This window comes from Orenia marismortui DSM 5156 (assembly GCF_000379025.1).
Taxonomy (GTDB): Bacteria; Bacillota; Halanaerobiia; order Halobacteroidales; family Halobacteroidaceae; genus Orenia; species Orenia marismortui.
Genome location: NZ_KB900617.1, coordinates 1 through 44,403 on the forward strand (window position 1 = coordinate 1; position 44,403 = coordinate 44,403).

At 30.2% G+C, this 44,403-nt stretch carries 38 protein-coding genes, 1 pseudogene and 1 riboswitch; of the genes and pseudogenes, 8 read left to right on the forward strand and 31 right to left on the reverse strand.

Translation table 11 applies throughout. The annotated features are described in order from the left end of the window. Positions 1-190 precede the first annotated feature (190 nt). Positions 191-760 (forward strand): hypothetical protein, encoded by a 570-nt coding sequence (locus OREMA_RS0100005; protein ID WP_018247221.1) that lies wholly within the window; start codon positions 191-193, stop codon positions 758-760. 48 nt (positions 761-808) lie between these two features. Here the strand turns inward: OREMA_RS0100005 and OREMA_RS0100010 are convergent, their stop codons facing one another. The 15 genes from OREMA_RS0100010 to OREMA_RS0100080 form a co-directional block, all read right to left on the reverse strand. After that, positions 809-1,030, reverse strand: a complete 222-nt coding sequence (locus OREMA_RS0100010; RefSeq protein ID WP_018247222.1) for a DUF5654 family protein — start codon at positions 1,028-1,030, stop codon at positions 809-811. A 155-nt stretch (positions 1,031-1,185) separates the two neighbouring features. Further along, positions 1,186-3,300, reverse strand: coding sequence for a HAMP domain-containing methyl-accepting chemotaxis protein (locus OREMA_RS18060; protein ID WP_018247223.1), 2,115 nt, complete (start codon positions 3,298-3,300; stop codon positions 1,186-1,188). Positions 3,301-3,383: 83 nt separating this feature from the next. After that, entirely contained in the window at positions 3,384-3,872 is a 489-nt protein-coding gene (locus tag OREMA_RS0100020) for a chemotaxis protein CheD (protein WP_018247224.1), read from the reverse strand. A 13-nt stretch (positions 3,873-3,885) separates the two neighbouring features. Then, positions 3,886-5,871 carry a methyl-accepting chemotaxis protein gene (locus tag OREMA_RS0100025; protein WP_018247225.1) on the reverse strand — a complete coding sequence of 662 codons (1,986 nt, stop codon included), beginning with the start codon at positions 5,869-5,871 and terminating at the stop codon, positions 3,886-3,888. Between the two features lie 15 nt (positions 5,872-5,886). Further along, positions 5,887-6,936, reverse strand: a complete 1,050-nt coding sequence (locus OREMA_RS0100030; protein ID WP_018247226.1) for a protein-glutamate methylesterase/protein-glutamine glutaminase — start codon at positions 6,934-6,936, stop codon at positions 5,887-5,889. Between the two features lie 52 nt (positions 6,937-6,988). Then, positions 6,989-7,825, reverse strand: coding sequence for a CheR family methyltransferase (locus tag OREMA_RS0100035; protein WP_018247227.1), 837 nt, complete (start codon positions 7,823-7,825; stop codon positions 6,989-6,991). 2 nt (positions 7,826-7,827) lie between these two features. Next, positions 7,828-8,412, reverse strand: a complete 585-nt coding sequence (locus tag OREMA_RS16835) for a chemotaxis protein CheW (RefSeq protein WP_018247228.1) — start codon at positions 8,410-8,412, stop codon at positions 7,828-7,830. Positions 8,413-8,515: 103 nt separating this feature from the next. Continuing rightward, positions 8,516-10,618 carry a chemotaxis protein CheA gene (locus OREMA_RS0100045; protein ID WP_018247229.1) on the reverse strand — a complete coding sequence of 701 codons (2,103 nt, stop codon included), beginning with the start codon at positions 10,616-10,618 and terminating at the stop codon, positions 8,516-8,518. 11 nt (positions 10,619-10,629) lie between these two features. Next, positions 10,630-11,010 carry a response regulator gene (locus OREMA_RS0100050; protein ID WP_018247230.1) on the reverse strand — a complete coding sequence of 127 codons (381 nt, stop codon included), beginning with the start codon at positions 11,008-11,010 and terminating at the stop codon, positions 10,630-10,632. A gap of 6 nt (positions 11,011-11,016) precedes the next feature. Further along, the gene (locus OREMA_RS0100055) at positions 11,017-11,307 is read right to left on the reverse strand and encodes an STAS domain-containing protein (protein WP_018247231.1); all 291 of its coding nucleotides are present in this window, start codon (positions 11,305-11,307) and stop codon (positions 11,017-11,019) included. 78 nt (positions 11,308-11,385) lie between these two features. Continuing rightward, complete coding sequence (locus tag OREMA_RS0100060; protein WP_018247232.1) at positions 11,386-13,248, reverse strand: methyl-accepting chemotaxis protein; 1,863 nt, start codon at positions 13,246-13,248, stop codon at positions 11,386-11,388. A gap of 320 nt (positions 13,249-13,568) precedes the next feature. After that, positions 13,569-14,189, reverse strand: a complete 621-nt coding sequence (locus OREMA_RS16840) for an HD-GYP domain-containing protein (RefSeq protein WP_018247233.1) — start codon at positions 14,187-14,189, stop codon at positions 13,569-13,571. A gap of 235 nt (positions 14,190-14,424) precedes the next feature. Further along, positions 14,425-15,000 carry a rubrerythrin gene (rbr, locus tag OREMA_RS0100070; RefSeq protein WP_018247234.1) on the reverse strand — a complete coding sequence of 192 codons (576 nt, stop codon included), beginning with the start codon at positions 14,998-15,000 and terminating at the stop codon, positions 14,425-14,427. Positions 15,001-15,106: 106 nt separating this feature from the next. Beyond that, positions 15,107-15,487, reverse strand: coding sequence for a desulfoferrodoxin (locus OREMA_RS0100075; RefSeq protein ID WP_018247235.1), 381 nt, complete (start codon positions 15,485-15,487; stop codon positions 15,107-15,109). A 2-nt stretch (positions 15,488-15,489) separates the two neighbouring features. Further along, the gene (locus OREMA_RS0100080; protein ID WP_018247236.1) at positions 15,490-16,653 is read right to left on the reverse strand and encodes an FprA family A-type flavoprotein; all 1,164 of its coding nucleotides are present in this window, start codon (positions 16,651-16,653) and stop codon (positions 15,490-15,492) included. Between the two features lie 419 nt (positions 16,654-17,072). Between OREMA_RS0100080 and OREMA_RS0100085 the strand changes: the two genes are divergently transcribed. From OREMA_RS0100085 to OREMA_RS0100095, 3 genes are all read left to right on the forward strand, one after another. Beyond that, entirely contained in the window at positions 17,073-17,642 is a 570-nt protein-coding gene (locus OREMA_RS0100085; protein ID WP_018247237.1) for a biotin transporter BioY, read from the forward strand. A gap of 22 nt (positions 17,643-17,664) precedes the next feature. Then, complete coding sequence (locus OREMA_RS0100090) at positions 17,665-18,234, forward strand: biotin transporter BioY (protein ID WP_026188850.1); 570 nt, start codon at positions 17,665-17,667, stop codon at positions 18,232-18,234. Between the two features lie 250 nt (positions 18,235-18,484). After that, complete coding sequence (locus tag OREMA_RS0100095) at positions 18,485-18,976, forward strand: dihydrofolate reductase (protein ID WP_018247239.1); 492 nt, start codon at positions 18,485-18,487, stop codon at positions 18,974-18,976. A gap of 252 nt (positions 18,977-19,228) precedes the next feature. Here the strand turns inward: OREMA_RS0100095 and OREMA_RS0100100 are convergent, their stop codons facing one another. The 5 genes from OREMA_RS0100100 to OREMA_RS0100120 form a co-directional block, all read right to left on the reverse strand. After that, positions 19,229-20,086, reverse strand: coding sequence for a thiamine pyrophosphate-dependent enzyme (locus tag OREMA_RS0100100; protein ID WP_018247240.1), 858 nt, complete (start codon positions 20,084-20,086; stop codon positions 19,229-19,231). Further along, the gene (locus tag OREMA_RS0100105; RefSeq protein WP_018247241.1) at positions 20,086-21,807 is read right to left on the reverse strand and encodes a 2-oxoacid:acceptor oxidoreductase subunit alpha; all 1,722 of its coding nucleotides are present in this window, start codon (positions 21,805-21,807) and stop codon (positions 20,086-20,088) included. Before OREMA_RS0100105 ends, OREMA_RS0100100 begins: the two co-directional genes overlap by 1 nt. Positions 21,808-22,237: 430 nt before the next feature. After that, a complete protein-coding gene (locus OREMA_RS0100110; RefSeq protein WP_018247242.1) occupies positions 22,238-23,521 on the reverse strand; it encodes an IS110 family RNA-guided transposase in 1,284 nt (427 codons plus the stop codon). A 328-nt stretch (positions 23,522-23,849) separates the two neighbouring features. Beyond that, entirely contained in the window at positions 23,850-24,644 is a 795-nt protein-coding gene (locus tag OREMA_RS0100115) for a family 1 encapsulin nanocompartment shell protein (protein WP_018247243.1), read from the reverse strand. 21 nt (positions 24,645-24,665) lie between these two features. Next, entirely contained in the window at positions 24,666-25,022 is a 357-nt protein-coding gene (locus tag OREMA_RS0100120) for an encapsulin-associated ferritin-like protein (RefSeq protein WP_018247244.1), read from the reverse strand. Positions 25,023-26,007: 985 nt separating this feature from the next. On the opposite strand from OREMA_RS0100120, the gene OREMA_RS0100125 reads away from it, so the two are divergent. Continuing rightward, positions 26,008-26,355 (forward strand): class II SORL domain-containing protein, encoded by a 348-nt coding sequence (locus OREMA_RS0100125; RefSeq protein WP_018247245.1) that lies wholly within the window; start codon positions 26,008-26,010, stop codon positions 26,353-26,355. 59 nt (positions 26,356-26,414) lie between these two features. On the opposite strand, the gene OREMA_RS18065 is transcribed toward OREMA_RS0100125, so the two are convergent. The 3 genes and pseudogenes from OREMA_RS18065 to ltrA all read right to left on the reverse strand — a co-directional run bounded on the left by OREMA_RS18065 (position 26,415) and on the right by ltrA (position 31,974). Next, the gene (locus OREMA_RS18065) at positions 26,415-29,252 is read right to left on the reverse strand and encodes a PAS domain S-box protein (RefSeq protein ID WP_018247246.1); all 2,838 of its coding nucleotides are present in this window, start codon (positions 29,250-29,252) and stop codon (positions 26,415-26,417) included. A 231-nt stretch (positions 29,253-29,483) separates the two neighbouring features. Next, complete coding sequence (locus tag OREMA_RS0100135) at positions 29,484-30,479, reverse strand: FAD-dependent oxidoreductase (protein ID WP_018247247.1); 996 nt, start codon at positions 30,477-30,479, stop codon at positions 29,484-29,486. A 328-nt stretch (positions 30,480-30,807) separates the two neighbouring features. Next, positions 30,808-31,974: pseudogene (gene ltrA, locus OREMA_RS18070) on the reverse strand (group II intron reverse transcriptase/maturase). A 1,175-nt stretch (positions 31,975-33,149) separates the two neighbouring features. Between ltrA and OREMA_RS0100155 the strand changes: the two are divergent. After that, positions 33,150-33,398 carry an AbrB/MazE/SpoVT family DNA-binding domain-containing protein gene (locus OREMA_RS0100155; RefSeq protein WP_018247251.1) on the forward strand — a complete coding sequence of 83 codons (249 nt, stop codon included), beginning with the start codon at positions 33,150-33,152 and terminating at the stop codon, positions 33,396-33,398. 264 nt (positions 33,399-33,662) lie between these two features. Next, positions 33,663-35,636, forward strand: coding sequence for a sensor domain-containing protein (locus OREMA_RS16850; RefSeq protein WP_018247252.1), 1,974 nt, complete (start codon positions 33,663-33,665; stop codon positions 35,634-35,636). A 36-nt stretch (positions 35,637-35,672) separates the two neighbouring features. On the opposite strand, the gene OREMA_RS0100165 is transcribed toward OREMA_RS16850, so the two are convergent. The 5 genes from OREMA_RS0100165 to sfsA all read right to left on the reverse strand — a co-directional run bounded on the left by OREMA_RS0100165 (position 35,673) and on the right by sfsA (position 40,616). Continuing rightward, positions 35,673-35,957 carry a hypothetical protein gene (locus OREMA_RS0100165; protein ID WP_018247253.1) on the reverse strand — a complete coding sequence of 95 codons (285 nt, stop codon included), beginning with the start codon at positions 35,955-35,957 and terminating at the stop codon, positions 35,673-35,675. A 144-nt stretch (positions 35,958-36,101) separates the two neighbouring features. Beyond that, on the reverse strand, positions 36,102-36,677 hold the full coding sequence (locus tag OREMA_RS0100170) for a class I SAM-dependent methyltransferase (protein ID WP_018247254.1): 576 nt from the start codon (positions 36,675-36,677) through the stop codon (positions 36,102-36,104). Positions 36,678-36,734: 57 nt separating this feature from the next. Further along, a complete protein-coding gene (locus tag OREMA_RS0100175) occupies positions 36,735-37,898 on the reverse strand; it encodes an iron-containing alcohol dehydrogenase family protein (protein ID WP_018247255.1) in 1,164 nt (387 codons plus the stop codon). Between the two features lie 461 nt (positions 37,899-38,359). Next, the gene (gene metK, locus OREMA_RS0100180) at positions 38,360-39,541 is read right to left on the reverse strand and encodes a methionine adenosyltransferase (RefSeq protein ID WP_018247256.1); all 1,182 of its coding nucleotides are present in this window, start codon (positions 39,539-39,541) and stop codon (positions 38,360-38,362) included. Between the two features lie 171 nt (positions 39,542-39,712). Then, a riboswitch (SAM riboswitch) is annotated at positions 39,713-39,816 on the reverse strand. Positions 39,817-39,920: 104 nt separating this feature from the next. After that, positions 39,921-40,616 carry a DNA/RNA nuclease SfsA gene (sfsA, locus tag OREMA_RS0100190; RefSeq protein WP_018247258.1) on the reverse strand — a complete coding sequence of 232 codons (696 nt, stop codon included), beginning with the start codon at positions 40,614-40,616 and terminating at the stop codon, positions 39,921-39,923. A gap of 140 nt (positions 40,617-40,756) precedes the next feature. Here sfsA and OREMA_RS0100195 point away from each other — a divergent pair, with 140 nt between their 5' ends. After that, positions 40,757-41,800: a polysaccharide deacetylase family protein gene (locus OREMA_RS0100195; protein WP_018247259.1), complete on the forward strand. Its 1,044-nt coding sequence runs from the start codon at positions 40,757-40,759 to the stop codon at positions 41,798-41,800. A gap of 79 nt (positions 41,801-41,879) precedes the next feature. Here the strand turns inward: OREMA_RS0100195 and OREMA_RS0100200 are convergent, their stop codons facing one another. The 3 genes from OREMA_RS0100200 to OREMA_RS16855 form a co-directional block, all read right to left on the reverse strand. After that, positions 41,880-42,095, reverse strand: coding sequence for a DUF1450 domain-containing protein (locus tag OREMA_RS0100200; protein ID WP_018247260.1), 216 nt, complete (start codon positions 42,093-42,095; stop codon positions 41,880-41,882). A gap of 50 nt (positions 42,096-42,145) precedes the next feature. Continuing rightward, positions 42,146-43,351: an NAD(P)/FAD-dependent oxidoreductase gene (locus tag OREMA_RS0100205; RefSeq protein ID WP_018247261.1), complete on the reverse strand. Its 1,206-nt coding sequence runs from the start codon at positions 43,349-43,351 to the stop codon at positions 42,146-42,148. A gap of 208 nt (positions 43,352-43,559) precedes the next feature. Then, on the reverse strand, positions 43,560-44,403 hold an 844-nt coding region (locus OREMA_RS16855; RefSeq protein WP_018247262.1), incomplete at its 5' end, for an IS30 family transposase.

The window sequence follows — 44,403 nt, forward strand, 5'->3', positions numbered from 1 at the left end:
AAAGGAGTAAGAACTAGACTGTTTAAAGCAGTAAAGTCATTGCTTTAATTATCAAAAGAGGAGTTTTAAACTTTTACCTACAGAAACTTGACACTATCCTAAGCCATAGATTATTTGATATAACCTCTGCAATATAGTAAAATATATATAAATCATTTATTATTGACGTTCTTATTTGGAGGAATTTAATTTGATTAAACCCGCAGTTTTAGAAGAAGAGTTATTCATTGTTTTAATCCCTGAAAGAAAGGATTTAAACCCTGCACTGAAGCTTCAAAAAGATATTTCAGAGCAATATAATCTATATGAAGGTGGAATCTATCCTCAACTACATATCACCCTAGATAGAATAAATAAAGATGCTCTTAATTCTGCTAAAAATATTATAAGAGATATCTCCAAAAAAATTGATGAAATTGATATTAGGATCAATAATTTTAAATGCCTACAAATAAAAGAAAAGTTTTTAGTGCTTCAAGTAAATAAAACAGAATCTTTGCTTAATTTAAGCAACAAACTGCATAATAGATTAACTGAACTAGGAATATCAACTATTGATAATTATAATGAATGGGAATTTCATATGAGTTTAATCAGTAATCAATTTGCTAAAAATAAAATTCCTGAAAAAGATCTTAGTGAATTATGTTTAACACTTGATGGAATCCCACAGAATATATCTACTAAGGCAAAAGAAATTCAAATTTGGCGACCTACTCTAGATCCAGAAAAAAAATGTATAGCCAGTTTTAAGTTATAATCAAATAGAATCAATTTTCTGCTTGTTATCTTCTACTTTAAATAAGTATTAATCATCATGATTATATAAATTCCGTAAAATTGTAGTTAATAAAACTACAAAAGCTGTTATCATAATAGCATATAGAAATCTAGCTATAACCCCTTCTTTTTCTAGGACATACAGAGTGTCAAAAAGACCCTGCACTGCATTATTCCAAGCCAAAGCTGCTACAAAAGCTAGAGCAGCACTAAACATAGTAAGCATCTGTTCTAGAAGTTTATCCTTCAAAAAAATCACCTCTGTAAAGACTATGATAAACCAGGGTAATAAATTACCTATTTAGGGTGATCTTCTATTAGTCTAAACTATCTTTTACTTCACAATTTTATAGCACTATTCATAAATCCCGGCAAATTAATTTGCCGGGATTTATGAATTACTTATTAAAATCTCTCAAAATCATCCTCATCAAGATTCATCATTTTAGATAAATCCTCTACCTCTTCTTGTTTCACTTTACTTTTAGTGCTTTCTAAATAATCAAATTTATTATTATTCAAATCTAATTTAAATCTATTAACTATTTGAGACATATCTTTAGCTTCTTCATTTAAAACTTCACTAGAACTAGCAATCTCCTCTACCATAGAAGCATTATCTTGAGTTACTTGATTTAACTCTTCTACTGCTTCTTGAATCTGATTAGCTGCTGAACTTTGTTGTTCCATAGCAGCTGCTATCTCTTCAATTGCTTGAGAACTTTGATTACTATTCTCTACAATCTCTTTTAGGGCATATCCTGTCTTCTCTACTAAGTCATTTCCTTCTTCAATCTGTCCAATAATAGCATTAATTAATTTATCTATTTCTTTGGCAGATTCTGCAGTTCTACCAGCAAGATTTCTAACTTCTGCAGCTACTACAGCAAAACCTTTACCATGTTCTCCTGCTCGGGCAGCTTCTACTGCTGCATTTAAAGCTAATAAGTTAGTTTGAAAAGCAATATCATTAACTACTGTAATAATATCAGCTATCTCCTTACTGCTTGCTGTAATCTTAGACATAGATCTCATAGTTTCATCTACTATTTCAGAACCTTTATTAACAGTTTCTTTACTATCTCGAGCAAAATCATTTGCTTCTTCTGAACTGGCTGCTACTTCTTGAATAGAAGCATTTATTTCCTCAATTGTTGCTGATACCTCTTCTAATGAAGATGCTTGCTCTTGAGTTCTTTCTGATAGATCCTGATTTCCCATAGAGATTTCATCAGCCGCATTACCAACTGTTGCCGATGATTCTTGTACTTGATATAATGCTTTATTCAAAGAATCGATAGTTTCATTAAGATTATCTGACATCTTCTTAAGTTCATTTTTAGCATCAACAGAAACTTTTTGAGTAAAATCTCCATCGGCCACTCGGGCTAATACTTTTTCAATATCACGGATTATTTCCTGCAAAGAATTAATTGTGTTATTAACACTCTTAGCCATTTTACCTAGCTCATCATCACTATCAAATTCAACCTCTTCACTAAAGTCACCATCTTCTACTTTAGCCAAAACTTTTCTAATGCTTTTAATTGTTCTACTAATATATTTCGTTATAACCCAGGCGATAGCTATTCCAGTTGCTACTACTATTATTAAAAGAATTAAATTAATAACATTAGTAGTGTTAATTTGATTTTGCATATCTGTTTTGAATTTTTTTCTTAAACCTTCTAGTTCATTTTCTACTGCTCTAGCTTTACTTACCATAGTACTTTCTGCTGTTTTTTCATTTTCTATAGCTTGTACATAATTATTAAACGCCACTTGATAATTATTAACCGCTTTAATAATATTGTTTATATCACTTCGATTATTATCTTTTTCCCAAAGCTTTTCTTTAATTTGCTCAACCTGAGTAGTGATTTCTTGAATATTTTCATCAAATAATTTTAGATATTTCTGATCTTCTTTGATAACAAAATTCTTTTCTTCAATTCGTGTATCTAAAATTCCCTTAATTATTCTATTGGCATCATATGCTATTTCAAGTTCTCTATTAATAACTTCTATACTTTGATTATTATTTATCACTTTACTAATTTCTACCTTTTGTTCTTTTTTGAAATCTTCGGCAATTCGAATAGCATTCCTAGCAGATTTGACCATACTCTGGTCAGCATTCTCTTCCTTTTGATAATATTCTTCGTATTTATCAAAAGCTTTTTTATAATCATTTATATTATTAATAATATTATCCATAACAGTTCTATCTTCTTGCTTGTCCAACTTATCTTTGGTATTTCTTGCTTGTTGAATCATATCTTCCACTTCAGAATTAACTTTACTAAGATACTCTTCATTATTTCGTAAAATAAAGTTTTTCTCTTGAGTTCTAATTCCTTTCATATACTTAATCATTCGATTAGCATCATCAGCAATTTCTACCTTATTTTCTACTCTATTGAAACCCAGATAACTAAATCCTCCTACAATAACCGCTAAAATAATTACTATGCCAAAACCTAATCCTAATTTGCTTCCTACTTTCAAATTTTTAAACATATTACTGCCCCCCTTAGATTTAATTTGAATACTTACGATCCAACATAAAATTTAATTACAATAACTATCTAGTAATCTTATATTTAGTATAGTATCTTCGGCAGTATATTTTTTATTTTTCTTAAATAAACACTACCACCAGCACAAAAATAAATCTGCCTACCATAATTGCCCCCAACATCTTCTGCAATAATTGGAATCTTCTCTTTACTAAGAATTTCTCGTGCTAGTTTAATATTTTCTAAAGCTATATTACTATATTGAATTTTAGCAACCTGTCCACCACCAAAAATCTTTGCCTTTAAATTTTTAGAATTTGCTCCCAAATGAATCATTCTTTCTAATAATAAAGCTATTGCATCTACTCCATACTTAGCTCTGTTATTATTACTTCTACTATAACTTTTAGTAGGTAACATAAAATGATTCATACCATAAATCGAATTATTGGAGTCCAGTAAACATACTGCTACACAAGAACCTAATAAGGTAGAAATTACTAAATTATTATCTTTAAATACATAGATGTCTCCAGCAAAAATCTCTTTAATTCTTTTTCTTTTAGTAATCATAATTGTTTATTCTTTAGAACCTTTCAAAATCATCTTCATTAAAATCAATTCTACTATTCTCTTCTAAAAGATCAAATTCTTGTTGATAATTCTCATTGACTCTTTCTTCAAAATCAGTCTCAATATTAATATTTCCTACTTGTAAGTTTAATTTAAATCTCTTAATAATCTTTAATAACTCTTCAGCTTCATCATTTAAAGAATCGCTAGCACTAGACATTTCTTCAACCATAGAAGCATTCTGTTGAGTCACTTGATTTAACTCATCAACTGCCCCTTGTATCTGATTAGCTGCAGAAGATTGTTCTTCCATAGCTGCCGCAATCTCTGATATCGATTGAGATGTTAGTTTGCTATTCTCCACAATTTGTGATAAAGAATTACCTGTTTCTTCAACCAATTGGTTACCATTTTCAATTTGGCTAATAATATTAGTAATTAGCCTTTCTATCTCTTCAGCAGATTCAGCGGTTCTACCAGCAAGATTTCTAACCTCTGCTGCTACTACAGCAAAGCCTTTACCATGTTCTCCAGCCCGAGCTGCTTCTACTGCTGCATTAAGAGCTAATAAGTTGGTCTGAAAAGCAATATCATTAACTACTGTAATGATATCAGCTATTTCCTTACTACTTGCCGTTATCTCAGACATTGATCTCATAGTTCTATTCACAACTTCTGAACCTTCCTCAACTACTTCCATAGTCTGCTGAGATAGATTATCTGTATCTTCAGAGTTAGCAGCTACCTCTTGGATTGAAGCTGTAATTTCTTCTATAGTAGCAGACACTTCCTCTAAGGAGGAGGCTTGTTCTTGAGTTCTCTGTGATAAATCTTGATTACCACTAGCAATTTCATCAGAAGCATCAGTTACATTAATTGAAGCCTGTTGCACCATTTTCATAACTCTACTTAAATCATCAATTGTCTTATTTAAACTTCTAGCCATTTGACCTAATTCATCATTACTTTTTACTTTAACTTTTTCACTAAAGTCTCCTTTAGCTAGTTTAGATAAGATTCGCTGAACTTTATTAATAGTTTTAGAAATAGAACCAGACATAAAGAAAACAATTAAAGAAATAATTATAAATAAAATAATATAACCAATAGTTGATTTTCTAACTATCTCATCTGCTGCTACTGTTAACTCTTTAACTGGTACTGTTAAACCTAATGACCAATCAACTCCAGCAATTGGATGATAATAAACATATTTGTCTTCTCCTGCAAAAGTATAACGTGCTACATCATAATTTTCTTCTACCATTTTCTCTACTATACTGACCAATTCTTTATTAACAAGATCATTACTTGTATCCAATAAATTTAAATCAAATACATATTTAGCTTGAGGGTGGGATAAAGTTAAGCCATTATCATCTATCATATAAGCATAACCTGTTTCACCTAATCTAAAATTATTGATGATTTTCTGTAATGGTTTTAATAGAACATTTCCTGCTAAAAATGATACAACTTTTCCTTGCTTATCTCTAATTGGAACTGCAATTACAAAAACATCTTCACCACTTAATTTTGAATTAACAGGATCACCAATTACTAAATCTTTAGTTTGTTTAATTTCCTTAAAGTAATCTCTTGTACTTAAATCATAAATATTTTGATCATATGTAGTCCAAGCTTGACCTTTTAAATTGATCAACATTAAATTAGCAAAGGTTCCTTTAAGAGAGTTAGATTCTATCTTATCTATTATAGGCCATACTTCTTCTAATTCTTGATCCCAGTCAGAAGACAATTCTAGTGAATTAGCTAAGATTTTAACTTCATTCTTCTTAGCCCCTAACCAATTATTTATTACTTGGCCATTATTTTTAACCTGTTCTAAACCATTCTGTTCAACTGTCTGGGTCACATTATCTATCACTAAATTGTAGTTTTGATATAATAATCCCCCTAAAATAATTATTAATGGAATTAAAATCGAAACAAGCAATTTATTTCTAACTGTTAATCTTCTTTTTATAAAGTCTAACATAAAAAACTACCTCCTTTAATCATTTAAATAACTTATGATCTTTTCTACTATTTGATTTAATGCTACTATTTCTGTTGCTGCTCCTATCTCTATAGCCCTTTTGGGCATCCCAAAGATAGTAGAGCTTTCTTGGTTTTGGACTAAAGTATAACCTCCAACTTCTTTAATTCTTCTTAACCCTTTTGCTCCATCACTTCCCATTCCTGTTAGCAAAACAGCAATTACTGACGAATCAGCAAGCTGAGCTAAGGAATTAAAGCTTACATCTACTGCTGGGCGTTGATAATTAACTTTTGCTCCTCTTAGCAATTTAACATAATATCCAGCACGACGCTTTTTTACTTCCAAATGATAACCTCCAGGAGCAACTAAAGCTTGTCCAGCAAGAATTTGATCTCCATCTTCTGCTTCTTTAACTTTGATCTTAGAAATTTGATTTAGATTTTCAGCAAAGGTCTTAGTAAACTCCTTAGGCATATGTTGAATAATCACCACCCCTGGAATATCATCTGGCATCTGAGGTAAGATTTGTCTAAGTGCTCTTACCCCTCCAGTAGAAGCACCTATAGCAATAATTCTATTCTTTACTTTCTTTTTAATCTTTATTGGAGCATTAGCTTTGGAATTAGTAGATATATTATATCCTTTTAACTTTCTGACCTCTACCTTAGCAGCAACTGCAAGTTTGTCCAGCAGCTCTCTTTGAAATTCTATTCTCATCTCTCTTTTAGCTAAATTAGGCTTAGCAACAAAGTCAACTGCCCCTAATTCTAAAGCCTTTAAAGTAACTTGACTACCTTGAGAAGTTAAAGTACTAACCATTACTACTGGCAATGGATGAGCTATCATCAATCTTTTCAAAAATTCTAGACCATTCATTCTAGGCATTTCTACATCTAGAGTTAATATATCTGGGCTTAACTTTTTTATCTTTTTTACTGCTAAAAAGGGATCTCTAGCAGTTCCTACCACTTCTAAATTAGGACTTCTTTCTACAGTACTTTTCAACAATTGTCTTACTACTGGAGAATCATCAACTATTAATACTCTGACTTTCTTACTCATCTAATCTTAACTCCTATCATCAATTGTTTTTATGATCCTGTTTATAATAATTTTAAGTAATTTTCTGATAAGTAGTTTTATAAACTGATCTCCACTTTTGTTCTACCTGTCTACTACTATTTATAGACTCTGAATGACCTAAAAATAAATAACCATCACTTTTTAATTTTTGATAAAACTGCTTAATGATCTTCTCTCTAGTTTTGGGCCTAAAATAAATAAACACATTTCGGCAGAATATAAAGTCTAAATTATCTTTAATCGAACTATCTTCAAGTTGATTTAAGTTTAATTTTTTAAATTCTATTAGATCGCGCAGTTCTTCTTTAGCTTTAAATAGATTAGCTTGTTTTCCTCTTCCTAACTTAAAATACTTCTTTAATAGATCATAAGGGATTGCATTTACCTTATCATAAGAATAAATTCCCTCTTTCCCAGTTTTTAAAACATCAGTGTTAATATCTGTGGCCAATATTTTAATATTCCAACTTGTATTAATAAAATATTCTCTAAGTATAATAGCTAAACTGTAAGCCTCCTCTCCGCTAGAACATCCTGCACTCCAAACTCTAATACTTTTATTTTTATTTCTTTTTTCTATTCTAGGAAGCACCTGCTCTTTTATAAACTTAAAATGATATTCTTCTCTAAAAAATTTAGTTACATTAGTAGTTAATATATTATATATTTGGGATAACTCCTGGGGGGTATTAATTAGATATTGATAATACTCTTCAAAGCTTGTTAGGCCTAGTTTATATAATCTTTTAGAAAGCCTAGAATTGACCATTGCTCTTTTTTTGTCATGTAAATTTACTCCAATAGACTTATAAATTAAGCTACTTATTTTTTGAAAAATATCATAATTAAGAGTATAATTTCTATTCATAATTAATCCACCATCTCTTTTATATCTTCTTCACTTCCTTTAAAATCAGTAGTCTCTTCTTTACTTTCTTTTGAATTTAACTTATTAATTCTTCTAAACTCTTCAAAAGAAACTATCTTATTTAATTCTAATAACATAACTAATCTATCTTCTAATTTAGCCATACCTCTAATAAAGGTCATATCCACTTCTGAACCAAAGTCTAAATCATCTTGAATATCTTCTTTAGAAAAACTAATAATATCAGATACCTGATCAACTATAACTCCAACGATTTTATCTTTGATTTCTAAAACTATAATTACAGTAAAATTATCATAATCTCGTAATTCTAATCCAAATTTCTTTCTCAAATCAATAACTGGAATTACTTCACCTCTAAAATTAATTACTCCTTTAACTACCTCTGGTGCATTAGGCATCTTAGTTGGGTTAATATAGCGAATAATCTCTTGAACTTTTAAGACATCTACTCCATACTCTTCTTCCATTACTTTAAAGGTTAAAAATTGATTCTCAGCAGAAATATTGGTTAATTGTTGATTCAAAATGTTCATTGTATTATCTTGTTGCTCTGTTTTTCTCATGATTAAATTCACCCCACTTTTTTATTGACTATTATCTATCATCCTATAATTTTAGCTATTTATTTTTTCTAGTAGTTAATAGCTATTAACAGTAGCAAATTTCCTATCTTGTCGCCATTTTAATAACTGTAGCTATATCCAATATCATTGCTACACTACCATTTCCTAAAATAGTAGCTCCAGCCATACCTTCTACATAGGTATAATTCTCTTCCAAACTCTTAACCACTGCCTGTTGTTGACCAATTATCTCATCTACCAATAAACAGGTCTTTTTGCCTTCATCATGAACGATTACTACAATGGCTTTAGTAGGATCTGTTGCTTTAGCTTCTAAATTAAATACTTTGTGTAGACGAGTTAAAGTAATATATTCATCTCTAACCTTAACAACTTCCCCTTTACCCTTTACCGTCTTTAGATCTTTTTTTAATGGTTGAATAAACTCATAAATTGAATTTAATGGGATAATAAAGGTCTCTTCACCTACTTTTACTACCATTCCATCAATAATTGCTAACGTTAAAGGTAATTTTAATTTAAAGGTAGTTCCTTTACCTAGTCGAGTAGAGATATTAACTGTTCCCCTTAATTTTTCAATATTACTCCTAACTACATCCATTCCTACTCCTCTACCTGAAGTTTCAGTTATCTTCTGGGCTGTAGAAAAACCTGGTGCAAATATTAAATTATATATTTCTTCGTCCTTTAAATCATCCTTCTGGCCAACAACACCCTTTTTCTTTGCTTTCTCTAATATTTTTTCTTTATCAAGACCTTGACCATCATCAGAAATTTCTATCACAATATGTCCTTCTTTATGATAAGCATTTAAAGTAATCTTACCCTCTTTACTCTTTCCTGCTTCTTCCCTTTCAGCTGGTAACTCAATACCATGATCAATAGCATTTCTAATCATATGTTTTAAAGGATCTGCTATTTTTTCAATAATATTTTTATCTAACTCTGTTTCTTTACCTCTGATATCTAATACAATCTCTTTACCCTGCTTCCGAGAAAGATCTCTTACTAATCTTCTAAAACGCATAAAAGTATTAGCAATTGGAACCATTCTTACTTTCATAATCTCCTCTTGTAAATCTTTAATCCATTTTTCTACTTCATCAAAGGCAGTTAACAATTCTGTATTCTTATGACCACCTTCTTTAAAAGCCAACTCTCTTACTTTAGCTTGGCTAATTACTAATTCAGACATAGTATTCATTAATTTTTCTAACTTATTTGTATCAACTTTAATACTACTTTTTTCTTGCACATTTCTACTTTCTTTCTGTTCTTTAACCACTTTTTCAATCTGCTTTTCACTTACTTTCCCACTATCAGCTAAAATTTGACCTAATTTCTTCTGTTCTTCTAATGCATCTTTAACATCATCTTCTGTTATAATACCTTTTTCTACTAAAATTTCTCCAGTTAATTTATCAGCTAGACTGATATCTAGGCCTTGATCAAAATCAAAATTTTCTGTAATCTCTTCAATTTCAATCTCATTATCAAATTCAATAAAGATAAATACTTCCTTTATTCTATCAATAGAAACTTGAGTTTTAATCAATAATGTAAAAGTAAGGTAACATTTTTCTGGATCCATTTCATATATCTCAGGAATTCTAGATAAATTTATATTATTATCTATAACTTCAGAAAAATCTTCTAACTCCTTAATTAATGCTAAAGGGTCTGTTCCAGTTTCAAAAACATTTTCATTCAATTTTAATTTAATTCGATAAACTTTTTCGTCAACTTTTGATTTTTCTAATTTATTAGCTGTATTCTTAAAATTAACTTCTTCTGAATTTTTACTTTTTAAAAGGCACTTAAAAGATTTGCTAATCTCATGGATCTTCTGGTCATCGATTACATATCCAGGATTAATAATCTCTTGAAGCATTTCTTCAACTATATCCCTACTTTCTAATAACAAACTGATAATCTCCCCATTAATTTCTAAATAATCATTTCTAATTTGATCTAATAAATCTTCAGCATGGTGGACAAAATCAGCAATCTTGCTTAAACCTGTTAGTCCTGCACTTCCTTTTAAAGTATGCATACTTCTAAATATCTTATTAATTAACTCTTGATTTTCAGTTTCATTTTCCAATTGCAATAAGTCTATTTCCAATTCTCCTAATATTTCCTTTGCCTCTTCAATGAAAATATTTACTAAAGCTTCTTCCCCCATCTTTACACCTCCTAACGAACAAACTTCTTAACTACACCTATTAATTGCTCTGGATTGAATGGTTTTACTAACCAACCGGCTGCTCCTGCTTGCTTTCCTTCTTCCTTCATTTTATCCTGAGATTCTGTTGTCAGAATTAAAATTGGAATAAATTTAAAATTTCTATCCTTCTTTACTTCTTTAGTAAAGGTGATTCCGTCCATCTTTGGCATATTAACATCAGTAATAATCATTTTAGGTCTTTCACTAATTGAACTATTCTCTGCTAATTTATCTAAAGCATCTTGTCCATCCTCTGCTAATATGACATCATACCCCTCCTTTGTTAAAGTATATTTAACTGATGAACGTACTGTTTTGGAATCGTCTGCAACTAATATTTTTTTGGACATTGAATATCATTCCTCTCTCATTTCATAATCTAAAATTTCATTGACTCCTAATAATTTCAATGTTTCTTCGATTTCTTTACTAATATTATCCAATTTGAGACTAATCTTTTCCTTTAAAAATGTTTTCTCTAAAGATAAGAGCAGTTGAATTCCTGCAGCATCAAGCCTTTCAACTTGATAACAATCAAAGATTAAATTCTTTTTCTCTTCTAATTTACTGATTACTTCTTCTTTAAAGGGATATATAGTAAATATAGTTAACTCTTTAGGTAATTCTAAGGTTAATTCTTTTACCACTAGCTACACCCCCTTTACTTAATAATAAGTATTATTTTACTACTCTCTTATAATTTAGTTAATTACTCTATTTTTTCTCTAAAATAGAGTTAATTCTCCTCCCGCGCTTCCCACATCAACTTCTAAATCTACCATTTCGTCTTGTGCTGTCTTTCTCTCAATATAACTTGTAAATTTGTCTAATAACTTCTCTAATTTTTCATTATTGCTATTCCAGTTACTCTTACCTATCTTGGCTAGATAGTAGTCCTTTATTTCTACTACTTCTCTTTGAATTGTTTCTAAAGATTTTATAACTTCTTCCCCTACTTCTCTTAAAGTAAAGCAATCTCCTATCTCTTTATTTACACCTTTAACCTCCAAGAAGAGTCTATTAATTGCTTTATTTAATCCTTGAACTGCTTCTTTGATTAACTTCTTAGTCAAAAATAGGTCTTCTTTTGATTGTCCTATCAATTGATTAGATTTTTTTATTAACTTCTGATTATTCATAGCCAACTCTATAAAATGACTATAGTTATCTTCTAGTTCCTCTTTTAACTCATGATATAATTCATCATTATGATTACTAGAAGCTATAAATTGTTCTATAATGGACTCTATATCTGTAACAAAGGAATGTTTATTATTAGTTATTCTAGAAAATTCAATTTTAGCTAAAAATTTAATCTTGGTAAATTGATTAGCTATATTGTTGGTTTCATAAAAGCTTTCTTCAATAGCTTTCATATTATCATAAAAATCACCTTCGTTTTTTGCCAAACTATAATATCTACCTTCAATCTTAGTTAATTTTTTTCCTAGTTTATTGATAAACTCATCTAAATTTTCATATATTCTCTCAATACTTATCATATCTTTTTTCTCTTCTTTATTATTATCTTCAATTAGAAATGAAGTTATCTCCTCACCATCTTTCTCAAGACCTATTAAATCTGAATTAATTTTATTGAATTTATTATTAATTTCAAATAAAGAGTCATCTAATTGTTTTAATATATTAGAACTTAACTTTTTGGAAAGATTAGAAACTTCATTAAGAAAGATTAAGATATCTAGATTTTCATCAATGGAATCATTACTATTTAATTTATCAATCTCTTCCTTCATACTTTGAGTAATCTCGATTAAATTTTCTAAATTCTGTCTAATAATATCTTGGTTCTGTAATAAAATAATAATATCATAGATTGGTTCTACTACCTCTTTGATATGATCCATAAAGTCCTTCAATAACTTCGAAATTCCTGATAAAGAATCTAAAACAGCAGAAAAAATTTCTTGGCTTTCGAGACTATAGTTATTAGCCACCTCTTCTTCAGAAGAAGTTAATTCTTCTAAATCACCTTCAAAACTTTTGTACCATTTTTGCAACTCTAAAATACTTACTTGAATAAGTTGATATTTATCCTTGATATTGCTCGTTAATTGCTTAATTTTATTTGATATTACCCTAAAGCCAGCTCCTTCTCTTCCTGTTTTGGCCGAAAATATAATTGCATTAATCGATAAAATTTCTAAATCATTTAACACCTCTTCTAACTCTTGAATTAAATTTAATAATTTCACAAATTCAGCCTGTTCATCATCGCTTTTGTTAATGAACCCTTCTAAGCTATGGGTAACCTCAAACCTTGAGGATAAAACCTCATATACTTTAGCAATTCTTGATTGTAAATTTTCTAAAATTTCTGATATTTTAAAATTAGCTGACCTAGATTCTCTATGGTTATTTTCTATAAAGTAATTAATTAATAATTCAGTCTCTTCAATGGTCCCATCAATCTCCTCTTCAATCTCTGGTAATTTATCTGAAATGTGTCCATAAAATTCTTCAGTCTTAGATATCATTTTCTCTAATAACTCTACATTATTATCTAAAATATTATTAATCTTCTTTAATTTACTTCCTTTATTATCTATTGAGATTGAATTGTTCAAGTTATCACCTCTTTCTATTAACATTAAAGAAATATAATCAATAAGATCAAATATTATTACAAATATGTATTGCTAGGGCTTGATTATATAAACTTATTATTATATACTTTATTATTTCTTGATATAATAGCTTTTTCCTTTCTCTTTTTTGGAAAATAAACCACTTTTATTTTAAAATTTTATTTCTTTTGCACTGTATTATATAAAATAAATCAACTCTACTAGATCCTTTATTGAAAACATTCAAAAAACAAATAAAAGTGTGATTTTTATCACACTTTTATTTGTTAATCTATATTTTTGTTTTTTTCTATATTATCTTACAAATCATAATATTCTTTTAAAATTCCTATAAATAAATTTACTAAACCAGGATCAAATTGACTTCCAGCATAACTTTCTAACTCAAGTATTGCTTCTACCACACCTAAGCCTTTTTTATAACATCTATCAGTAGTCATGGCATCAAAAGAATCAGCTATGGCCAAGATTCTAGCATCTAACAAAATATCTTCTTTAGAAACTCCATAAGGATAACCACTACCATCATAACGTTCATGATGTTGAAGAATTATAGTTTCAACCTTTTTTAAGTTATTGCTTTCATTCAAAAATTTAGAAGCTTTAATTGGATGTTCTTTAATTATTTGATACTCTTTTGTACTCAATTTACTTGCTTCATTTAAAATTTGCTTTGGGATATCTAGTTTGCCTATATCATGAAATAAGGCTGCATAAGCTAATTCTTTAAGCCTTTTTCTGGATAATTCTAAGTTCACACCAATAAGTAATGAATAATTATATACATTCAAGCTATGTTGATACAAAGCTTGATCTGAACTTTGAATTTTATTTAATAAATAAAGAAAAAAATCAAAATTGCTAACATCCCTACAGAATCTTTTCTTTAATCCCTCTTCTAAATTTTGACTTACTAGCATTTTTCTCTCCTTCCTTTCTTAAATAAACATAACTCCGATAGGTATAATCGAAAGGATCTAAATAAATTTTTAGCTACTTTCTAACTTATATAGTTAATTTTATAATACTTAGAATAATAAAACTGTGTGCTAGCACACAGTTTTGCACTTTTATATTAGATAAATCAGGAGATTTAGTTGATAAATAAAAAAGGTTGAACCCTCTAGAGAGTTCAACCTTTTACAAATTAATTTATTAATAATTTTTTTCTTTTAATTCAAAGAATTCTTGAGGATGTGCACAAGCAGGACACTTCTTAGGTGCTTCTTCTCCTTCATGTACATATCCGCAGTTGTCACACTTCCACCTTACAGTTTCATCTTTAGCAAATACTTTTTCTTCTCTGACATTTTTTAATAACTTTAAGTATCTCTTCTCATGTTCTACCTCTACTTCAGCAATCTTTCTAAATACTGCAGCAATTTCAGCAAATCCTTCTTCTTCAGCTACATCAGCAAAATGAGGATATAATTCAGTATGCTCTTCATTCTCCCCAGCAGCTGCTGCTTCTAGATTCTCTTCTGTAGTTCCAATAACTCCCGCTGGATATGCAGCAGTAATCTCTACATCTCCACCTTCTAAGAACTTAAAGAATCTTTTAGCATGCTCTTTTTCATTTCTGGCAGTTTCTAAAAATATATTAGCAATTTGGCGATAACCTTCCTTTTTTGCTTGAGAAGCAAAGTATGTATATCTAGTTCTTGCTTGAGATTCTCCTGCAAATGCCTTTAATAAATTCTTTTCAGTTTTTGTTCCTTTTACACTAGCCATAATTATCATCCTCCAAGTTTATACTTACTAACCTTTATTACTAACACTTCTTACTATCTTACTTTTTTTACTGGTTACTTGTCACTCATTACTAGTTACTACTTTACTATGCTTTCCACAAACCATGAATATTACAGAATTCTCTAACTTCAACTATCTCATCTTTAGAAACTTTAAATTCTGCAACTGGCTTATCTCCAGCCTTCAACTCAGCACGAAGAACCTTATCTTCAGTTAATACCTCAATAAATCTAATTAAATGTTCTTCTGTCATTGGATGTAAAGTAGTTCCAACAGTTACCTTTACTCCACCTTCAACCTCTTCTACAACTGGTACATGCTTTTCATTAGCAGCATCTTCAGTCTGAGCTTCTAATTTAACCATATTTTCTCCACAACATACTAAAGGAGCTGGACCAGCCTGAACAAATTCCACAACATTTCCACAGTGCTCACATTTGTAAATCTCTCTTAATTGATTTGCCATTATTAAATCTCCTCCTTTAAATTATCTGTGACTTCTTTTAACTGACTTTCGTCAGGTATATATTGAACCTTGATTTGATCAAGGAGTTCAAACCTACAATCAGCTAATACATCTTCAACCTGTCCAATACTCTGTCCCCCCCATCCATAAGAACCAAAAGCTAATCCTATTCTGTTCTTAGGTGCTAAACCTTTTAAATAAGTTAAAAAGGCTGCTACTGATGGTAACATATTATTATTCAAAGTAGGTGATCCTACACAGATGTATTTAGCTGTTAAAACCTCTGTAATTATATCTGACCTATGATTTACATCCAAATTCATCATCTTTGTACTAATCCCTTTGCCTTCAAAAGCATCTTGTATAGCATAAGCAAGCTTCTTAGTAGACTTCCACATCGTATCATAAATTATCAATGCTTTTTCGTCAGTTTCATTAGCTGACCATTTTTGATACTTCTCCATAATTTCTGTTACAAAACTTCTCCAAATAACACCATGGGATGGTGCAATTATATCAATCTCTAGACCTTTAGCCTTTTCTAAAACTCCTTGTACCTGCCTTCCATAAGGCATTACAATATTTGCATAGTATTTTTTAGCTTCTTCCATTACAATATCAAAGCTTGCTTGATCAGCAAATCTCTCTGAACTAGCATAATGTTGGCCAAAAGCATCATTAGAAAATAAAATTTTCTCCTCTGGTAAATATGTTACCATATTATCTGGCCAATGTACCATTGGGGTTAAAACAAAGTTTAAAGTCCTTTGACCTATATTTAACTCTGTTCCTGGCTTAGCAACCTCAAAGTTCCAATTTTTACTATCATAATGTGCCTCTAAACCAGCTTTTCCCTTTGGAGATGTGATAAGTTTAGCATTTTTAGCAACTTTCATCAATTGTGGCAATCCACCAGAATGGTCCATCTCTACATGGTTAGATATTACATAATCTATTTTAGATGGATCTATAATACTAGAAATCCTCTCTATCATTTCATCATATAGATAATGTTTAACAGTATCTATTAGTATAACCTTCTCATCAATAATTAGATAGGCATTATATGTAGAACCCCTTTGAGTTAAGTACCCATGGAAATCTCTTAAATCCCAATCTATACCTCCTACCCAATATATATCTTTTTTGATTTCTTTTGCTCTCATTACTTTACCTCCTAAATTAATCTAAATAGAATATCCTGCATATCCCCTATAAAAAATAATTTCTGCAAAGATATTTTCCTTTATATATTATATTAGATACTATTAGTAACAATTCCTTTTTTTAATAAGTAAAAATTTAATTTTTTTGGTTTATTTTTGATAATGATTTTCATTATCTCAGTTTTTGGTGTAATTTACTCTTTTAGTTATTGTTATATTCATTTATTTACAAATAAGGCCAAAAGATTAGTGGGTTTTTATTAATTAACTTATTAGCTTCATAAAGATAAAAACTCTAATTCAATATTTAAAATACATTGACAAAAATCGTAATATTCTGTTATAATATTTTTGTTGTTAACCATCAATTTTTTTGGTTAACATATCATTTTAATATTTTCTTAAAGGAGGAAATTACTATGAAGACCAACACTAAATCAATGGTACTAGTAGCCCTTTTTGCAGCACTTACTGCTATCGGCGCTTTTATTAAAATACCAACACCTTTTGGAGTACCTTTCAGTCTACAACCTTTATTTGTTATTTTTGCAGCAAACTTATTAGGAGCTAGACTAGCTTTACTTAGTCAATTAGTTTATATCTTTATTGGCTTAATTGGTATCCCTATCTTTACTCAAGGAGGAGGACCAAGCTATGTATTACAGCCTACCTTTGGCTATCTAATTGGTTTTGCAATAGGTGCTTATGTAATTGGAAAATTGATCGAAGCTAAAGAAAAGAATTTCAAGAACTTTATTTTATCCAATTTAGCTGGACTTGTTGTCTTTTACCTTTTTGGAGTAGCTCATCTGTACATAGTTCTTAACTTCTATTTAGGCAAAACATATCCAATTACTCAAGCGTTAGTAGGCGGATTCTTAATCTTCTTGCCTTTTGATATTATCAAAGCTATAATATCAGCTTTAATATCTAAAGAAGTTATTAATAGAATAGAAGATGCTGTTCCTATTACAAAGTCAAAAAATTAAAATTATTATTTAATCTGGAGTGATAAAAATTAAAACTAAAGATCTTGTATTAGCTGCATTATTTGCTGCTTTAACAGCAGTAGGGGCTTTTATTAAAATCCCTATTCCTTATGTACCTTTTACATTACAGGTTTTATTTGTATTTTTTGCAGGTAGTTTATTGGGTAGTAAGCTAGCTTTAATTAGTCAATTAGTTTATTTGGGAATTGGCTTAATAGGTATTCCTATTTTTACCCAAGGTGGAGGACCTGGTTATATCTTACAACCCACCTTTGGATATTTACTAGGTTTTGCAAGTGCTGCTTATATAATTGGTAAAATCATTGAAAATTTAAAAAAACAAAATTTTATTAACTTTTTCCTAGCTAATTTAGCTGGCTTAGCTATAGTTTATCTATTTGGTGTAATTTATCTCTATCTTAATCTAAATTTTATAACTGGAACTACTATTAGTCTAGCTAAAGCAATAAAAATTGGGTTTTTACTTCCAATCCCTGGTGATTTGCTGCTTTGTATAATCGCATCTCTAATATCTAAAAAAGTTCTTAATCAAGTTAGAGAGGCACTACCTATTATGAATATTAGAAATTAGTCAAAAGAACTTGTCCTTTAGGCAAGTTCTTTTCTAATTTTATAAATTTCACGCTATTATTCTACTATACAATCAAGTACAACTATTTACACTTCTTAAGATACTTACTTTGAGTATAAAATATTAATTATATCTATTGAAGAATCAGTGTTAGAGTCGCTTAGTCATCGGATAAATTTCATAATTATATCTAATTATGATAAAATATATCGTAATATAAGCATAATTAAAATTATAAAGGAGTGGAGCTATGAACTTATCAATAATCGCAGCCATGGATAAAAATCAATTAATTGGAAAGAAAAATAAAATGCCATGGTATCTTCCTGCTGACTTATCTTACTTTAAGAAGCTTACAAGTAAACATATTATAGTTATGGGTAGAAGAACCTTTGAGTCAATTGGAAAGCCACTTAAGAATCGTAGAAATATAGTATTAACTCGCAATACTGATTATTCAATAGATGGTTGTGAGATAATGCATTCAATTGATGAGATATTAAACACCTTCATTAATAGTAATGAAGAAATCTTTATTATTGGTGGGGCAGAAATCTATAAGTCATTTCTTCCCTATGTAAATAGACTATATATAACAAAAATAGATCATGAATTTGAAGGAGATACCTTCTTTCCTAAAATAGATTGGAATAAATGGAAGAAAACATCAGAGAAAAATGCTATTAAAGATACAGATAATCCATACACTTATAGTTATCATATCTATGAAAGAATAACTTAAGATAGCAGAATATATACATAGATAAATTATATAGAATTAGAACCTAGAAAACTACCTAAGCTAAAGTTAAACTCTAGTGTTAGGCATCTCTTGAAATGATTTATGAAGACATTCATCTAGAAGAATATACCCCTCATCTTCCAATTAAAGGAGAAGTATCAGTATAATCTTTTAATAAACAACATCATCATATAATATAAAAAAGTAGTAGGGAGTTCCCTACTACTTTTTTATAACTTTCCCTTGATAATCTTATTTCATCTCTTCGATCAAATCTTTAAAATCGCTAGGTTTAGTCTTTTCCTTGACTAATGCCTTATCCCCTATTTGAGGATGCTTGTCTCTAAAGATTGGCATATCTTCATTCTTATAAATTATTCCTAATGGAATTTTTTCGCCCCACTCCTCTGATTTCTTTAAGGCTAATTCATAATTACTTGGATCATAATCAGCATCTAATTCATAAACTCTTTTCGTATACCATTGATAAGTGTTAACCTTATTAAAGGAAACACAAGGTTGCAAAATATCTATCAAAGCATAACCTCGATGATTTAAAGCTGCTTTCATCATTTCTTTTAGATGTTCTTTCTTAGCAACAAAGCTTCTAGCTACAAAGCTTGCTCCCATAGCAACTGCAAATTTAATTGGATTAAAAGGATTAGCTGTAATTCCGTTAGGTTGAGTTGAAGTAGTAATATCATGACCTGTAGTAGGCGAAGCTTGCCCTTTAGTCAGACCATAAATTTGGTTATCATGAACAAAATGAGCGATATTAAGATTACGTCTGATATTATGAAGAATATGATTACCACCTTCACCATAAGTATCTCCATCTCCTGATTCTACAATAACCTTCATCTCAGGGTTAGCAATTCTCATACCCATAGAAGGAGGTAATGCTCTCCCATGTAATCCATTGAATCCATTGACTTTGATATAATGAGGCATCTTAGCTGCCTGTCCAATCCCTGTAAACATTGTTACTTGTGAGGGTTTAAGTTCTAACTCTGCTAGAGCTTCAGCTAAACATTTGCGTAAAGGAATATCACCACACCCTGGACACCAAGCTGTCTCTCGATTAGGTTCATAAATCTCTGGGTTTACCATTAATCCATCACCTCTTCCTTAACAGCTTCATAAATTTCTCGACCAGTAAAAGGACGTCCATCATATTTCACAAGTTCATGTTCTATCATAATACCAGTTTCAGAACTAATTAAGCGAGAAAACTGAGCTGTTCCATTATTTTCAACCATAATCGATACTTTATCATAAATTCTATCCTCTAGCTCTTCAATTGGAAGTGGCCAAACATCTCCAAAAGATAAGAGAGCAACCTCATATCCATCCTCTTCTAATAATTTTCTAGCTTCCTGTAATGGGCCATAGGTAGATCCCCATCCTATTAATAAATAAGCTGCGTCATCTGGACCTATATATTCAGGTTCTTCTAAATCATCTAAGATTAATTTATCAACCTTATCAAATCTTTTGTTTACCATCTTGACTCTTGTTTCTGCATCTTCAATAATATGACCATCCTCATCATGTTCATCACTGTCAACTAGTACTATATCATCATCTAATTGTCCTGGATATGCCATTGGTGATATTCCATCTGGAGTAAATTGATATCGCTTATAATCACTCATATTCTTAGCTTCATCATCTGAAATAAATCCATTATAGATTTCAAGAGAATCTAGATCAAATGCATCTACATTAACTTCAGCATCTGCTAAAAATTGATCACTTAATAAAATAACGGGAATTTGATATTTCTCTGCTATATTTAAAGCTCTAAAACTTTGATAAAATGCATCTTCAGCATCTCTTACTGAAATAACCATCTTTGGAAAATCACCATGTCCTGCATTAACAGCAAATAATAAGTCTGCCTGCTCTGTTCGTGTAGGCAATCCTGTTGCTGGACCAGGTCGCTGTACATCAACAATAACTAAAGGAAGTTCTGCAATCCCAGCAAAACTTACCGCTTCAGTCATTAATGCAAAACCACCACCAGAACTTCCAGTCATAGACCTAACACCACTATAAGAACCACCTAATGCCATCATAATAGCAGCAATCTCATCTTCTGCTTGCTCTACTACTATACCCAAGTCATTCTGCCTTTTAGCTAAATAATTCATTACTCCAGTTGCAGGAGTCATTGGATAAGCAGAATAGAATTTAACTCCACCAACTGCTGCTCCCATTCCTATAGCTTGATTTCCATTAATTAATATCTGATTATCATTACTCTCTACCTTAGGCAACTCTATTCTAGTCTTAGCTACCTCTGCCTTTTCATAACCTTTACGTAATGCTTCTATATTCATCTGCTTAATATCCTCAGCACGTCTGAAATATTCCTCTAATACCTCTTCAGCAATCTTTAAATCTAAACCTAATAATTTAAGTACAACTCCTACAAAGACAGTATTAGCCACTCTTCCATTTCCAATATCTTGAGCAATTAAAGCAGCTTCTAAGGTGAAAATTTCCTTATCTTTATTATTTTCTCTTAATTCACCCTGATAGGATTCTCCATTATAAATCATAATCCCATCATCTTTAACAAAGTCCTGATGAATCTCTACACCAGCTTTATTTAAAGCTAATAAGATATCTTGTTCATCCTTTGGACCAGTAATCTCCTCATCACCGATTCTTATTTTCATAAAATTGTGTCCACCACGAACCCTAGATTCATAATTCTTAGTTGAATAGATATTATAACCATGCTTAAAGAAAATTTTACTTAAAATGAAGTTAAGGGTATTTAAACCCTGACCAGCCTCTCCGGCAATTACTAAATTTAAATCCATTGACTTCCCTCCCTCTATAAATTAAATTTATCTCACTCATGCTCATTCATTCTTAGAATTTCGTTTTCTTATAAAAAAGGAATATGGATTTAATTATTAAAACCAATTAATATTTGGAATTGAAAGGATAAACTAACCCCAAAAACTTAACAATTATTTTAAAAAATATGGTCGCTTATTGGAACTCCACATCTCCATGGTAGTTTAACCTCCCATATCTCCCAGGATCTATGTCCCTACATTCCTTCGTTCTACCTATCCATGGGTGGAGGCTGGATATGCTCCTTGTCAGGGTCTATGCCCGTATTGAAAAAATTAATTCCAGCTCTTCCAGTCTTCCTTTTTCAAAGTACTTACTCTAAGAAAAACAAACATAAATAATTGATTTATATTATAAAATTTACATTCCAATAATTTACTTTAAATATCTTTAAGCAGCTTCCTGTAAATTTGAACGCTTAATATCTCTAAATAATTTTTCACTATCATATTTCACTTGCTTTTTCCATAAGGCAAATAATACTCTAATTAATTTGCATGATAAAGCTACTAGGGATTGCTTTTTCTTCAAAGGGTTTTCAGAGCGAGTTGTGTAGTATTCATGAAGTGCTTTAAACTCTTCGTTCTTTGCTACCAGAGGCAGCATCACTCTATATAGTAAAGCTCTCAATTTAGCTCTTCCCCTTTTAGTAATACAAGTTCTTCCCTTATGTTTGCCTGAACTATTTTCCATTAAATTCAACCCTGCTAGCTTTTGTATTTGTCGTGGATGTTCATAGTTATTTATATCTCCAACTTCTGAAATAAATCCTGCTACTGTCTTTATTCCTACCCCTTTGATACTTAACATTGATTCTGAACCTGGTACTTTCTTTAATAACTCTTCTATTTTATTGGTTAATTCTTCGCTTTGATTTGTTATATTTTCATATTGATCTAAGAAATAATTTAATTCAAACTTTGCTATTTCAGCTCCTTCAGTTAAACCTACTGAATTTTCAGCAGCTCTTATAAGCTTTTTAGCTCGTTTTATTCCAACTGCTCTTTTAACTTTTTTCTTCCAAATTGAAACTATTTCTTCTGGTGTCATTTTTACTACTTCAGACGGCAGAGGAAATGTCTTTAGTGTAACTAAAGACGCCTTTCCATCCCAACCTTTAAATACTGTTAAATATTCAGGAAAATACTTATCAATAAACTGATGTATCTTTCCTACTACCCGTTGTAAATCTTTATTTAATCTTTCCATATGGGTCATTGCTACACGAACATCAGCATAAACACCAACTGGTATATTAGGCTCTGAATAGCGCCCATCTTTAACTAATTGAGCTATTACTTTAGCATCTTTCTTATCATTCTTTGTCGGAGAATTATCATCTAACTCTTTACTTCTCTTTGTATGACTTGGATTGACTAATACCAACTTTATTTCCTTGCATCTTAAAAGTTGAGCTAAATTCAACCAATAATGACCTGTTGGCTCCATTCCAACTATTATATCTTCTTTCTCATATTGATCTTTTAATTTAAACATCCACTTTGAAAAGTTATCAAATCCTTCTTTTGAATTTTGAAAAGCTAACGCTTTTCCGTATTCAATACCACGATAATCTTGAGCTCTTGCAACATGCTTTTTCTTTGCAATATCAACCCCAATCACTAAAGTTGAAGTTTTTACTTGCATTATTTTACGATTTCGATTATAATTCATTTTATGAGTACCTCCTTTTTATTTAGGGATCTTTTAGATACCCCGTATTATATCAGGAGGTGCTCTTTTTGTCTATCTAGATATTTATTTATTACAGGAATGCTCCTTGTTAATAAAAGTAGCAGACATCTCTGTTATTGTACTCATTATTCTAAAAAAATATAACATAATATAAAATACTGCATTAATTTTTTAGATATTGCTAACTTGATATTATATAGATTATTATCATAAAAATTAAAATTATTTATACAAATTTGTCACAATCTAATAAAAAGCAATTCACATTAATGTGAATTGCTTTTTATTAGATATTAAGATACTAATCTTATTCTAAAACAATAGCTGCTTCAGGAGCATCAATTCTAAATGTAAAGGATTCAGTTAAGAAAAATTCTATCTCTTCACCCTTCTGTTCTTTAAAACCAATAGACATATCTTGACCAACAATCAGCTTGAAATCTTCTCCACGATTTGAAATTAATAAACCTTTATTCTTTAACTCAGGAACAGGAACTACTTCTCCCTCTAAAAGTTCTTCTAATCTCTTCTTAATAGGATAACCTTTATCATCTAATTTATATAATAAGGAATAGACATCTGGACCTAACAATAAAGAATAAGGTCCTTCTACATCTTCTTTAATCAAGTTTTGTACTCCTTCAGCAACTGCTGAAACTAATCCCTCTTCTCCAATATTAACTATATCATAAGGTGATTCATCTAAAATACCATTAATTTTTGCCTCATTTAAACCATAAAAAATTGCATTATTCTCTGCTGTAGCAATCTTTTTTACAGCTTCTGCTAAAGAGTCGGTATCAACATCTTCAGCTCCTCGTACTAAAGAATCTATCTCCTCCACTTTCATTGTAAAGGGAACCTCTAACTCGATCAAAGGTAGGACATGACGTTTAGAATAAGAAATTCCATCTTCAGAAGAATCATTTAATACTACTCGTCTCCCAGTATTAACAGCAGCAAATTCAATCCCTTTAGGACCTACAAAGTCAACAAATTTACGCCCTTTTAACTTTATCGCTAATCTTTCTCTTGCTTCTTGGTCAATAAATTGCCAAGCTTCTTCAGTTATTGGAGCTAATGAACGTTTTAGATTACTCATAGTATCTCCTCCTTATTGAGATTATCTTAAATTATTTATACCTAGAGAATTGTCACTAGAAGTACTTAAATCTTCACTATCCTCTTCCTCATCATCTTCTATTGCAGTAATATCTCCTTCTGTAAATAAAAACTCACGCAAGTACTCATCCCACTGAGGATAATTGCGCCTTAACCATTCTAATCCCATGCAAGCATGTTCGATCTCTTCATCACGATTATGTTCTACTATTGCTTTAATTTGTGGATCTTTAGTAGCAGCCGCCCGCTGATTATACCAATCTACAGCCTCCAGTTCTTCGATTACACTTTGAATCATCCGGTGAAATTCTTTTACTTCTTCAGGTAAATTTGCTTCATGATAACCTTCACTTCCCATAATTTTAGCTCCCCTTCCGAAATTGTTAGTAATCATTCTTATTACTATTATAATAAAGTGATGTCATATTGTCAAGAAAAAGCAATATGCCCAAATATAAACTATTATCTATTAAGAATTCTGTTTCATCCTATATATATTAATTCCAAAAATAGTTCATTACTAATTTGAGTAAACAAATATAGGTTGTACAAAAATATAAAATTCTTAAAAATTATAAAACATAAAAAATACTCTTCTGGTTATTATAATAAATAAGTATAAATTATCATAAAAAATAAAGGAGAATATCATTTTGGTACACGATTAAATTATTGCTCAAAACCTTCGTTCAACCTTCGGAGGAAAAGGAAAAAAGAAAGATGCACTTAGATCTTTTAACTATGTATCAAAAGCAGAAAAGATACGTTCAAAACTATTTCTAAATGAAGCCAGAGGAGCCGTAGATAGTAACAAAGATTATGGTCTAGAATATGTAAGTGTCTGTGAAATTTCAATTATGCTACTCCAGATAAATATCCAATCTCTGGATCTATTAAGGAACAATTTAAAGGGTTTCGTAAATAGAGATTATATTAATTTAGAATTCACAATGTACAATCAAGTTTAAATATCTTAATAACAGCCGATATACTTTATTAAGACTGAGTTAAAGAGTTATTAATTAAAAATCAAAATATCACAAAAGAGTATCTTTTAATATTCCCTGTAGAATTACCTTTTTCAACTTCGTAGATCAAAATCGAAAAAAACGATTGGTAGGTACTTTTAAGTGAATTTAAACAAAAATAATTCTCAAATATTAAGCTATTCTTTTACCTTTAATTATTAGAATTTCTGTTAATCTGCTGCACAGAAGTCTTTGTATTTTTTAAACAAAACAGTAGTTCAATTTATATTTACCAAATTAACTTATACTTTTTCAAATTTTAATTATCAATTATAAATTGTACATTGTAAGTTATAAAACCAAGGAGGAATGATAATGAAGTATTATGAAGTTAAACAAGCTGATGATCCAAATAACAAAACAGTTCTAGAACAAAAACACATTCCAGTAATAACTGCACCAGATAAAGTTAAAAAAGGAGAATTTTTTGATATTACTATTAAAATGGGAGAAATTGATCATCCAGTAGAACCAGGTCATTTTATTCAATATGTTGATTTATATGCTGAGTACTATCATTTAGGTAGAGCTAATTTTACTCCTGAAATGAAACCCGAGGTAACATTTAAAATTAAATTAGAAGAATCTTGTACCCTAAGAGCTTATGAACTATGCAATTTACACGGCCAATGGGAGGGAAATAAAAAAATTACTGTAGAATAAAAAAATCAAGAGGGATAATCCCTCTTGATTCCTCTACATCAACTATTATTTAGAATTAATTACATTAAATCAATAGAGTAAATATCAGAAAATTCTATATTTATCATTTCAACTATTTCATCAGTCTTATCATAATTAACTACCTGTTCTATACCATCTTCCTTACTAATCACCTTAATAGGTAATTCTATAATAAATTCTGTTCCTTTCCCATACTCACTATCTACAGATATAGTACCATTGTGCTTTTCAACCAGCTCTTTTACTAAAGATAGTCCAATCCCACTACCCTCATGACTTCGACTTAAAGATTCATCTACTTGTTTAAACCTTACAAAAATATCATCTAACTTAGGCTTAGGAATACCTATACCAGTATCTTTAATAGATATGACTACATCATCACTCTTCTTATAAATGTTAACAAAAATAAAACCTTTTGGGTCTGTAAATTTAATAGCATTTGATAGTAAATTCAAAATAATTCTTTCAATCTTATCTAAATCACAAGCTATTATTATCTCTTCAACTTCAGTATCAAAGATTAAGTTTATATCTTTAGTTGCAGCATATTGAGCTACTGATAAGGCAATATCTTCAACAACACTTACAATATTATAATTAGAAAAATTCATCTTTAAGAATCCAACATCTAATTTGGTTATATCAATTAAATTGCCAATTATTCTTAATAGTCTATAACAATTCTGCTTAATCATCTTTCTATATTTCAATCTTGAACTATTATTAAGATCTGCTAATTTTTCACCTTTTGAACTATCCAGCATTTGTAAACCACAAAGTATAATATTCAAAGGTGTTCTTAATTCATGGGATATATTGGCGAAAAATTGTGTTTTAAGTTTATTATACTCTTCAATCTCTTTTAACTTTAATTTTTCTTTAATAATCTTCTTCTGTAATTTTTCAGCTTTCTTTCTTTCACTTATATCTCTTACAACAGTAATTATATATATATCATCTTCATGAAAAAAAGAGACACCACCAACTTCAGTATCAATTATACTACCATCAGCAAGAATAAACTTTTCCTCCATAAATTCTATACTAGTCTCTTCCTTCAGTAATTTTTCTCTACGTTTAATAACATCCTCTTTATAATCGGGATGAACTTCAATTAAATTTCCATTTAATAATTTTTCGAATGATACCCCAAAAATTTCTTCAATATTATCACAATTAATCAATTTTAAAGCTTCTTGATTAGCTAAAACAACTTTATCTTCTTTAAATAAAAATATAGCATCAGGTAGTAATTCAATAAGTAAATGATATAGTTCTTTATTCTTCTTTAATTCTTTTTCAAAATGTTTCCTTTCTGATATATCCCTCACAACAGACATAATTGCAGTTTTATCTTCATGAATAAGTGGAATTCCAGCTAACTCTAGATTTAAGATTTGATTATCAGATTTTCTGATAAACTTCTGTTCCAAAAATGGAGACAATTTTCTATCTTCAATAACCCTTTTCAATCTTTTAGCTGCAATCTCTTTATAATTAGGATGAATTTGCAATAAATTATTTTCTTCTTCTCCAATAAGTTCTTTTGTATCCTCAACTCCTAATAATTTTGCCCAAGCTTTATTAGCAAATGCAATTCTTCCTTCATCAATAATAACAACTCCTTCAGGGAGTAATTCCAAAAGTTTCTTGTATTTTTCTCGGCTCTTCTTTAACTCATTTTCAGTATTCTTTATCTCTGAAATATTAATAATAGAGGCTGCTTGACCAATTATCTTACCCAATTCATCCTTAATTAGATTAACAAAGAGGAGTACATCAAATTTAATCCCTTCCCTACTTCTAGCTATAGTTTCACCTATCCAATAACCTTTATTATGTAAAGTCTTTCTTGTTTCTCTCACAAATTTAGCACTATTCCAGATTCCTAATTCTAAAGTATCTTGCCCTACAACCTGATTTAAATTATCATAGCCCCACATTTTCAAAAAACTATCATTAACGTAAACTATATTACCTTTTAAATTGGTATAAAGAATTGCATTTAAAGATTTTTCTATTATCTGCTCTTTAATCTTCAATTTTTCTTTTACTTTCTTAGATTCTGTTATATCTTGAATGATGGTTGTTAAATAACTTTCTCCAGAATAATTAAAAGAAAAGACCTGACTTACAACATCTAGCTTTCTACCATCCTTTCTAATAATCTGATGCTCAATCTTCTTAATATCATTCTGCCCTGTTTGAACCTCTTTTCTATCTTCTAAAATTGTAGCTAAAACATCTTCAGGAAATTCAACTAAATCCACTATATCTTTTCCTATAACCTGACTCAAATCTTCATATCCATTCAAGCTAACTCCAACATTATTTGCAAGAACTACTTTACTATCTTTTTGTACTAGTATCCCATCAGGTAGATTATTAACTATTTTCTTATATAAAAGTTGATTCTTTATTAGCTCATCTTCAAGATTTATACACTCTGTAACATCTCTAAAACTCCATACATTACCATAACGTTCACCTTTAAACATAAGTGGGCGGAAGAATCTCTCAAATAATCTGCCATCTTTAAATATAATAAAATCCAAATTCTCTTTTCCCTTTTTTTCAATTTCCTTTAATCCCTTTATGAACTTATTTGGATACTTTAATTGTTTTTTTACAGTATCTAATACTTCTTTCTCTCGACTTGTTTTTATAACTTCTTTTGCAATTCTCCACATTTTACAAAAATTATCATTATACTCAATAAAAGTACCATTATTATCAGTAACTAATATGCCATCTGCTGTAGATTCTAAGATAGATTTTAATATTTCTTTCTCTTTTGACAATTCTTCCACTATTTTTTTATTATTCCTATTAGATTCTTCCATAATAACTCCATCATCTTCTTTTAATTTCATTACAATCCACCACCAAATATATAATATTAATTTAAAGAGCATTAGAAATTTAATTTATACTACAAATAACACTTCTTAAGTTTAATATTCTATAAAATCCAATAATATCCTTCTGAGGGGTAAATATTTAGTAATTGATATTCTTAGAAGTGGTAGATTCTAATTGAATTTTCATATTTATATAAAAATCTATCCCAAACAGAATTATAAGTGATTAATTTTCTTATAACTTTAATCTTTTAACTTTAAAATATAATCATAGGCTACTAATGCAGCTTTTGCCCCTTCTCCTGCTGCTATAATAATTTGCTTAAAGGGCACAGAAGTTACATCACCTGCTGCAAAAACTCCTTCAACACTAGTTTTACTACCACAATCAATCTCTATCTCGCCATACTTATTCAAACTCAACTTATCTGCAACAAAATCTGTATTTGGAACGAGACCTACTTCTACAAAAACTCCATTTATATTAACCTCTTTTTCTTCACTAGATTTATTATCCCTAAGTATAACAGTCTCTACCATTTGCTCCCCTTTAATTTCTAATACTTCATGTTCAAATAAGATCTCTACATTATCAAATTGCTTTAATTTATCAATCAGAACTTGATCTGCTGTTAATTTATCTAAGTCTTGGACCAAAGTTACATGTTCTGCTACTTTAGCTAAATCAATAGATGCCTCTATTCCCGAATTCCCACCACCAACAACTACTACTCTTCTATTCTTATACAATGGGGCATCACAAGTAGCACAATAGGAAACCCCTCTTCCAGTTAACCTTTCTTCTCCTTTAACCCCCAAAGTTCTAGAAACCTTACCTGTTGCAATAATAAGTGCTCTTGCTTTGTAAGTTTGCCCCTCTGTAGTTGTTAATTTTTTAATTTTATCGTTAACATTTATAGCTGTAACTTTAGACCTTTCTTTAAATCCTATTTCAAATTGTTTCACTTGAGCTTTAAACTTATCTACTAACTGTACTCCTTCAATATATCTATATCCAATATAATTCTCTATATCAACTGTATAAAGTAATTGCCCTCCTATATCTTCTGTAATTAATCCAGTATCAATTCCCTTTCGCATACAGTAAACAGCAGCTGCTAATCCTGCTGGCCCACCCCCAACAATTAAAATATCATAAATTTTATCACTCTTTAAAGGAACGGCTTTATTGTTTGCTTTGTCATCTTCAGATAAATTCAAACTCGAATTAATATCCATCACTAACTCCCCCTTATAACAGAAATAAACTTTAAAATAAATTACTCTTATTTAATATAATTCTCAATTTATAATGCTTTTATTAAATAGATTATTAATCTATTTGATATCCTCTCTAACATAAATCATTTTAAAGCTTTATTTGAACCTTATAATAATTTAATAAATTTAGAATATTAGTTAATAAAGTAGGACCAGCCTCACGGCTGGGACCCCTTGTCAAACTGTACGTACGGTTTTCCCGTATACAGCTTTCGGTTATTGGTGCTCCTTATCAGAGAGTAAGTCTTCGACTCTATGTTACCATAGATGTATATTTTACCCTTAATTAGAGCACATCAGTAAGTAATGATTGAAGTCCTTTATCTCTTAGATAACTATTTGAAAAGCGATAATTTTGATACATTATCGCCTTTTTCTTTTCGATAAACGAACGCATTCTCATTCTAATCCATTTATCCAACCTCGTAAACAAAGTCTTCACATTTCCTATCTTGAAATAGTTACCCCAACCTCTCAAAACTGGATTTAATTTTGCAATTATTACTTCTACAGGAAAAGGTCTAGTTCTTCTAGTAATCTTTCTTACTTTGTTTTTGAATTTTGTTATTGCTTTATCTTTAGGTCTCTTGTATTCAGAATGGTGAAATTTGAATCCTAGAAATTCAAATCCATCATAAAAGTTAGTTACTACCGTCTTACGAGGATGAAGTTTCAACTTCAATTCATCCTCTATAATTTTACGGGTAACTTTTAACGCTCTCTCTTTGCTTTCGCTTATTTTTAGTTAAGATTACAAAGTCGTCAGCAAAGCGGACTATTTTGTAACCTCGACGAGTCATTTTCTTATCAAAGTAATGTAAATAGATATTAGCTAATAGAGGAGAGATGACACCTCCTTGAGGTGTCCCTTCTCTAGTTTCTTCTCTACCTTCTTCAGTCATAACTCCAATTGTCAGCCATGACCTGATAATATCTAATACCCAACCATCACTTATATATTCCGCTATAAAATCCATTAATAACTCATGGTCTATAGTATCAAAATAAGATTTAATGTCTGCGTCTACCACCCAGTAGTAACCTTGTTCTTTATATTTCTCTATCTTTTCTATCGCATCGTGAGCAGCCTATTAGGTCTGAAACCAAAGGAACATTCACAAAATTCTCGCTCAAAGTATATTTCTAGTACTTGCCTCACTGCTTGTTGAGCAATTCTATCTTTGATTACTGGAATACTAGTTGGTCTCTTTTCTCCATTTCCTTTGGAAATGTACGTCCGTAACACTGTGTAATGGCTCGTAAGTATTCTCTATCAGCTGTTTCTATGAAGTTCTCGCATATTCATCTTGTAATTATTTTTAAACTCTTCTATGCTTACATTATCAACTCCACCACAGCCACCATTATCCAGTACTTTTTGTCCTGCAATATATAAGTGAAATTTCTTTGTGATTTTATCCTTCAAACTATATAGAGTTCGAAATTTTAACACCTATCCTAACTTCACTACTTACTAGTTCTTCCTGTCTCACCTTAATATCTTAATCCCTATATTCATAGCACTCCTGAGCACGTCTCTAAGCTCTCACCAATCGCACCTCTCAGTTTACCATTACTTAGGTTATGGTGTTCTCTAGGTTATCCATACTTTACAGTTATGATTTCCTGTTTGTAATTCTACTAGAACCCACTATAGTACTAGTGTTTAAACCACTCAAAATTAAGATATCATTAGTAATCAAATCTTAAACTTCAATAACCTAGATATCCTTCGCTATAATCAACTTTCGTTGATTTTTTTTCTCACTACTATGATATCTTCTGAACTCTAATATATCATCACTCTGGCTTTCCTGTTGGAGTTATACCATCACTTATCTCTATAGATTTCTATAAAGAATTATATTAGAGATTCCCTCGGTCAATTACGTAAACCCTACAATCATTCCGACCCTAATCACACCTAGTTTTCTAACATGGGCACTTCCAGTTACACGTATTTACCAGCGCTACCTGTCTCTCCTTTGTACAGAGCCCCAAGCTAACATTGGACTTCCCCGTTTTTATGGCGGGTCGCCAAAGCTAAATGCCACCTCTGGTTCACATATTGTTCCGGACTGATTGCTCATCTCAAACTCTTCAGATTCTACCTCACGGTAGACACCCTGCTACTGTTGATTTCACACACCGTACTGGCGAAAACAGCATGGATAGGATTTTCACCTACTGTTTACTAAATCTACGAGGCACACATAAAAAAAGGCTAGCAGTAATTACTGCTAGCCTTAAGCTCTAAATAATGCTATTAATTTTAGGAGGTAAATCATATAAAACAAAATTAATTGATAATTATTATCAATTACTATTATAACAATTAATCTTATCTTTATCAAGAGTTTTTTAGTTCTTAGTTAAATCGATTTATATTTTTTATCTATATTGGTAAATTAGCAATATTATTATAAAAGTTTTTTTATACTATTGATAACTAATATCATTCATGTTATAATTAATAAGGATTAACTCTTTAAAAATTTCTTCTGCTAATAGAGGTCTACTATTAAATCTCCTCTATAAGATTATAACCCTCAGCATCTAATACTTCAAGACACCATAAAAAAATCAAATAAACAAAATGAGATAACATAACAAAAGGAGAGATAAATAATGAAATCAACAGGTATTGTTAGAAAGATAGATGAATTAGGTAGAATTGTTATTCCAATTGAATTAAGAAGAACGCTAGGTATCGATGTAAAAGATCCATTAGAAATTTATGTAGACAATGATAGAATTATATTTAGAAAATATGAGCCTGCTTGTACTTTCTGTGGAAATGCTAGTGATACCATAGACTTTAAAAATAAAATTGTTTGTAATGAATGCATCACTGAGATGCAAAATAATATTGCTTAATTTTGTTTTAAAACGGGAGATCACCTCCCGTTTTTTTATATTTTAACTCAAAATTCTGTATCATCTACTAAAATTATAATCTCTATCTAATCTAGCATATTGTAAAAAATAGACTTTTTTAAAGGTAAAATCGAGTAATTATAGAATTAAGTATATATATTTTTAATTTTCAAACTACTAAAGAAAGCAAATAATTAAAGATCCACTATATATCTATTCACTGATTAATCTAACTATTAGTATGTCTTGGAAGGGGAGAATTAAATGAAATTTAATTTTAGCTATCATCGGATTATTCTAAGCTTATTATCAATATTTAAATATAAGAAATTTAGTAAAAAGAATAAATTATTTTTTAAAAATATCTACTTTCCCTCTATTTATATGAGCTCAGTAATAAATCAACCTTACAATCAAGAAAATATATTACCCTACTACTTAAATAGTTATAAAGAAGGAATTATAGGAATTATATTTTTATTCATCTTTCTCATACTTCTCCTCATTAATAATACTAAAGTAAATAAAATAAAAGATAAATTAACTATAGAAAAGAATTTTACAGAAAATATAATAAATACTGCTAATACTATAATTATAACTTTAGATTCTAATGGAAAAATTCTAAGTTTTAACCAACATGCTGAAAAAATAACTGGCTACCAATCGGAAGAAATTATAAATAAAAATATTTATAAAACACTTATACATAAGGATTATAGAAGTAAAGCACTTCAAACTTTTCATGAAAATTATAATCATGAACAAATTAAAGATAATGAAGTTCTAATCATTTGTAAGAATGAACAACAAAAACTAATTTCTTGGAATGTATCACCAATTAAAAATCAAAATAAGGGTCTAAATAACACATTAATAATTGGAGTAGATATCACTAAAAATAAAAGAGCTGAAGAAGCTTTAAAATATCAAGCTTTCCATGATAACTTAACTGGTCTACCTAATCGTGAGTTCTTCAATAAGCAACTTCTTCATGAAGCTGAGATAGCTAAAAATAATCATAAAGGATTTGCAGTCTTTTTTTTAGATCTTGATAGATTTAAGTTAATTAATGATATGTATGGACATCAAACTGGTGATCTAATACTTCTAGAATTAAGTAATAGACTTATAAGCACTCTTCCTAATAGATACACCATAGCTAGAATGGGTGGTGATGAATTTATAGGTATCTTACCAGGAATAACAAAAGCAAAATTACAAATTCCAAGAATAATAAATCATTTGATAAAAATATTTGATGATCCTTTTGTTATAAATGATCATGATTTTGTATTAACTGCTAGCATAGGCATTTCAATCTATCCTGAGGATGGGCTTGATGAAGAAACACTTTTAAAAAATGCAGACACAGCTATGTACAAAGCAAAAGAAGATGCAGGAACATCCTTTCAACTCTATAACCATAATATGAACTTACAAGTTAACGAAAAAATATTTATGGAAAACAACTTAAGAAGAGCTATAGAAAATCAAGAACTTACAGTATATTATCAACCAATAATAGATATAAAAACTGGAAAAATAAAAAAGGCAGAAGCTTTAGTAAGATGGGAACATCCTGAAGAAGGTATAATCTCTCCAGCTAAATTTATACCTTTAGCTGAAGAAACAGGATTAATAATTCCCTTAGGTTCATTTGTATTAAAAGAAGCTTGTCAGCAACTTCAAGATTGGATTAATATGGGATATCATCCCATAGAGATTTCTGTTAATCTATCTGCCCAGCAATTTCATAAATCTAATTTAAAAGAAACAGTTGATAATATTTTAGATGAGACTGGATTAAATCCTGAATTATTAGGGCTGGAAATTACAGAAAGTATAGCTATACAGAATGTAGAATCAACCATCTCTGTACTAAATGAATTTAAAAATATGAAGGTTAAAATCTTATTAGATGATTTCGGGACAGGCTATTCATCTTTAAGCTATCTTGTTAAATTTGCTGTAGATATAATTAAAATAGATCGCTCTTTTATCACTAATTTTCCTAATCATAGCAAAAGAAGTGCTATTGTATCAGCAATTATAGCTATGGCTAATAAACTAACCATGAAAACAGTTGCTGAAGGTGTAGAAAGTTGGGATGAAATAAAGTGTTTAAATGAATATAAATGTGATGAAGCTCAAGGATATCTCTTTAGCAAACCAATACCTGCAAAAGAGTTTGAAAATTTACTCAAAAATAATATAGAATTTAAAATGCATGCATAATTAAAAGGCCAAGTTTAAACTTGGCCTTTTAATTATCTACCTAATACTCAAGTGTCCTTCTAAATCTCTTTTCATCAGAGTATAGCTATCAGAATTTTTAGATTCGATTAGAAAATGATCTCCTTCTAAGTCTGAAATAAAATCATTAAATCCCTGCCTCTTTAAATAATTATTAAGATCAAAAATACTATCACTTTCCCCTAAAAGTACTTTATCACCTACAAACTTGCCATTGAGATAAACATGATATCTATCATGTTCTAATTTAAGATCATCTCTTATATCTGTATCTCCATGATAAAAATTAGGAAAGAAAGACATATTAAAATCCCAATTATTGAAAAAAGTTATTTTTATATCCCCCTTTATAGTTTAAAATTCTAATATTTCTTATCTACAGTATTTCACTCCTGTAAAATAATATAAGTGGAGATATTTGTAATATAAATACTATTAAGCTTTATACTATACTTTCTTCCCTACTAAAGCATATTGTTCATTGCTTAAGTCTACCTTTTTAAGCAATTCTATATTATAATCTTCTAAAATATTTATTAAATCTTCTATTGATATCCTTTCATCATATGGTGGGCCTCCTTTAGTCTTTACCTTCTTCCAGTCAATAATAGCTAACTTGGAATTTACTTTCATTTTATTTAAGTAATTTTCTAGAAACTCACCTATATCCTCTACCTCATGCATTACATTTGAGATTAGCATAAAGTCAATAGATTCATCAGAAATATTAGCATTATGTTCTTCTGATTTTATAACCTCTATATTCTCTATACCTTCATCTTCTATAATTTCTTTTAAATAATCTAACATCTCTACTGAAGTATCTAGAGCAAATACTCTTCCCTTAGCACCAACTATCTCTGCTGCTGCTAAAGTAAAATAGCCTATTCCACAACCTATATCTGCTACATAATCTCCCTCTTCTAACATTAAGTTATATAAAGTATCTTTAGGTGGTAAAGTTCTCCTTCGCTCTGGGTTATCTAATTTCTCTTTATTTTTAGGATTAAATTTATGAGCCATAATTCCTCTCCTCTCTTAGATAAAAATATATATTTAATTTAAAATGTTTGACTAAAATCAAAAAACTTTAGCTAAAATTGCTTTAATCTCTTCTACTTCTGGTTCTTGAGGATTATTTTCCATATCACCATGACTACAAGCTAATCTAGCAAGCTCTAATAACTCATCTTTTTCAACATTAAAATCTCTTAATTTGGACTTGATATTAAATTTTTTGTTAATAGCTTTTAACTCTTCAACTAAAGCATTAATAATCTCTTCCTCAGCTAGCTCTTTTATCTTTATTCCCCATGCTTCTGCTATATCAATATATCTATCCTCTACTATCATTGAATTATACTCTACTACATAGGGCAAAACCATAGAAATTCCTAATCCATGTGGGATTCCATAGTTAGCACCTAAGACCATCGAGATAGCATGAGCAGCTCCTACCCCTGCTTGAGAAATAACTATTCCACTTAAAGTAGCTCCTAAAGATAAATTCGTCCTAGCCTTTAGATTTCCTTCATCTTCATAAATATCATAAATTCCTTCTTTAATTAATTTAAGTGATCTAATAGATAATAAATCTGATATCAAACTAGACTTTGGGGATACATAAGCTTCTATAGCTTGGCATAGTGCATCTACAGCTGTATTTACTGTAATACTTTTAGGTAAAGTAAAAGTAAGTTCAGGATCTACTATAGCGACTTCTGGAAAGATATAATGGGAAAATAATATTCTCTTGGTGTAATTACCTTTGTCAGTTATTACTGCTGCTGGAGTAACCTCACTTCCTGTACCTGCTGTTGTAGGTATAGCTACAATTGGTAAAATATCTTTTTTAATTCCAGAAACCCCAATCTTGCCATCAACCAAATAATCTATTATTTTAGCAGGATGAGTACTAGCTACAGAAATTCCTTTAGCAGAATCAATACTACTCCCTCCCCCTAAAGCAATTATAAATTCACAATTATTGTCCTGTGCAAATTTAGCGCCCTTATCTATAATTTCAGATGATGGATCAGGCTCTACTCCACTAAAGATCTTATAGTCTATCCCTGCTTCAGCTAAATACTCTTCTAAAACAGTTAAAATGCCTACTTTAAACATTGTTTTATCAGTAACAATTAAAGCTCTATTACCATAATCATTAATTAATTGACCTATTTCAGCTAACTTTCCTGCACCAAAAATAATTTTAGTAGGACTAAAATATTCAAAATCAAACATAGCTATTACCTCCATAATTATAGATTTAGAATATACTAGTCCTAGTATGTTTAAAGTTTTAAATCTTTATTTTGAAAATAAGCAACTAATATACTAAAAAGTAGAAGGCTACTCGTATCTAACAAGCAGAACCTTCTTGACTGATAACTTATCAATCAATACTATACCTTAGTAGAGCTGGGATATAACTCTCTAAGACTAAAATAAAATCTAAATATATTGTTATAGAAAGATATTGCGACAGTTTCGGAGTTAGGCGTTAGGAAATGGGGGATAGGAAGACCTTACTAACTCCTATAACCTATGACCTATCACCTAAAAGTGTCCCAATATCCCCATTAAATCCCACTTTTAACTTAGACAACTATAAAAAATAAAACACCCTTTAAATATACATAGGTTCTTAGACCTACATACAGTTCTAAAGAGTGTTATTATTACATTAAACCTTTATTTAATTATTATAAACCTGCTTCTTCTTTTAATAGATCAACCTTATCTGTTCTTTCCCAAGGAAGATCTAAATCATCTCTGCCAAAATGTCCATAAGCAGCCACTTGACGATAGATTGGTTTACGCAATTCTAAATTATCAATAATTTTTCCTGGACGTAAATCAAAATGTTTATCGACCAACTCTTCAATCTTTGTTTCATCTATCTTAGCAGTAGCAAAGGTATCTACCATAATAGATACAGGACGTGCTACACCTATTGCATAAGATAATTGAACCTCACATTTGTCAGCTAAACCAGCAGCTACAATATTCTTAGCAACATAACGAGCTGCATAAGCTGCAGAACGATCTACCTTGGTAGCATCCTTGCCAGAAAAAGCTCCACCACCATGACGAGCCATTCCACCATAAGTATCAACAATTATCTTACGCCCTGTTAAACCTACATCACCTTGTGGCCCACCGATTACAAAGCGACCTGTAGGGTTAATAAAATATGTAGTATTCTCATCCAATAATTTTGGATCTATTACTGGTTTTACAACCTGTTCAATTAAATCTTCTCTAATCTGTTCTAAGCTTATTTCAGGATGATGTTGAGTAGAAATGATAATTGTATCAATTCTAACTGCTTTATCCCCTTCATACTCTACAGTTACCTGTGTCTTCCCATCTGGTCGTAAATAGTCTAAGATTTCTTCTTTTCTTACAGTTGTTAAGCGATGAGCTAGTTTATGGGCTAAAGTAATTGGTAATGGCATTAATTCTTCTGTCTCATTAGTAGCATAACCAAACATTATACCCTGGTCTCCTGCTCCAATCTCTTCTGTTTCTATACCTTCCTTTGCCTCCAAAGCTTCATCTACCCCTTGAGCAATATCTGCTGATTGTTCATCAATAGAAGTTAATATAGCACAAGTTTCAGAGTCAAAACCATACTTTGCCCGAACATAACCTATCTCTTTAACTGTATTTCTAGCGATTTTAGGAATGTCAACATAACAAGCTGTAGTAATCTCACCTGAAACAAGAATCATCCCGGTAGTAACTGTAGTTTCACAAGCAACTCTTGCTTGGGGATCTTTAGCCAAAATTGCATCTAATACTGAATCTGAGATTTGATCAGCTATTTTGTCTGGATGCCCTTCAGTAACTGATTCTGATGTAAAAAAATATCTTTTATTCATAACTTTTTCTCCTCTCTTAATAACTGCTAATATAAGGTTTATACTATTCTTTTTAATTACTATCAAACATAATCTAGTGATTTATCTAAAATTTAATAGATTTAATTGAAGAAACTTTAAGGGTGCAAATTTCAAATAAAAAATCTCTCCCTAAAGGAGAGATCGGTATAATATACATCTCCCAAGGAAACCCCTTGCAGGAATTAGCACCTTTCCCCATCTTAGGTGGTTGCCGAGCTTCATAGGGCCTGTCCCTCCACTACTCTTGATGTTGTTATTTGTATTTTAAATTTATTACCATAGTTAGTTTAACACTTTCAATTAAAGCTGTCAATAAGTATCAATTAATTATTTTAGAAAATTAAAACTGACCAACACCTTATATTTCAACATCAACTCTATGATTAAGCTCAACTGCTTTCTTGCTTATATTACAATTGTAGGCATAAACCTCTACACCTTTTTCAATAGCTTCCTTCAATTTTTCTGCAAATTTAAGATCAATTCTCTGATGGGGAATAAACTTATAAGCATCATCTCTTTGAATGATAAATATCACCCCAACCCGATAGCCTTCTTTTTTAGCTTTTATTAACTCGTCTAAGTGCCTTCTACCTCTTTTGGTTGGAGCATCTGGAAATTTAGCAACTCCATTCTCTACTAAAGTTGCCGATTTTACCTCAACTAAACATTTTTCTTCGCCATTTTTCAAAAAGAAATCTAATCTGCTCTTTCCATAACTATATTCCCCTTTAATCTCACTGTATCCCGTAAATTCTTCTAAATCCTCTTCTAATAATGACTTTTCTACAATTTTATTAGTTAAATGACTATCTATTGAAACTAGAGTATTATTGTATTTAACTAGCAATAAACTATACTCTGTTTTGCGATTTGTGTTAGGATAATGAGCTAAATATACCTTAGTTTTTGGAAGCATTAATTCCTCCATCCTACCTGGATTTGGAACATAAGCTACAACCTCTTTTCCATCTAACTCAACTTTAGCAACAAATCTATTTTCTCTACTAATTAATTTCCCTTCCTGTAATTCATCTAACTCAACTAATGCCATATCTATTACTCCTTTCTTAAAGATACCTTTTTCAAAAACCAGAAAATGTATTTAACTTCCCATTATTTACAGATTGAGATTTGATCTAACATATGTTATTCTAATTTCAGCCCACCAATATAAAAGGAGGTTTTTTCAAATTGTTAAGAAATATGCATTATATAATTGCTCTATTATTGACTCTAATACTAGTATTTGCGATGGTCACAACAAGTTATGCTTATGAAAGCTATACAGTTAAAGCTGGGGATTCATTATTTAAAATTTCTAAGAAATTTAATCTAAGTGTCTCTACTTTAGCAAAAATTAATGATATTACTAATCTTAATTTAATTTATTCTGGGCAGAGAATAAAGTTACCTGCAACGGAGAAAAAAACTAGCTCAAATTCTTCAGTTGTTAAAGCAACTTCAGAAAAAGATTATAAAAGAACATCTAGTAATCTAAGTAATTCAACTAAATCAAACTCAACAAAATATAGTACAAGTTATAGTAATTTCAATTGGAAAGAAGATAAAGATAATGTAGTTAAAGCTAAACCCCAAAAGGAATCAGAAGTAAATAAAGTATATCGTCGTGGTCCTAAGACCATGCAAGTTGCTTTAACATTTGATGATGGGCCAGATCCAGTATTTACTCCACAAGTTCTTGATGTTTTAAAAGAAAATAATGTTAAAGCTACCTTCTTCTTAGTAGGAAAAAGAGTTACACAAAATCCTAGTATTGTTAAAAGAATCTATGAAGAAGGGCATACTATCGCTAGTCATTCTTGGTCTCATGCTGACCTTGTAAAACTAAATCAAGATGAATTGGCAAAAGAAGTAATAGATACAGAAGAAGCTATTGAAAATATTATTGATAGAAAAACTGGATTAATAAGGCCACCTTATGGATCAATATCTGATACAACACTTGATCAGTTGCAAAATATGGGGTATAAAGTGATTAATTGGTCTATAGATTCATTAGATTGGAAAGCTAAAAACAAAGAAGAAGTCATAGAAAGAACAGTACCAGATTTTCATAAAGGTGCTATTATTCTATTTCATTCTGCTGGTGGAAAAGGACAAAGCTTATTGCCTACTATCAATGCATTAGAAACTATTATTAATGAGCTGAAAGCTAAGAACTTTAAGATGGTTACTGTAAACGACTTATTATCCTTATCTGCTTACAAAAGTTAAGTTAAGTTCAAGTCAAGCCTAGCTAGGCTTGACATTACATAAGAATAAATAACCCTGTCAAAAGATGAAGACAAATTGTTTATAATTCTTCTTTAATCCTGTTATATAACTCATCTATAGTCTCTGCTTGAAGCAAATCACCATCTACTAAAGCAAAAGGCCCAATTGCACAATCACCACAAAATCCCAAACAGGATTCTATCTCTACACTTACATCCTCAAAATCTTCTATTTTAGTTATCAACCCTTCAACACCATGAACAAAGTTATTTTCGCAAAAACTTACTACTGGCATTATTCCACCTCCATATGATTAGAACTTTAGCTATTCACTCTTATAATTTACTATCTATTCTTTATTATCTCTATTAACTCTTCAACTGATACATTATCAAAATTTAACTCATCTAAGTCTAAACTTTGATTAATAGCCTTTCTTAATATAGCCGATTTACTCATATCACCTATTACAATTGCCCCTATTATCACTTTATCTTTGATTAAGATTTTAATATACTTATCTTCTTTCTCTTCATAAATTACATCTGTCGCCTTCTGATTATTATTATCTCCCATAGAAAATAAAGAAATTCCAAAAGCTCTGAGCATAACTGTTGGGGTAAGATGTTCATAAGTAGCATCTTGACCTGCAATATTATACCCTGCTATCTTACCTTGCTCAATAGCAATAGGCCACAAACCAAAACCTTGATTGTCAAGTTCTGAAACATCACCAACTGCATAGATGTTAGAATAGTTACTTTGCATTCTATTATTTACAACGACTCCAAAATCCGTCTTGATATTTGTTCCTTCTAATAAATCTAAATTAGGTCTAATTCCAGTAGAGTAAATAATCATATCACACTCTACCTCTTTTTCTTCACCAGTTATAAAGCCTTCAACCTTTGCTTGACCAACTATCTCCTTAATTGAGGTAGCAGCTAAGATCTGAATATTATGTTCACTAACCTTTTTCTCTAAGATATCACATGACTTTTCATCTAATTGTTGGGGCATTAAATATGGACATATCTCAGCAATCATAACATCCTTACCTGCTTGAGAGAGAACCCATGCCATCTCTAAACCTAATACTCCTCCTCCAATAATCAAAATCTTATTACTCTTTTCAGTATAATTCTTAATTTTTCTTGAATCTTCTAAATTCCTTAGAGTAAAGACTCCCTTCTTATCTATTCCTTCAATTGGGGGAGCAGCGTTTCTAGCACCATTAGCCAATACTAATTCACTATAACTTACTCTCGTAGAATTATCTAAAATTATTTCCTTCTCCTTTGGTGATATAGATACAACCTTTGTACCTAAATTAAGCTCTACATTATTTTCATCATACCATTCCTTCTTCTCTAATAAAATCTGATCTGCCTTGATTTCATTTAATAGACCTTTAGATAATTTTATTCGATTATAAGGATAAGTCTCTTCTTCACCAAATAATTTTATTTTACAATCTTTATCATACTCTCTAATAGCTTTAATTGCACTAATAGCAGCTATACCACTACCTACTATTGCTACCTCTTTCATTAATTTATCCTCCTCTATTTAAGTTCTTAAAATTATTCTCTCTATTCTTAGCATTTATTATTAACAATACTTAGCTATTTCTATTAAGATTAGTACTAATCTTAATAGGTAAATTATTAATTATAGAATTCTAAAACAATTCAATTATATTATTTCTTAAATTGCAATATTAAATTGAACTAGTTTCAAACTGTAATAATTTGGTTAATTAGTTATATAGAATTTCTCTTAGTTGATCTTCAAAAGCTTCATCAGGAGTTAGGTATCCTAAAATTTTTCTTGGTAGAGTATTACACCAGTTTTGAACTCTAGCAATAGATTCAATAGAGAATTCACTTATACTTCTGCCTTTAGGTATAAAACGTCTTATGAGACCATTATGACGTTCATTGGTACCTCTTTCCCATGATGAATAGGGATGAGTAAAATATACTTTTGTATCAACTATTTCTTCTATAGAACCTAGCTCTGAAAATTCAGAGCCATTATCGCAGGTAAAGCTTTTAAATACATTAGAAAAAAGCTCTCCAGAGTCTTTGATTAGTTTTAATATAGCATTTTGAACAGATTCAGCTGTTTTACCAGGAATTTTACGAATGATTTCTTTACGAGTCATGCGCTCTGTCATAGTGAGTAAAACTTCATCATTTTTATTCTTTTTACCAATAACAGTGTCAATTTCCCAATGCCCAAATTCGCTGCGATCATTAATATTTTCAGGGCGTTCATCGATACTTGTGCCAAGTTTCTTTTTATTACGCTTAAGACATTTTGATTTTGAAGAACGTTTAAGCTTCAATGGCAAATCAATATTGCTAATCTGAAGTAGTCCAAGATCTATATAGTTATATAGAGTTTTAGTGCATACCATCTCTGACTTTGAGAATTTGTTATGCAGCTTTGCTGCACCACAAATAGAATCAAGAGATTGTTTATGCTCGCAAAATAACTCTATAACATAATCAATGAATGTTTCACATTCTAAAAGCTTAAATTTCGGTCCGCAATTTTTACGATTAGATTCATAAACTTTTTGACCAGCGTCAGGGAAG

What these genes read in the sequence shown, in the direction of transcription:
- OREMA_RS18060 (WP_018247223.1), bottom strand. Translation starts at nt 3,300, where the DNA reads ATGTTTAAAAATTTGAAAGTAGGAAGCAAATTAGGATTAGGTTTTGGC.
- OREMA_RS0100020 (WP_018247224.1), bottom strand. Translation starts at nt 3,872, where the DNA reads ATGATTACTAAAAGAAAAAGAATTAAAGAGATTTTTGCTGGAGACATC.
- OREMA_RS0100025 (WP_018247225.1), bottom strand. Translation starts at nt 5,871, where the DNA reads ATGTTAGACTTTATAAAAAGAAGATTAACAGTTAGAAATAAATTGCTT.
- OREMA_RS0100030 (WP_018247226.1), bottom strand. Translation starts at nt 6,936, where the DNA reads ATGAGTAAGAAAGTCAGAGTATTAATAGTTGATGATTCTCCAGTAGTA.
- OREMA_RS0100035 (WP_018247227.1), bottom strand. Translation starts at nt 7,825, where the DNA reads ATGAATAGAAATTATACTCTTAATTATGATATTTTTCAAAAAATAAGT.
- OREMA_RS16835 (WP_018247228.1), bottom strand. Translation starts at nt 8,412, where the DNA reads ATGAGAAAAACAGAGCAACAAGATAATACAATGAACATTTTGAATCAA.
- OREMA_RS0100045 (WP_018247229.1), bottom strand. Translation starts at nt 10,618, where the DNA reads ATGGGGGAAGAAGCTTTAGTAAATATTTTCATTGAAGAGGCAAAGGAA.
- OREMA_RS0100050 (WP_018247230.1), bottom strand. Translation starts at nt 11,010, where the DNA reads ATGTCCAAAAAAATATTAGTTGCAGACGATTCCAAAACAGTACGTTCA.
- OREMA_RS16840 (WP_018247233.1), bottom strand. Translation starts at nt 14,189, where the DNA reads ATGCTAGTAAGTCAAAATTTAGAAGAGGGATTAAAGAAAAGATTCTGT.
- rbr (WP_018247234.1), bottom strand. Translation starts at nt 15,000, where the DNA reads ATGGCTAGTGTAAAAGGAACAAAAACTGAAAAGAATTTATTAAAGGCA.
- OREMA_RS0100075 (WP_018247235.1), bottom strand. Translation starts at nt 15,487, where the DNA reads ATGGCAAATCAATTAAGAGAGATTTACAAATGTGAGCACTGTGGAAAT.
- OREMA_RS0100080 (WP_018247236.1), bottom strand. Translation starts at nt 16,653, where the DNA reads ATGAGAGCAAAAGAAATCAAAAAAGATATATATTGGGTAGGAGGTATA.
- OREMA_RS0100085 (WP_018247237.1), top strand. Translation starts at nt 17,073, where the DNA reads ATGAAGACCAACACTAAATCAATGGTACTAGTAGCCCTTTTTGCAGCA.
- OREMA_RS0100095 (WP_018247239.1), top strand. Translation starts at nt 18,485, where the DNA reads ATGAACTTATCAATAATCGCAGCCATGGATAAAAATCAATTAATTGGA.
- OREMA_RS0100100 (WP_018247240.1), bottom strand. Translation starts at nt 20,086, where the DNA reads ATGGTAAACCCAGAGATTTATGAACCTAATCGAGAGACAGCTTGGTGT.
- OREMA_RS0100105 (WP_018247241.1), bottom strand. Translation starts at nt 21,807, where the DNA reads ATGGATTTAAATTTAGTAATTGCCGGAGAGGCTGGTCAGGGTTTAAAT.
- OREMA_RS0100110 (WP_018247242.1), bottom strand. Translation starts at nt 23,521, where the DNA reads ATGAATTATAATCGAAATCGTAAAATAATGCAAGTAAAAACTTCAACT.
- OREMA_RS0100115 (WP_018247243.1), bottom strand. Translation starts at nt 24,644, where the DNA reads ATGAGTAATCTAAAACGTTCATTAGCTCCAATAACTGAAGAAGCTTGG.
- OREMA_RS0100120 (WP_018247244.1), bottom strand. Translation starts at nt 25,022, where the DNA reads ATGGGAAGTGAAGGTTATCATGAAGCAAATTTACCTGAAGAAGTAAAA.
- OREMA_RS0100125 (WP_018247245.1), top strand. Translation starts at nt 26,008, where the DNA reads ATGAAGTATTATGAAGTTAAACAAGCTGATGATCCAAATAACAAAACA.
- OREMA_RS18065 (WP_018247246.1), bottom strand. Translation starts at nt 29,252, where the DNA reads ATGAAATTAAAAGAAGATGATGGAGTTATTATGGAAGAATCTAATAGG.
- OREMA_RS0100135 (WP_018247247.1), bottom strand. Translation starts at nt 30,479, where the DNA reads ATGGATATTAATTCGAGTTTGAATTTATCTGAAGATGACAAAGCAAAC.
- OREMA_RS0100155 (WP_018247251.1), top strand. Translation starts at nt 33,150, where the DNA reads ATGAAATCAACAGGTATTGTTAGAAAGATAGATGAATTAGGTAGAATT.
- OREMA_RS16850 (WP_018247252.1), top strand. Translation starts at nt 33,663, where the DNA reads ATGAAATTTAATTTTAGCTATCATCGGATTATTCTAAGCTTATTATCA.
- OREMA_RS0100165 (WP_018247253.1), bottom strand. Translation starts at nt 35,957, where the DNA reads ATGTCTTTCTTTCCTAATTTTTATCATGGAGATACAGATATAAGAGAT.
- OREMA_RS0100170 (WP_018247254.1), bottom strand. Translation starts at nt 36,677, where the DNA reads ATGGCTCATAAATTTAATCCTAAAAATAAAGAGAAATTAGATAACCCA.
- OREMA_RS0100175 (WP_018247255.1), bottom strand. Translation starts at nt 37,898, where the DNA reads ATGTTTGATTTTGAATATTTTAGTCCTACTAAAATTATTTTTGGTGCA.
- metK (WP_018247256.1), bottom strand. Translation starts at nt 39,541, where the DNA reads ATGAATAAAAGATATTTTTTTACATCAGAATCAGTTACTGAAGGGCAT.
- sfsA (WP_018247258.1), bottom strand. Translation starts at nt 40,616, where the DNA reads ATGGCATTAGTTGAGTTAGATGAATTACAGGAAGGGAAATTAATTAGT.
- OREMA_RS0100200 (WP_018247260.1), bottom strand. Translation starts at nt 42,095, where the DNA reads ATGCCAGTAGTAAGTTTTTGCGAAAATAACTTTGTTCATGGTGTTGAA.
- OREMA_RS0100205 (WP_018247261.1), bottom strand. Translation starts at nt 43,351, where the DNA reads ATGAAAGAGGTAGCAATAGTAGGTAGTGGTATAGCTGCTATTAGTGCA.